Raw genomic sequence first — 56,730 nt, forward strand, 5'->3', positions numbered from 1 at the left:
GAGTTTTTGGGACAGTATGAAAGGCTAACAACCATGCGTTGTTAACCTTTCATTCACCACTTTTGGTGCAGTCTGCTCTCATGACCGAGAGCAGACAATTCCAGTTCGATGAAATGCCACAGGCGCTGTTTGACGCAGACGAAGCGCCTGTTCTTCCGGTGGCGGTCAAGGACGGCAAACTGCCATCCTATATCAAGGACCACCGCAAACGCCTGCGCGATCGGTTCATGGATGGCGGGGCGCAGGCAATGCCGGATTACGAAATGTTAGAGCTTGTGCTGTTCCGCGCCATTCCGCGACGGGATGTGAAGCCGCTGGCGCGCTGTCTGCTGGACACATTCGGCGATTTCAACCGCGTGGTGACGGCGCCTGTGCAGCGCCTGCGCGATGTGCCGGGGATTGGTGACGCTGTGATCACCGAATTGAAGATCGTGGAAGCCGCAGCGCAGCGCATGGCGCGCAGCCGTGTCATTCAGCGGCATGTGATTTCATCCTGGGATGCGGTGCTGGATTATTGCCACACGACCATGGCGCATCGCGACACTGAACAGTTCCGGGTGCTGTTTCTTGATCGTAAAAACGTTCTGATCGCGGACGAGGCGCAGGGGCAGGGCACCGTGGATCATGTGCCGGTCTATCCGCGCGAGGTGGTCAAACGGGCGCTGGAACTGAATGCCTCGGCAATCATCCTTGTGCACAACCACCCTTCAGGCGACCCCACGCCATCTGATAGCGATATTCAGATGACACAGCAGGTGAACGACGCGGCAACCGCGCTGGGTCTGACACTGCATGACCATCTGATCATCGGCAAATCGACAGAGCTTAGCTTTCGCGGGTCGGGGTATCTTTAAGATCAGTCAACCCAGATTTCGACCCGACGGTTGACGCGGCGCCCCCATGCGCTGTCGTCACAGGCCATGGGCATCGCTTCACCAAACGCATCGACCTGAAGATCAACCCGGGTATCGTCGAAAGCCTCTAGCTGCGCCAAGACCTGCTTGCGCACAGCCGTGGCGCGTTTGCGGGCCAGATCAAGGTTTTGCTCCGCCGCGCCCTGTCCATCAGAGAACCCGACAAACACCATCTGACGCCCATCAAAACGCCCACTTTCCAAAGCCTTAGCCAGCAGCGCGACGTTGGAACGGGAAGGCGCATCCAACCGGGTCGAACCCCCTTGGAAGCGGAAGCTGATCGACAAGCGGTCCTTGCCGTCGAACATATCCACCATGCGCTTCAACTCGGGCAGGGCCACTTCGTCACCGGCTGCTGAAATGGCGTTGGCCATACGATCCCCCTGATCCTGTATCGGAATACGCGTCAGCGCCTGATCGACAAACCCGGCCCGGCGCGTCACGAACTGCGCGCTGTCGGTGCGAAGATAAGACAGAAACTCGCGCCCCAGAAGCGGCAGACGCCGCTCGGGCAGATACAGATACATTGGCATGGTCAGCGGATAATCTTCCGACTTGATCGACCGGGCCGATGCCTGCACGCGGAAGCCACAGGTGCCGGACAGTTGAACAACCTCGCCATTGCCGGGGCGCATGAAGGACGTGATCGCGATGCCGAACGGATCACGCGCGATGGCATCATTCAACGCTGTGGTCGACGGATGGAAGCGCACCCGATCCGACAGGCTGACACCGCTTGCGGCGATGACTTGTTGCATGAAGGCAGGGCCAAAGCCTTCTTCGATATCCATCAGATAGGGCGTGATGGGGGCGTCTTCGCCGCCAAGCTCGCTCCAATTCCTGATCTTGCCGGCATAGATGGCCGCCAGTTGCGTAATGGACAGTTTGGTAACTGGATTACCCGGTGACACAACCGGCACCAGCGCATCCAGCGCGATCACCCGGCTTTGCCGCGCAATCCGCAGATCGCCCAACCCAGCCTCGCGCGCCATGCTGCGTTCACGGGTCGACGCCTGCCGCATCGACAGAACCATATCAGCCTGCTGCCCCAACAGATCTGCAAACCCTTCGGCGCTCGAGGTCAGCTTGATCGTTATGCGAGCCTGTTCCTGCCCGGAAACCCCATCATAGAGCGTGTAGAGCGTGCCGATCCCCAACACTTCTTCACGTTTGAGCGCATACCCTTCGCGCAGTGCGAAGCCTTCGACCAGGGCAGGAAACAACACCTCGCCCATCGCATAAGCTCCTGAAATGGTCAGTTCCGCCACAAACGGTCCAAGGTTTGGGCAACCCGGTCCCTCGCAGGTGACGCCGGAACTGTCGACGGTCAGGATGCCAAACTCGGTATCCACCCGGTAGAACTCGCCATCGAAGGTCAGAAGGGTGCCGGTCAGCTCGATCTCGCCATCCCGAGAGGTCAGCGTTACATCGCCAGCGACAGCGGCCTGACCAGTTGCCAGCATCACGTAGGCCATCGCGACGACCGCGCGCAAAATGTTCATGGCGCCCCCCAACCCGTGCAAATCCCTTGCGCAATCATCCGAATTGGCGTGCGGGATTTCAACCACTGATGTTGTCAGCGCGACCAATCATGCCAATCGACCGTGACAATGTTTGAACTTCTTTCCTGATCCGCAAGGGCAGGGATCGTTGCGTGACGGGTTGCCCCATGTCGCCGGGTTGGTTTCGTCAAACCCGTCCTTCGTATCCTGAGCTTCATCCGCAGCCTGCGCCAACGCCTTCTGCTGCTGGACCATCTGCTGCATCATCGCCTGCTGTTCTTCCTCGGACATCGGGCGAATCTGGGCCAGTTTCTTGGTCACATCGGCACGCAGACCATCCAGCAGGCTTTCGAACAACTGGAACGCTTCATTCTTGTATTCGTTCAGCGGATCACGTTGGGCATAGCCGCGGAACCCGACGACCGAGCGCAGGTGATCCAGCGTCAGAAGATGATCGCGCCACTTGCTGTCGATCGTTTGCAGCACCAGTTGCTTTTCGATGGACCGCATGGTTTCTGGCCCGAAATCTGCGGCTTTCTTGGCCATGAAGGCGTCCGATGCATCGTAAAGCCGTTCGCGAATGCTGTCATCGTCCACGCCTTCCTCGGCGGCCCAGTCAATTACCGGGGCTTCGAAGCCCAGATTCTCGATCACCGCCGCTTGCAAGCCCTGGGTATCCCACTGATCCGCATAGGATTTTGGTGGCATATGAACGTCAACCAGATCGTCAATCACCTGATGGCGCATATCACCCACGATCTCGGACAGGTCTTCGGCTTCCATGATTTCCAGACGCTGACCAAAGATCGCTTTCCGCTGATCATTCATCACGTCGTCAAACTTCAGCAGTTGTTTACGAATGTCGAAGTTGCGGCCTTCGACCTTGGCTTGCGCACGCTCCAGCGACTTGTTCACCCACGGGTGAATGATCGCCTCGCCTTCTTTCATGCCAAGGGTGGACAACACCTTTTCCAACCGCTCGGATCCGAAAATGCGCATCAGGTCATCTTCCAGCGACAGAAAGAACGATGATCGACCCGGGTCGCCCTGACGGCCGGAACGGCCGCGCAACTGGTTGTCGATCCGACGGCTTTCGTGACGTTCGGTGGCCAGAACGAACAGGCCACCGGCTTCTTTCACGGCTTGTTCATCCGCCTTGTGGGCGGCTTCAATCTCGGCGCGGATTTCGTCGGGGTTGCCATCAGGGTTGGCAGCAATCGCCTCCATCACCTTGAACTCAACGTTTCCGCCCAGCTTGATGTCGGTCCCCCGACCGGCCATATTCGTGGCGATTGTCACGGCGCCCAGCTTACCTGCGTCTGCAACGATCTGCGCTTCACGCTCGTGTTGGCGCGCGTTCAGAACGTCATGCTTGATGCCCGCTTCAGTCAAAAGCTGCGACAGCGTTTCCGATTTCTCAATCGAGGTGGTGCCGACCAGGATCGGCTGCCCTTTTTCGTTGGCGGTGCGGATTTCCTCGACCACTGCGCCATATTTCTCGCCCGTGGTACGATAGACGGCATCGTGCTCGTCCACCCGCGCAATGGGTCGGTTGGTCGGGATCTCTACCACACCCAAGCCATAGATTTCGTCGAATTCATCGGCTTCGGTCAGGGCCGTGCCGGTCATGCCGGACAACTTGTTGTACAGGCGAAAATAGTTCTGGAACGTCACAGAGGCCAAGGTCACGTTTTCTGGCTGTGTCTTGCAGCCTTCCTTGGCTTCAATCGCCTGGTGCAGGCCTTCAGACATGCGGCGACCGGCCATCATGCGTCCGGTAAATTCGTCGATCAGCACAACTTCACCGTCGCGCACAATATAGTCCTTGTCGCGCTGGAACAGCTTGTGCGCCCGCAAGCCCTGGTTGACGTGGTGAACGATGGTCGTGCTTTCCGGGTCGTAAAGCGACTGACCTTCAGGCAGCAGGCCGCGCGCATGCAGCACCTCTTCCAGAAACTCGTTGCCTTCCTCGGTAAAAGTGGCGCCACGGTTCTTTTCGTCAATCGTATAATGCTCTTCAGTCAGCTCTGGGATCAGCGCGTCGATGGTCACATAAAGCTCTGAGCGATCTTCGGACGGACCAGAGATGATCAGGGGCGTGCGCGCCTCGTCAATCAGGATCGAGTCAACCTCATCCACGATCGCAAAATTATGACCGCGCTGATACATATCTTTCAGTTCGGATTTCATATTGTCGCGCAGATAGTCGAACCCAAGCTCATTGTTGGTCGCATAGGTCACGTCACAGGCATAGGCGGCGCGTTTTTCGTCATCTGCCTGATGCGGATAGACAACGCCGGTTGTCAGCCCCAACGCGCCATAAACCTTGCCCATCCAATCCGCGTCACGCCTGGCCAGATAGTCGTTCACCGTAACGATATGGACACCGTCGCCCGACAGCGCGTTCAGATAGGCGGGGAAGGTTGCGACAAGGGTTTTCCCTTCGCCGGTCTTCATTTCTGCAATGTTTCCACGGTGCAGGAAAATCCCGCCGATCAACTGCGTATCAAATGCCCGCAAGCCCAGCGCGCGTTTCGCAGCCTCACGGCAGTTCGCGAAGGCTTCGGGCAGGATCGCATCCAGCTTTTCGCCGTCTGCGATGCGTTTTTTGAACTCTTCGGTCTTGGCGATGATGCCGTCATCCGTCAGGGCGGCAAATTCATCCTCAAGCGCGTTGATTTGTTCGACGATCGGGCGGGTCGTTTTGATCATTCGGTCATTGGGGGTGCCAAAGACCTTGCGCGCGATTTTTCCAAGCATATTTTCTTGCCTCAATGCGGTTCTGACGCTGGTGTGACCAGAGGGAACTTGCCCGTCCCTGCATGGCCCCCTATCTAGGGGCTCAAGAACCAGCGCTCTCAAGCCTTCAAGCGATGTAAGCGCCGGGTGTAAAACTGTCAATGTTGCCGGGGAACCCGGCCTGATTTGAGGATAAAAACATGTTGAAACGCAACGCTCTTCTTTTGACCTCCGCCTTGTCGGTCTGGCTGGCGCTACCACTGAGTGCCCAAGATACCGGCACGACCGAGGCACAAACGGACATGCCAGAGGTCGAAATGATCGAGCTGACAGGCGACACGGTGATTGCCACCGTCAACGGTGAAGACATCACCATGGCGCATCTGGTTGCTGCGCGGGCCAGCCTTCCCGAGCAGTTTCAGCAATTGCCCGATGATGTGCTGCTGCCGGGCATTGTCGAACAATTGATCCAGCAGGCGGTTTTGGGGCAAGCCATGGGCGAACTGAGCAACCGCGCCGAGATTCGTCTGGAGAACCAGCGTCGTGAACTGGCTGCCAATGAAAAGGTAGAAGAAGTAATCTCGGGTGCCGTGACCGATGAGGCTTTGCAGGCGGCATATGATACGGAATATGCCAATGCCGAACCGACACAGGAATTCAGTGCCGCTCATATCTTGGTGGAAACCGAAGACAAGGCGAAAGAACTGATCGAGGAACTGGACGGCGGGGCGGATTTTGCCGAGCTGGCGAAAGAAAACTCCACCGGCCCCTCGGGTCCAAATGGTGGCGATTTGGGCTGGTTTACTGCCGGTATGATGGTCAAGCCATTTGAAGATGCAGTGATGGGCTTGGAAGCTGGTGCCATTTCGGCCCCTGTCCAAACGCAGTTTGGCTGGCATGTGATCAAGCTGAATGAAACCCGGATGAAAGGCGCGCCGACGCTGGACGAAGTGCGCGACGAACTAAGCGCCAAAGTCGAGAACGACGCTGTCGAAGCCGCACTGAAGGCGCTGCTGGATGCCGCAAAAATTGACCGCATCGCGCTTGAGGGGATCGACCCGGCCGCGTTGCGTGATATGACGCTTCTGGACAAGTAAACCAAAAAGGGTGTGGGCATGGGGAAGAATGCCAAGATCAAGAAGCTGAAAAAGAAGATGCGGAAGTTGAAAGCGCGACTTGTCGCCGCACAGACACATACCCATGCCATCGCACCGCTGGCGCCAAAAACCTTCCCCAACCTGCCGGTGATAGCGGGCGCGCGGTTCGCGGCGGCCAAGGCGGGGATCAAATATGCAGATCGGCTGGACGTCATGCTGGCCGAACTGCAACCCGGCACCTCCATCGCTGGCGTCTTTACCAGGTCGGCAACGCGCTCTGCCCCTGTGTTGGATTGTCAGGCCAAATTGGGGTCCGACACTTCCGAGGGTGCCGCGATTCTGGTCAATGCCGGAAACTCGAACGCGTTTACGGGTGCCGCCGGTGACGGGTCGGTTGACGCCATCACATCCGAGGTGGCCAGGGCGCTGTCGATTCCGAAAAACAGGGTCTATACTGCCTCAACTGGCGTGATTGGCGAGCCTTTGCCCCATGATCGCATTGTCGCACGGATTGATGAGATGGCAGGCACGTTGGTGCCAGACGGGCTGGAACAAGCCGCACAAGCCATTCGCACCACCGATACCTTCGCCAAAGGTGCCAAGGCCGAGGTCAAGATGGGGGATCGCACCGTCCATATTGCCGGGATCGGCAAAGGGTCAGGTATGATCGCACCTGACATGGCAACCATGCTGGTGTTCATCTTTACCGACGCCAAAGTTGCGCAGGACGACCTGCAATCCATGCTGTCGGAGCTGACTGAAACGAGCTTCAACAGCATCACCGTGGACAGTGACACCTCCACATCTGACACGCTTCTTTTGGCGGCCACCGGCGCTTCGGGCGTCGAGGTCAAGAAAGGCAACCAGGCATTCCGCACCGCTTTGCATGGGGTCATGCTGGATCTGGCACATCAGGTCGTGCGCGATGGCGAGGGGGCAACCAAATTCGTCGAGGTGCGCGTCACCGGCGCGAGATCCGACACTGATGCTCGCACTCACGCACTGGCGATCGCAAATTCCCCGCTGGTGAAAACCGCAATTGCGGGCGAAGACCCGAACTGGGGTCGCGTGGTCATGGCGATCGGAAAATCCGGTGCCTATGCCGAACGCGACAAGCTGTCGATCCGGTTCGGGGATGTTCTGGTGGCCGAAGATGGCTGGGTTTCACCGCAGTATCGCGAGGAAGATGGCGCGGACTATATGAAACGGGACGAGCTTGTCATTGCCGTCGATCTGGGTGTTGGTGACGGCACTTCATCTGTCTGGACCTGCGATCTGACCCATGGATATATTCAAATCAACGCTGACTATCGATCATAACGCGGGTTAGGGGCGTGGAATGAAGGTTGTTCTTGTCTCGGCCGTGGCGCTGATCGACCGCGATGGTCGGGTGTTGCTGGCGCAACGACCCGAAGGCAAATCCATGGCAGGGCTGTGGGAGTTTCCCGGCGGCAAGGTTGAGCCCGGCGAGACGCCCGAGCACGCACTGATCCGTGAACTCAAGGAAGAGCTTGATATCGACACCTGGGCCTCTTGCCTTGCGCCGCTGACTTTTGCCAGCCACAGCTATGAAGACTTTCACCTTTTGATGCCGGTCTTTGCGTGTCGAAAATGGGAAGGCCAGCCAAAACCGCAAGAAGGTCAATTGCTTAGCTGGGCGCGTATAGACAAACTTCGAGACTATCCCATGCCACCAGCCGACCTTCCGCTGATCCCCATTTTGCGTGACTGGCTGTAAACCGCGCACATCTTGGCGAGAATATGTTCAAACACAAAATACCTGCTATGGTTGCACCGAATCGTTGTCTATGAATTGGGAGAATTCTGATGTTGCGGACGATTGTGCTTGGAAGTTGCGTAATGGTGCAGGGTCAGTATGTCCGGGATCTTTCAGACGGACGTATCGTCGTTCGGGTCGAAGATCGCTTGTTTTCGGGTCGCCCGGTTGACCAGCGCAAGGCAGCTTAACCCATCACCGGTATTGATTGCCTGTTGGCAAACGAATAAGGGGACGGTCAGACCGTCCCCTTTTTTGCATCCCGGCGCTGGGTGTTAATCCAGCGAGCGTTCGACTTCTTCACGTTCGAAGATCTCGATCACGTCATTGGGTCGGATGTCGTCATAATTCTCGAACGCCATCCCGCATTCCTGACCTGACTGCACCTCTTTCACTTCGTCCTTGAAGCGTTTCAGTGTCTTCAACGTGCCTTCGTGGATCACCACGTTGTCCCGCAGCAAGCGCACACCAGCCGAGCGGCGCGCGACGCCTTCGGTGACAAGACAGCCGGCAACCTTGCCAACGCCTGACACTTTGAAGACTTCACGAATCTCGGCATAGCCGATGAAGTTTTCACGCACTTCGGCGGACAACAGACCCGACGCCGCCGCTTTCACATCATCCACCAGATCATAGATGATCGAGTAATAGCGGATCTCGACGCCCTTCTGGTTGGCCGAATTACGCGCCGATGCGTTCGCACGGACGTTGAAACCAATCACAGGCGCACCCGACGCTTCGGCCAGACCGATGTCGGATTCCGTGATCGCGCCAACACCATAATGCAGCACGCGTACGCGCACTTCGTCGTTGCCGATTTTCTCCATCGCCTGAACGATGGCTTCGGCGGACCCTTGAACGTCGGCTTTGACCAGAATGGGCAGCTCGGCGACATCTTCGTCGGCCTTCGCCTTTGCCATCATCTGCTCCAGCGTGGTCGCGGCACCTGCTGCTGCACGCTTGTCCTTGGCGGCCTGCTCGCGATATTCAGCGATTTCGCGGGCCTGCGCTTCGGTATCCACAACGTTCAGAACATCGCCCGCTTCGGGTGTGCCGTTCAGGCCAAGCACCTCTACCGGGACAGAAGGCCCGGCTTCCGACACACGATCACCCTGATCGTTCACCAGCGCACGGACCTTGCCGTATTGTTCGCCCACAACGAAGATGTCACCCTGTTTCAGCGTGCCGTTCTGCACCAGAACGGTGGCCACAGGTCCGCGACCCACGTCAAGCTGCGCTTCGATCACAGCACCGGATGCGGCACGGTTCGGGTTGGCTTTCAGCTCAAGTATCTCGGCCTGAAGCGCGATGGCTTCCAGCAGTTCATCCAGCCCCTGACCGGTGATGGCCGACACCTCGACATCCTGCACGTCGCCCGACATCTTTTCGACAATCACTTCATGTTGCAAAAGCTCGGCGCGCACCTGATCGGGGTTTGCCGCGGGTTTGTCACATTTGTTGATGGCGACGATCATCGGCACTTTGGCCGCCTTGGCGTGGTTGATCGCTTCGATGGTCTGCGGCATCACCGCATCATCGGCAGCCACAACCAGAACCACGATATCCGTGACCTGCGCCCCACGGGCACGCATCGACGTAAACGCCGCGTGGCCGGGCGTATCAAGGAAGGACAGCACCGCGCCGCTATCGGTTTTGACCTGATAGGCCCCGATATGCTGGGTGATTCCGCCTGCTTCACCAGCCGTCACCTTTGCGTTCCGAATCGCATCCAGAAGCGAGGTTTTACCGTGGTCAACGTGACCCATGATGGTGATGACCGGCGGACGATCGACAAGGTCTTCTTCCTTGTCTTCGACCTGATCGATCACGTCCTCAACATCGGCATCCGACACGCGTACGACCTTGTGGCCAAACTCCTCGATAATCAGTTCGGCGGTGTCTGCATCAATGGATTGGTTCTGCGTGACCATCATGCCCATGTTCATCAGCGACTTGACGACATCCGCCACGCGCTCGGCCATGCGAACGGCAAGCTCGGACACCACGATGGCTTCCGGCAGCTGCACGTCACGAATGATCTTTTCGCGATCGACCTGTTCGCCCATCGCTTTCTGACGCGCGCGTTCCTGCTTGCGGCGCATCGAGGCGACCGAGCGGTGACGATCGCCACCACCGCGCAGGGCCTGGTTCAGCGTCAGCTTGCCTGAACGACGGCCATCGTCGCGCGCCGCACCTTTGGTGTTGCGGTTCTGACGATCCGCGGCTCCGCCACGGTCATCTTTCTTGCGCGGGCCTGATGCTGCTTTCCCGGCGCCACGCTGTTCAGCAGCTTGGGCGGCGGCAGGATCAGCGGCAGGCGCCGGTTGCTTGACACTCTTCTTGGCTTCTTCGGCATCGCGCTTCTTGCGATCTTCCTCTTCAGCCTTCGCTTTCAGGGCTTCTTCGCGTTCACGCTCTTCGCGTTCTTTGGCCTCAGCCTCTTCGCGGCGGCGATTGCGTTCTTCCTCGCGCGCCTTTTCCTCGGCGGCGCGGGCTTCGGCTTCTTCCGTCTCGCGGGCCTTGGCGGCCTGCAAGGCTTTCATCCGGCGCTCCAGCTCGGCATCCGAAATGCCGGCGGGGCGTTTCTTTGGATCGCCCGCCGCAGGAGAGGTCGCACCAGCACCCGAAGCCGCACCCGGCTTGGGCACGACAACGCGCTTGCGTTTCGTTTCGACCACGACGTTCTTCGTCCGCCCGTGGCTAAAGCTTTGCTTTACCTGACCGGGGCGTGATCCGCCGCGCAGTCCCAGGGTTTTTTTGCCGTCATTATCGCTCATCTGGTCTTCGTACCTTTCCGGTGACCGTTGCCACCGTCGCTATCTTGCACGCGCATCGCTTGTAGTTTCTTGGCTTCCTCTACAACACGGGATGCCAAACCACCAGACGCAAGCGCGCCATGTATCACATTTTCACGCCCGAAGGCCATTCCCAGCTCATCCGCCGTCAGGCAGGTAAAGAACCGGTCGCGGCCGGGCGGTGGGCGGAGCTTCGACTTGCCCCTCTCGGACCCATCCGACGCCTGGATCAAGACCGCCGCTTGCTCCTTAACAAGCCAGTCTTTCACCTTTTCAAACCCGGCGACCGCACCCCCCGCTTTCCGCGCAAGGCTGATCAGGTGGACCACGCGTGCCGCCAGCGCCTTTTCAAGCATCGGCAGCAAATCACCGGGCACGGTCACTTGCTGTTTGGCCGCGCGGGAAAACAATCCCTTGTTGGCGGCCTTTGTCAGCGCAGCACGGTCAGCAGACACCCAAATCCCACGACCGGGCAGTTTGCCAAGCAGGTCCGGCACAATCGACCCATCCGGCCCGACGACAAATCGGATCAACCCGGCCTTGGGCTGGGTTTCTCCGGTCGCGATACAGCGCCGTTCCGGCTCTTCCGGCCCCTTGTTTTGACCACCGCGCGTCATGCGCCGCCCCCGAGGCCTGAGATCAGGCCTCGGCCTCCTCGGTTGCGTCGTCTTCGTCGGCTTCCTCTTCGGTCACGAGATCGGCGGGATCGACCCAACCCAACAGGATGCGGGCCGTCATCACCATGTCTTGCGCCTGTTCCAGCGTGATGCCGAATTTTTCAAGCGAACCATCGTCCTTTGTCCGCTCGCCATCAACCGTGGTCCAGCCACCGGCCAGTTCCCAGTCGGCGCAGGTGGCAAAGTCTTCCAGCGATTTCACGCCATCTTCGGCCAGCGCTTCGATCATCTGCGGGGTCAGGCCTTCGAAGGCAACCAGGCTGTCTTCGACGCCCAGCGCGCGGGCGTTTTCCAGCGCCTTGGCATTCTGTGCTTCCAGATAGTCGCGGGCGCGGGCTTGAAGCTCTTCTGCCGTCGCGGCGTCGACACCGTCGATCACCAGCAGCTCATCAAGCTCCACATAAGCAACCTCTTCGAGGTTTGCAAATCCCTCGGACACAAGAAGCTGTGCGAAGAATTCGTCCAGATCCAGCGTGTCCATGAACAGCTTGGTGCGTTCGGCGAACTCGGCCTGACGACGTTCGCTTTCCTCGGCCTCGGTCATGATGTCGATGTCCAGACCCGTCAACTGCGAGGCCAGACGCACGTTCTGACCGCGACGGCCAATGGCCAGCGACAATTGCTCGTCGGGAACGACAACTTCGATCTTGCCGGCTTCTTCGTCCAGAACAACCTTCGAAACCTCAGCAGGCTGAAGCGCGTTCACAAGGAAGGTCGGCTGATCTTCGTTCCACGGAATGATGTCGATTTTCTCGCCCTGAAGCTCGTTCACGACGGCTTGCACGCGCGAACCGCGCATACCGACACAGGCACCCACCGGGTCGATCGAGCTGTCATACGAGATCACAGCGATCTTCGCGCGCGAACCGGGGTCACGGGCTACCGCCTTGATCTCGATGATACCGTCATAGATTTCGGGCACTTCCATCTTGAACAGCTCGGCCATGAACTCGGGCGCGGTGCGGCTCAGGAAAATCTGCGGGCCACGGGCTTCGCGGCGGACATCCTTGATGTAGCAGCGGATGCGATCATTCGGGCGATAGGCTTCGCGGCCGATCTTCTCGTTCCGGCGCAGGATGGCTTCGCCAGTGCCCACGTCAACGATGACATTGCCATATTCTTCGCGTTTGACCTGACCATTGATGATCGTGCCGGCGCGGTCCTTGAATTCTTCATACTGGCGATCCCGCTCGGCTTCGCGGACCTTCTGCAAGATCACCTGCTTGGCGGATTGGGCGGCAATTCGACCCATTTCAACCGGCGGCACTTCTTCCACGAATGTGTCACCAACCTTGGGGTCGTCCATGTATTGCCTGGCCTGATCGACGGTGAACTCGGCCTGATAATTCTCAAGCTCGTCATCCTCGACCACGGTGCGCACGCGGGTGAAAGTGGCGCGGCCCGTCTTGCGGTCGATTGCCACGCGAATGTCCATTTCCGCGCCATACCGCGACTTGGCGGCGCGTGCCAGGCTTTCTTCCATCGCTTCGATCACCAGCGCCGGGTCGATCATCTTTTCGCGCGCGACAGCCTCGGCGGTCTGGAGCAGCTCCAACTGGTTTGCAGAAGTAATTGCCATGGGTTCAGTCCTCCTCGGAACCGGTGATTTCTTGAATTTCGTCAAATTGCGTTTCGTCGATCTGACCCGTGTCTTTACGCTGGTTCAGAACTTGGCGAATAAGGTCATCTGTCAGGACCAGCTTGGCCTCTGACAGCCAATCAAAATCAAGCCCAATGGTGACTGTTTCACCTTTATTCTCGATCTCGATCAGCACGTCATTGCCATCGACACCCGCCAATTCGCCCTTGAAGCGCTTGCGGCCGTCGATCAGCTCGGATGTTTCGATCTTGGCAATGTAACCGCTCCAGTCCGCGAAATCTTTCAGGCGGGTCAGGGGGCGGTCAATGCCGGGCGAGCCGACTTCAAGCGTATAGTTATCGTCAATCGGGTCCTCGACATCCAGAACCGCGCTGACGGCGGTCGAAATCTCGGCGCACTGGTCGACTTCGATCCCACCATCGGGGCGTTCGGCCATGATCTGCAATGTGGGCGTATTGCCGCCCATCAGGCGCAGACGCACAAGTTCAAACCCCATCCCTTCGATCACGGGCTGGACGATCTCGGCAAGACGCCGGTCTATGGCTGCTTTGGCAACAAGGTTGCTCACACGCATCTCCAAAACAAAAAAACGGGCCAGCGGGCCCGTCGGAATTTCCGGTGGAGCTTCGGGGGTGGAGGCCGAAGCGCCGCTGTTGAAAGGGGATATAGGTCAGTTATCGGCGGGATGCAAGCCGAGTCTGCTACGCCCCCAACGTATCGCGCTGCCGGGCCAGTTTTTCCATCGTGCGGATCAACTCGTCGGCGATGCCGCGCTCGGACAGTGCATGGCCCGCCATATGGATCATCCGCAGGTCAGAAGATGGCCAGCGTTGGTGCAGCCGATAAGCGGTTGTCGGGGGGCAAATCATGTCGTGGCGACCCTGCACGATGGTGCCGGGAATATGAGCAATCTTCGGCATATCCCGCAGAATCTGGCCATCCGTCTCAAGAAACGCGCCATGGGTGAAATAGTGGTTTTCCAGCCGCGCAAAGGCGCGGGCGTAATCCGCCGGGCTGTCAATCATCGTCCCAGTGTTGTTGATCGAGGCCAGCGCATTTTCCCACCCGGTCCAAGCCTTGGCAAAGCGCGCCTCTTCGCCCGGATTGCCGGAAAACAGGCGCCGGTTATAAGCGGCGATCATGTCGTGGCGCTCGTCCTCGGGAATCAGGCTTTCGAAACGTTCCCACAATTCGGGCCAGAACCGGCCCGCCCCACCGCCATAAAACCAGGTCAATTCCGCCTGCGTGGCCAGAAAGACACCGCGCAGAACCAGCCACGCCACACGGGACGGGTGCGTTTGCGCATAGATCAGCGCCAGCGTCGCCCCCCAACTGCCGCCGAACACGACCCAGCGATCAACGCCAAGGGTCAACCGGATATGTTCGATGTCCTGCACCAGATGCCATGTGGTGTTGGCCTCGATACTGGCATGGGGGCGCGAGCGCCCGCAGCCGCGCTGATCAAACAGGATAATACGGTAATCATCAGGATCGAAGAACCGGCGCATCGCGGGTGACGACCCACCCCCCGGCCCGCCATGGAACACCACGACGGGGATGCCATGCGGATTTCCGCTTTGCTCGACATAGATGCGATGCCCATCGCCCACATCCAACATGCGCCGATCAAACGGGTCGATCGGGGGATGAAGCCTTGCAGTGGCGTTGTTTTTTCCCGCGGCCTTGTCCATATGTCATCTATATATTGGTCGGGCCGCGCCCGCTATCAGAAAGAAAGACGCACGAGATGAGCACTGACGCCCAGACTACCGTTGACCCTGCCGAAGTTGCCAAGTTCGAAGCCATGGCCGCCGAGTGGTGGGATCCGACCGGCAAGTTCAAGCCATTGCACATGATGAACCCTGTGCGTCTGGATTATATCACCAACCAGATTGCCGCAGAGTTCGGGCGTGATCTGGTCGAGGTTGAACCGCTCAAGGGTCTGCGCCTGCTGGACATCGGTTGTGGTGGCGGGTTGCTGTCCGAACCCATGGCGCGGCTGGGGGCCGAGGTTGTCGGTGCAGACGCGGCGGCAGGCAACATTCCGGTTGCACAGGTTCATGCCGAACAGATGGGTCTCGACATTGATTATCGCCACACCACCGCCGAAGCCTTGGCCGACGCAGGTGAACAGTTCGACGTGGTTCTGAATATGGAGGTGGTGGAACACGTCGCCGACCCGCTGGCCTATCTGACCGCCTGTCAGAGACTGTTGAAGCCCGGCGGGCTGATGGTGGCCTCGACCATCAATCGCAATCCGAAAAGTTTCATGGTCGCCATTGTGGGGGCCGAACATGTCATGCGTTGGTTGCCCAAGGGCACGCATGAATGGTCGAAATTCATCACCCCGGAGGAGCTGGCCGATCTGATCGTCAAGGCAGGCCTGACCGAGGTTGACCGCAAGGGCATGGTGTTCAATCCGCTGGGGTGGAGCTGGTCAATCTCGGACCGCGATCTGTCGGTGAACTACGCGATGACCAGCGTGAAGTCGACAAACTAGCGCGGCGGTCAAAATCTGCACCATCAGGTCGGTCGCAAATTCAACGAACCTCACTCCATATCGCTCAGAATCTGGCGCATCTCGCGCAAGACAGGCAGGACGTTGCGCACCTTGTCCGGACCGATTTTCGTGACCATGTTGCCGATGATCGGTGTGATTGCCTGCAACGCCGCGTCGCGCGCTGCCCGACCAGAGGGTGAGATCGTCACGAACTTGCGCCGCGCATCGTCCCAATCCGGCCGGATATGCACGTGTCCGGCCCATTCGAGCTTGTTCAGCGTGTTGGTCATGGCGCCCCGCGTCACGTGAAACGCCTTCGCCAATTGCGCCGGGCTTTTTTCGTCGTTCAGGCGGGCCAAATGATTCAGCACGGAAAAATGGCTCAGCTCCATCCCTTTCGGCAACGCCTTGGACAAGCGGTTGCGCGCCAGTTGATCGGCCATGAACATTTCACTGAACAGGGCGACCGAAAGGGTATCAACCGAGCTTTCTGACATCAGGGGCCTTCAATTTCGCGATCATGGTCAAGCGACGGCACGCGTCGGCGCGACCTTCTCACGTCCGCAAGGTCAAGATCAACCATTGTGATGCCCGGCGTGTCCCCGCCATCTGCCAATACCTCGCCCCAGGGCGAGACAACCAGCGAATGCCCGTGTGTGGCACGCGTCGGCCCGTTCTGCCCGCATTGCGCAGGGGCCAGAACAAACACTCCGTTTTCAATTGCACGGGCGCGCAACAGGCTTTCCCAATGCGCCTTGCCCGTCACGGGCGAAAAGGCGGCGGGCGTGGTGATGATCGTTGCGCCCGCTTTGGCGAGTTTACGATAGAGGTGCGGAAAGCGCATGTCATAACAGATCGTCATACCGAGCTTGCCGAACGGGGTGTCCGCCACAACCGCTTTGCCGCCCGGACGATAGGCCGCGCTTTCGCGATAGGACTCGGTCTCGTCGATCTCGACATCGAACATGTGGATCTTGTCATAGCGGGCGGCGATCTTGCCTTCTGGCGTAATCAGGAAGGACCGGTTGGCAAACCGCCCGTCAGCGTCACCGGTCTTGAGCGCCAGCGACCCGATCAGCAGCCAGACGCCCAGCGCGGCAGCATCCGCCTGTATCGCGCTTAGGAACGGGTCGTCGGCTTCGTGGTGCAACACCGCTTGTTGGTGGCGGCGACTGACCGACAGGATATTACTGACCTCAGGGGTCAAAATGAACGTAGCCCCAGCCTCGGCGGCGTCACGGACCATGCGGCGCACGGTCTTCAGGTTGGCTTCGGGGTCTTCACCTGCGGTAAACTGGATCAGTGCCGTTTTCATACTCTAATCCGCCAGTAAAAGGTCAAGCTTGCCACCGCGCTCCAAGGCGGCCAGATCGTCGTACCCACCAACATGGGTGTCGCCGATGAAGATCTGCGGCACCGTGTGACGCCCGTTCGCACGCTGCATCATTTCCTGCCGCTTGTCCGGGCTCATCACCACGTCGATCTCGTCAAACGACACGCCCTTGCTGTTCAAAAGACGCTTTGCGGCGTGACAATACCCACAAAGCTGCGAGGAATAGATGGTGACAGGCTGCATGAAAGGCTCCGCGTCGTGACAGGCCAAGGCGGCCAGAACGTCCGAAACCTATGCGCCCCGCGTCACGCGGGCAAGGGCCAGCACATTTACGTGATCCGCACCGGCCGCAAGACAGGCCCGTGTGGCGGCATCGAAACTGGCGCCCGAGGTCATCACATCATCCACGAGCAACACGCGACGCCCCTCAAGCGAGCCGCTCTTCTTTGGGCGAGGGCGAATTGCCCCCCGCATGTTTTCGAAGCGTGTATCGACATCCATGCCATCATGGGGGCGTGTTCGCTTTGGCCGCTGCAAGGCATCAGGTATATGCGCGAGGCCTGACGTCTTTGCCAGAAACCGGGCAAGCTCGGCCGATTGGTTATACCGTCGGCGCAGCAGACGCGACCAGTGGATCGGCATCGGCACGATCAGGGTTTCGCGGCAAATCAATGGGGCGGCGGCACGGGCCAGCCAGGGGGCGGCGGCGCGGGCAAGCTCTGGCCGGTCGCCATGTTTAAGCGCCAGAACCAGCCGTCGAGCGTTACCGTCGTATATCATCGCGGCCCGACCCTGTTTCCAGGGTCGTTTCACGGCGAGGCAGGCATCGCAATGGATCGGCGTCCCTTCATCTTCTCCGGGCAAAGGGTCGCCACAAAGATCGCAGGCAAGCCCCTCGATAAACGGGGTCTCGCGCCAGCACGCGCCGCAGAGTGCGAAATCCGCGTCTGTCGGCGCATCACAACTGATGCATTGCGGGGGATACAGAACGCCAAGCACCGATTGCATTTTCTTGCCTTCCTTCTATGGTCCGCGTCCATGACACAGACCGACCCAAACACGCCCCCGCGCCTGACCGATCGCACGCAGCTGGCCCGCAATCGCCGTCGCGCCGCGCCTGACGGGCTGTTTCTGCAAACCCTTGCCGCAGGCGAGGTGAAGGATCGCCTGACAGAGGTTAACAGAACGTTTACCAAACCCGCCGTCGTTACAGGTTTCGCCGATATCTGGGCGCACGCGTTCCCAAAGGCGAAAATCGTTGCGGATGACGACACGCTTAACCTTGAGGTCGGCGCACATGATCTGGTGATCCACGGGCTGTCTCTGCACTGGGCGAATGATCCGGTTGGGCAATTGATACAGGCAAAGCGGGCGTTGGTGCCGGACGGGCTGTTCGTCGGTGTGCTGTTCGGTGGTCAAACCCTGGCCGAGTTGCGCGCCGTTCTGGCCGAGATCGAGATCGAGATGACCGGCGGCTTGTCGCCTCGCATCCTGCCGATGGGAGAGATCCGCGACCTTGGCGCGCTGTTGCAGCGGGCGGGCTTCGCGTTGCCGGTGGCTGACAGCGATCTGCGCGAAGTCTCTTATGAAAACGCCACTGCGCTGATCCGCGATCTACGCTTGATGGGCGAACGAAATGCGCTGGATCAGAGACTGAATACGCCGCTCTCCCGCACGTTTCTGTCCGCTGTGAATAACCGCTATGCCAAACATTTCCCAGCGGGCGGTGGCCGCATCACCGCGAGCTTCGATCTGGTGTTTTTGACCGGCTGGGCACCCGATGACAGCCAGCCCAAACCCCTGCGTCCCGGATCTGCTGCGGCGCGCCTGGCTGAAGCGTTGGGCACGGATGAGACCAAATTGTCCGATTGACACCATTCCCCCAGCCCGCGATTGATCCAAGGTGCGAAACGGAGCGTAGATATGACCATGAAAAAGCCAGCCGACCACCCCTCATTGCCCGCCCGCAAGGTTGGCGTTCTGTTCGCCAATCTGGGCACACCAGATGGCTATGACTACTGGTCCATGCGCCGCTATCTGAGCGAGTTTCTGTCCGACAAGCGGGTGATCGACTATCCCGCGTGGAAGTGGCAGCCCATTTTGCAAGGCATCATCCTGACCAAGCGGCCTTTTTCATCGGGCGAAGCGTACAAGTCGATCTGGAACGAGGATCTGGGTGAAAGCCCCTTGATGACAATCACCAAGCAGCAAGTCACCAAGCTACGCGAAGGGTTGGAAAAGCGCTTTGGTGCGGAAATAGTCACAGATTTCTGTATGCGCTACGGCAACCCATCCACCAAATCCAAGGTGCGGGACATGGTCGCGGCTGGCTGTGATCGCATCTTGTTCTTTCCGCTTTATCCACAATATGCGGGGGCAACGATGGGCACCGCGAACGACCAGTTTTTCCGCGCCCTGATGGACGAGCCATGGCAACCTGCCAGCCGCACCATAGAACCCTATTTCGACGACCCGGCCTATATCGACGCGCTGGCCCGGTCGGTCGAACGCGGCTATACGGCGATAAAGAAGAAGCCCGACCTGCTGGTCGTATCCTACCACGGAATGCCCGAACGCTATTTGCAGCAGGGTGATCCGTATCACTGCCAATGCCAGAAAAGCACCCGCCTGTTGAAAGAGCGGTTGGGTTGGGGCGACGACGACATCACCACCACTTTCCAGTCGGTTTTTGGGCCTGAGGAATGGCTGAAGCCTTACACGGTAAAAGAGGTCGCGCGCCTGGCCGAGAGCGGCAAGAAGAACATCGCCGTGATCGCGCCCGCGTTTTCGGCCGATTGCATAGAAACACTTGAGGAAATTCAGGAAGAGATTCAGGAGGCCTTTGTCGAGGCAGGCGGCGAAAGTTTCACCTATATCCCCTGCCTGAACGATGACGACGCCCACATCGCAGCGCTGCTGGGTGTGGCTGAACGCAATCTGGCAGGCTGGCTTGAATAGTGTCTAATCCACCTGCCAACCGCGTTTTCGCAAGGTGCGCAAGATCTGACCCTCGCAATCCTCTGCATCGGCGCGGATCGCGTTCAGCATCGTGAACCAGTAAAGATAGCGATCGAATTCCGGTGTTATGGTCTGGACCGCATCGAACGCTTCTTGCACGCCCAAATCATGCACATTGGCGGCGATATGGTGGAAATCTATCCGTCCAAACAGCACGGTGGGCTTGGCAAAGAAGTATCCAAACAATGCGGCGGATGAATTTTGTGACACGACAAACCGGCATGCGGTCAGCGCCTGCTTCATCTCTCCGGTCGTGACAGCCAAGTTTGACTGACGCGCGCGTAGTGCTTCAAGAGCCTCGTTTTCAGCTTGAGTGTAAGCCTCGGACGGATGTAGCCCGACCAGCACGGGTATGTCGGGGAACCGGGTCGCAACCTGCTCAACCATCTCGATTGGGCTGACGGCCTGAAAGCTACGATGGCTCAGCAGCCGGCCCTGCAATGGCACATATATGGGACCATCTTTGGTCACATGTGACGCAGCCCCCTGGAACAACCATCTGCGCCACTTGTCTGCCCAGGCTTTTGCCGTGTCGGGGTCGACCTCGGACGGATCGAACGTCTTTTTTGCAACCTCGAACTCCCACCGTTTGGACGAGGCTTCAATCCGCCAGAACGGATAGAAATAGCTGCGCCGCATGGTCAGCGCGTTGGCGTGCAGCGGATCATCCATCAGAAACAGGGAATAGCCGTTGCGGGCGGCAGACGCCAAACGCTCCAAGTCACTATTCTTGCGATACTCGACCCGAAACCCGCGCTTCTCCAGCACCAATGCAATCTTGTTCACAAAGTTGAACTTGCCCTGCCGCGCGCGCTGTAACGGCTCGGGGTCAAGATAGACGCGTAGGATTTTTGCGACCGGCATGTCTGCACGCTAGCCCCCGATCCTGACAAGAACAAGCCGGGGTGCTTGTCTGGCCTGTCACCCACGTCCATATAGGGTGAAGATTAACGGAGGCGACATGGCAGATACGGATTTTCCCGGATGGCACGGCACTACAATCATTGGTGTGCGCAGGGGCGGTAAAGTGGTGATAGCAGGCGACGGACAGGTCAGCCTTGGTCAAACGGTCATCAAGGGCACGGCGCGCAAGGTGCGCAAGCTGTCACCCGGCGGGTTTGACGTGGTGGCGGGGTTCGCCGGGTCCACCGCGGATGCTTTCACCCTGCTGGAGCGTCTGGAAAAGAAGCTGGAAGCAACCCCGGGGCAGTTGGCGCGCGCATCTGTTGAGTTGGCGAAAGACTGGCGGACGGACAAATATCTGCAAAAGCTCGAAGCCATGCTGATCGTCACTGACGGTAAAGAGCTTTTGGTGATCACAGGCGCGGGCGACGTGCTGGAACCCGAACATGACGTGGCCGCAATTGGGTCGGGCGGCAACTTCGCGCTCGCCGCCGCACGGGGCCTGATGGAAACCGATCTGGATGCCGAAGCCGTGGCGCGTAAGGCGATGGCGATTGCCGCAGACATCTGTGTTTATACCAACGGCAACCTTACAGTCGAGGAGATCGGCGCATGACCGACCTGACCCCCCGCGAAATCGTCAGCGAGCTGGATCGCTATATCATCGGGCAAAAAGACGCCAAGCGCGCGGTGGCTGTGGCGCTGCGCAACCGTTGGCGGCGCAAGCAGCTGACCGACGATTTGCGCGACGAAGTATATCCCAAGAACATCCTGATGATCGGTCCCACCGGCGTCGGCAAGACCGAGATCAGCCGCCGGCTGGCCAAGCTCGCCCGCGCGCCGTTTATCAAGGTTGAAGCAACAAAGTTCACCGAGGTCGGATATGTCGGACGTGATGTCGAACAGATCGTGCGCGATCTGGTGGACGCCGCGATCATGCAAACGCGCGAGCACATGCGCGAGGATGTGAAAGCCCGCGCCGAAGCCGCTGCGGAAGAGCGGGTGATCGAAGCCATCGCCGGCACCGATGCCCGCGACAGCACGCGAGAGATGTTTCGCAAGAAGCTGCACTCGGGCGAGCTGGACGACCACGAGGTCGAATTGGAGATCGCCGACAGTTCAAACCCCATGCAAATGCTCGATGTGCCCGGCCAGCCGGGGCAGGGTATGGGTATGCTGAACCTTGGTGACATGTTCGGCAAAGCCTTCGGTCAGCGCACGGTGAAAAAGAAAATGACGGTGCGTGACAGTTATGACATTCTGATCTCGGACGAGGCCGACAAGCTGCTGGACGATGAAACCGTGACCCGTGCTGCGCTGGAATCTGTCGAACAGAACGGTATCGTTTTTCTGGACGAGATCGACAAGGTTTGCGCTCGCGCCGATGCACGAGGCGCCGATGTCAGCCGCGAGGGCGTGCAACGCGATCTGTTGCCCCTGATCGAAGGCACAACGGTGTCGACCAAGCATGGACCGGTGAAAACCGACCATATCCTGTTCATCGCCTCGGGCGCATTTCACGTGGCCAAGCCATCGGACCTTTTGCCAGAGCTTCAAGGCCGCCTGCCCATTCGGGTCGAGCTGCGTGCGCTGACGGAAGAGGATTTCGTGCGCATTCTGACCGAAACCGACAATGCGCTGACGCGGCAATATACGGCGCTGATGAACACAGAACAGGTGACGGTTGAATTCACGGAAAACGGCATCGCCGCACTGGCGCGGATTGCGGCAGAGGTCAATCAAAGCGTTGAAAATATCGGCGCGCGGCGGCTTTACACTGTGCTTGAGCGTGTGTTCGAGGAGCTGAGCTTTACCGCCCCGGATCGGGCGGGCGACAAGATCGTCGTCGACAAGGCTTTCGTGGATCAGAACCTCGGTGAATTGATGACCGCCACAGATGTGAGCCGCTACATGCTTTGATGTCTATGCAGACGCCAAATCCTCGGGTATCCAATAGCGGAACCCGGGGAGCGACGCGTGCGTATTGTTCATCACCTTGTCCTTATCTTGATGCTTGCCTCCTGCGCGCCGCGCGGGAAAATCACTTTGTTCCAGGGGGCGGCCGACACTGGCGACCTGCAACGTATCTATGTGGGCACCACGCGCGAGATGGACGCCCAGGGCTTTCCAAGCGGCGGTCGCAGTCGCGAGTTGATTTTCGGGCAATACAACGTCTCGGTCCCGCCCGAGCGCGAGCCGGGCAGCATCGAATGGCCACGGCGCAAGACACCTGATCCGGCCAGGCACTTCCTGCTGGACAGTTTCCTGCCCCTGACGACAGAGGGCGATTTCCGCACCGCGCTTCGCGGCGAGCTTGCTCATCGGCGGGCCGAACAGCGCACAGCGATCATTTTCGTGCATGGCTTCAACAACAATTTCGCAGAAGGCCTGTATCGGTTTGCGCAGATATCCGAGGATTTGGATCTGCCATTCCTTCCGGTTCATTACTCTTGGCCCAGCGCCGGGCATCCGCTGGGGTATGGGTATGACCGCGATTCGATGTTGATCGCGCGCGACGGGCTTGAGGCAACGATCCGCGCGGTTGCCGCATCCGGTGCGGACGAGATCCTGTTGGTTGGGCATTCAATGGGTGCGCTGCTGGCCATGGAGACCATGCGCCAGATGACCATTGCCGACGGTCAAAACGGATTGCGTAAAATCAGTGGCGTCATCCTGATATCGCCCGACATCGATATTGACGTTTTCCGCGCGCAGGCCGACCGGATCGGTGAACTGCCGCAGCCGTTTTATATCTTTACCTCGACCCGTGACATCGCGCTGCGCCTGTCTGCCGGCCTGACAGGACAAACCGCGCGTTTGGGCAACACAACCGACGTTCAGAAGCTGGCCGAACTTGACGTGACGATGGTTGATATTTCGGCGTTCAGCGATGGCAAGATCGACCACGCGACCGCCTTGGCTTCGCCATCCTTCTTGCGCCTGCTACAGCGCGTGCCAGACCTTGGCACGGCATATGGCGGCGATCCGTCAACGCGCGTTGGGCTTATTCCTGGCACGGTTCTGGTGGTTCAGAACGCAACGCGGCTGATCGTTACGCCCATCACGCAATAGCGGTTAGCGTCGTCGGCGCAGATAGACGTAATACGCCCCTTGCCCACCGTGTTTCAGATGCGCTTCGGATATTTGAAGCACATATTGTTTCAGCGGCATGGTGTTCAGCCAATGTGGCACCTGATGGCGCAACACACCATGGCGTACGGGAATCGGCCCGCCATCGTCGCGATGCTTCCCTTTCCCGGTGATCACCAGAACCAACCGTCGATCGGCAGCAGCAGCATCTAGGATGAACCGCACCAGCACGGGATGGGCCTGCGCAATGGTCATGCCATGCAGATCAATCCGCGCTTCTGGCGACAGACGCCCCTTTTTCATCTTGCCGAAAATCTTGCGATCCATCGACACCGGCTGGCTGGCGACACTGTTGGACAGAGACGGGGCAAGATTATGGGGCTGGGCGTTTGGCTGGGCGCGCTGCCCAATCTGAAACGCCGGAGGTCTGGATTTTGGATGCGGCTTCCGTGACGCTGGCGCGGGCTTTGTGGTGGGAAGCTCGGTCAGCGGGCGGGTCGCCGCGTGCATCCGCTCGGTGCTGTCCGTCACCTTTTTCCACAACGCCCTGTCCTCGGCGCTCAGATGTCTGGGGCGGCGGGCCATTCCTATTCCTCGGGCAGGATGGCAAAGGCGCGCTGGATCGGCAGCAGAACCACCATGCGGCCTTCATCGCGAATCTGTCCTGCCAGACGCCCCGCGCGCTCACCCGTGCCCCAGAATATGTCTGCACGCTGTGCGCCTTTGACCCGAGACCCGGTATCCTGCGCGACCATAAGGCGATTAAAAGGCTCTTTGCCTTTCTTCTCTAACCAGACAGGCGCGCCCAATGCCGTATATTCGGGATCCACCGCCACCGATCGATGCGCCGTGATCGAACGGTTCATCGCTCCTAGCGGTCCGCGATCTGTCGCCACTTTCCCGATCACACGGAAGAACACATAGGACGGGTTGGACAACAGAAGTTCACGCCCCGCCTCGGGATTGCGTTTCACCCAATTCTGAATGACCCGTTGCGAGACCTGATGTTCGTTATAGACACCCTGTCGGACCAATTCATTGCCTAACGACATGAGGTTGTGCCCGTTCGACCCCCCATACCCCAACCGAATGGTGCCCCCTTCGGCCAGTCGAATGCGTCCAGAGCCCTGAATTTGCAGAAACTGAAGCTCAACCGGGTCTTCGACCCAGGCGATCTCTAGCCCGCGACCCTCAAGCGCGCCGCCCTCCTCGATCTCGCGCCGCGACAGCCAGACATCGCCCGATGTCAGTTCTGGCGGCTTTCGATACACCGGATAGCGATAGCGCGGCGATTGCGTGCGTGATCCGCGGATCTCGGGTTCGTAATAGGCGGTGAACAACGGGTCGTTTCCGTCGCGGATCAGGACGGGGCGAAAGAAAAGTTCGAAGAAGGTTTTGCCATCATCCTGTTGGGCGGCAAGGGCGCAGATGGGTCGCCATTGCGCATCATCCAGGTCGTGACAGGTGTCCAGGAACACTCCCAGCGCCTCTTGATGGTTGTCGCGGTCCCAACCATCAAGATCATCAAACGAAAGAATTGTGATGTCGGCGTCATCCAGATCCGCCGATGCGGGCGTGCCCAAAAGGGCCAGCGCAAGTGCCAGCCCCCGAAACATCATCCACCTGTGGCGACAAGCTGCCAGTTCGGGTTGTCAGACCCCATGACCCGCGCAAAGGTCCAGACGTCTTTCTGGCGTTTCACTTCGTTGGGGTTGCCTTCGATAATGTCGCCGCCCTTGTCGCGCACGACCGAAGTCAGTTCGCCGATAAACCGCACAGACACTTCGCCTTCGTTTGTGTCGGGGTTGAATTCAGCGTCGACAAGTTTCAGCTCTCGCAGACCAACGAAATTGGCGTCGACCGACAGGCCTTTCTTTTCACGCGCCTCTATGACCGAGGCGAAGGTCTCATACACATCGTCGGCCAGGAAGGGCTTGATCTGGGCCAGATCTCCGGCTTCGAACCCCATCAGGATCATCTCGTACGCACCACGTGCACCGCCCAGAAACTCGCTGACGTTGAACGACGGTTCGGCACCCTTCATCGCGGCCAGTGCTTGCGCGGCCGAACTGCCTTCGGGAACGTGGTCGGTGATGTCGCTGTCGGGACCGCCTTGGATCACTTCAAGCTGGTCACGGCCAAGGCGGCGATCATCGTTTCGCGTCACCACGGGCTTTTCGAATCCTTCACGCGTCCCAAGCACATCGCGCAGGCGTAAAATCAGAAACAGGGCAATTCCGGCAAGCACCAGAAGCTGGATCAGGGATGAGCTCATTTATACCTCTTTTCAAGCGCGATATGGAAACGCGTCAACCGGAGACATATGTAGGTGCTGAGCGGGGCCAAGTCCACCGTTCGAAACGAAAAGGAGGCCTGCCTTATGTGGCTTTTTGCGCTGTTCATCGCCGTTCCACTGATCGAGATCGCCCTGTTCATTCAGGTTGGGGGGGCAATCGGCCTGTGGCCAACGCTTGCGATCGTTGTTTTGACTGCTGTTGTTGGCACCCAGTTGATGCGCGCGCAGGGGGCTTTGGCGCTGTCACAACTGCGTGAAAGTTTTGGTCAACTGAACGATCCGACCGAACCATTGGCCCATGGCGCGATGATCCTGTTCTCTGGTGCGCTTCTGCTGACGCCCGGATTCTTTACCGACGTCGTGGGGTTTGCGCTGCTGATCCCTGCTGTGCGCCGCGCGGTTTACAACTGGGCGCGATCGCGCATTCAGGTTCGGACCTTCACAATGGGGCAAGACGGTCCACAACAAGGCCCACGACGTCCACATCACCCCGAGGATGATGTGATTGACGGCGATTTCACCGATGTGACGCCAGAAAAGAAACGCCCGACACATCCGGGCGTGGAGGGCCCCTCAGGCTGGACCAAACACTGAGCTTGCGTGCTTGGACATGTAAATTTTCAGCCAGGGCGTGAAGGCATCAGGCGTCGCGGCGATCTTCTGTTCCAGTGTCGCCCGGTCAAGCCACTGCACCGCTTGCACTTCTGACGGATTCAGCGTGATGCCCGGTGTTTCATCGGTGTGGATAACGAACATGTCGACGACCTCGTGTTCGATCAGCCCGCCGCCAACGTCGGCGCGATATTCCAGCCGCTCGACCCATTTGGGGTGAACCCCCGTGATCCCCAGTTCTTCCTCCAGCCGCCGGATGGCACAATCTCGCGGGTCTTCGTTCCAATGGGGGTGGGTGCAACAAGTGTTCGCCCATTTGTTCGGCGTATGATATTTGCCCGCCGCACGCTGCTGGATCAATACCTTGTCCGCGTGAAACAAAAACACCGACACGGCCTTGTGTTTCATGCCTTCGACATGGGCGTGCAGCTTTTCAACCGGGGTAAGGGTGCCGTCTATCCAGGCGGGGATCATATCAGTCATAGCGCCCAGATACCGCCAAACCGAGCGCGGTAAAACCCTTTGTTGAGGGTGCCGGGGCAAGGTGATAAGCACATGCCAACAGTTTTTCCCGAAGGAGAAGATCATGGCCGAGGAAGCCAAAGCACAAACCCCCCCCGTTCAGCCCAAGATGCAGGTTCTTGGCCAGTTCATCCGCGACCTCTCGTTTGAAAACATTCTGGCCCAGAAGGGCGTGCAGGGCGAAGTTCAGCCCGACATCAATGTTGAAGTCGCGCTGGATGCCAAGAAGCGTCCGGCGGACAACCAGTTCGAAGTGATCTCGAAATATACAATCGGGTCGAAAAACAAGAACGGCGGCGAGCAGTTGTTCCTGATGGAGTTGGAATATGCCGGTATCTTTCAGGTCGAAAACGTGCCGGAAGATCAGATGCACCCGTTCCTGATGATCGAATGCCCGCGCATGTTGTTCCCCTTCGTGCGTCGCATCGTTGCCGACGTGACCCGCGATGGCGGCTTCCCATCTCTGAACCTGGATACCGTTGATTTCCTTGCGCTGTATCGCCACGAGATCGAACGACGTGTGGCTGCCGAACAGGGCGGTGCAAAGGTCAACTGATCCGGACCATCTAACCTAGCGATAGGTTTTCCAGACAGCGCCGTCGCCCAGCTTTTCGACGAAAGCTTCATGGGCGACGGCTTCTTCTTTTGTAATCCTTGATGATAGGGGCGTCGGGCGTTGTGTCGCGCGCCATGCGCCAGCAGCGCCCGGCCCTGCCGAGGCATCCTGATCAGGGGCCAGCACAAGATCAGGCTGCCGACCGCCGATCAGTTCCAGATACACCTCGGCCAGAATTTCACTGTCCAACAGCGCGCCGTGCAGGGTTCGGGATGAATTGTCGATGCCGAACCGGCGACACAGCGCATCCAGCGACGCCGGCGCACCGGGAAACTTCTTGCGCGCGATGACCAGCGTGTCGGTGGCCTGTTCCCATGGGATCGCGGGCAGATCCATCCATTTCAGCTCGGCATTCAGGAACTTCATGTCAAAGCTGGCATTGTGGATGACCAACCGGGCGTCGCCAATGAAATCGAGGAAAGCCTGACCGACCGTTTTGAATACCGGTTTATCTTTCAACGTCACCTCGCCCGCCTGCGCCGCGCGGGGGGTCAGAAGCAAATCAGGGCCGATCCCGTGGACGCCAAACGCCTCTTCCGGCATGTCCCGCTCCGGGTTGATATATTGGTGAAAGGTCTTACCGGTTGGCATGTGGTTATAAAGCTCAAGACACCCGATTTCGACGATCCGGTCGCCGCCATCCGGGTCAAACCCCGTGGTTTCCGTATCCAGCACAATCTCACGCATGGGACAAACGCTCCTTCACCTGGGCGACCACCGCTTTCACGGCGGCGCGCGCGTCTTCCAGTGTGTCCGTCGGGATCACCACATCCGCGCGCTTTCGTTTTTCAGCATCCGGCATCTGTTTTGCAAGGATTGCTTTGAACTGTTCCTCGGTCATGGTGCTGCGCGCCAGAACCCGCTCCCGCTGCACATCAACTGGAGCCGAGGCAGCAACGACAAGGTCCACCTGCGCATCCGTGCCGGTTTCGAAAAGCAGGGGAATATCAAGCACCACAATCGGAGCTTCGGCATTGGCAATGAAGTCGGCCCGATCCTCTGCGACCAGCGGATGGACCACGGCTTCGATCCGTTTCAGTGCCGCTGAATCCCTGCCGATCCAGTCTTTCAACACACCCCTGTCCACTGCCCCGGCAACGATTGCCTCTGGGCAGATCGCGCGCAGTGGTTCAACCGCCGCCCCGCCGGGGGCATAGATACGGTGAACCGCCGCATCGGCATCCCAAACGGGCACGCCTTCTTGCGCAAACATGGCCGCGGTTGTGGATTTTCCCATGCCAATCGACCCGGTCAGACCAATGATGAACGGGTCGTTCATGGACCAAGCACCGCATTGCGCAGCGCATCATCGACCACCGGGCGTAGTCCGAACCAGCGTTCAAACCCCGGAACCGCCTGATGTAAAAGCATTCCAAGCCCGTCTACGGTGGCGCATCCGGCTTTCTCTGCCTCCTCCAGAAAATGTGTGCGCAGCGGCGTATAGACCAGATCAGTGACCACAGCTTTGGGGTTGAACCCATCCAAGGGCACGCGGAAATCGGGTTTCCCCACCATACCAAGTGACGTGGTGTTCACAGCCGTCGTCGCTTCATCGAGCATATTGCCGGCTTGCAACCAGTCGAACACCTTGATCCGATTTCCAAACTCGGCCCGAAGTGCGTCGGACCGGGCGCGGGTGCGATTGGCCAGACGGATCTCGGGCACACCGACCTCGATCAGCGACGCGATAACGGCACGGGCAGCGCCACCGGCGCCAAACACGGCTGCCGGGCCTGTTTCCGGAGCCCAATCGGGCGCACCTTGGCGCAAATTTTCGGTAAATCCGTAACCGTCTGTATTATCAGCGTAAATCTTTCCGTCCGGGCGGAAGATCAGTGTATTGGCCGCCCCGATCAGCGCGGCACGATCGGTCACAGTATCGGCCATGTTCAGCGCCGTTTCCTTGTGCGGTATCGTCACGTTCACACCGACAAACCCCGCCTTTGGAAGCGTGCGAATGACTTGCGCAAAATCTTCGTTACTGACACGCATCGGAATATAAAACCCTGGTATCAAATTCGTCCGCAGCCAATGCCCATGCAAGCGGGGCGACAATGAATGCTCAATCGGGTCACCAATCACGCCAGCCAATGGGATACGTCGTTCACTCATATTTCAAGATCTCCTCGCAAGATCAGGTATGACAGCAGCTCTGTCAGCGGCAAACCCAGAACATTAAAATAGTCGCCATCCACTTTGGCAAACAGGCGAACGCCCTCTTCTTCCAGCTTGTAAGCCCCGACGGCGTGGCGAATACTGTTCCAATTGCGGGTGACATAACTGTCAATGTAGTCGCGCGACAGCTCTCGCATTCGCAGTCGCACAACACCCACATGTCGCCAGACCGCTTTGCCGTCCTGATACAGAACGGCTGCTGACAACAAGCGATGGGTCTGACCCGACATCATGGCCAGTTGCGCTTTCGCTTCCACTTCGTCCCGTGGTTTAGACAGAACCTCGCCCCCAAGTTCGGCAATTTGATCGCATCCAAGAACCAGACGACCCGGATTCTTCTCGCTGATTTTGCGCGCCTTGAATTCGGCCAGCGCGTCGGCAACGTCACGTGGGCTTGCGCCCTCTGCTTCCAATGACGCGCGGATGGTTTCTTCGTCGATTCGGGCGGGCTGCACGTCGATTTCAACCTCGGCGTTGCGAAGCAATTGCGCCCGAATGTCCGAAGCCGATGCCAGGATCAGGGAAGTGGCCATGTGATAACCCTGTGGAAAAACTCTGTTTGTTCCGGTGTTCGGAAGTTCGGATAACACGTCCCTTACGACACAACTGGATAACTCACCTCTTTCCTAGGACAGTTTTCGGGATTGCTCCACTGGGGAAAGTGGTTTTCGCGAAGGTGAGGTTTTTCGCCCACCCTATCTTTTTATCCTATCGGTTGTCCTCAGCGTGTTATCGAGATTACCGCGATATATTAATGTGTTACACTGTTATTCCCACAAACCAATTTCCTGTTATCCACCTGTTTATAAAAGCAGGGACAACTCAATAATCCCCATTACTCACAACCCCTACATAAACATCATCTTTCTTTCTTCTTCTTTATTAATTTAAGAAGGGCGGGCCGGGTCAAGTAAACAGGGGTGCAAAGAATGGGCGAATTTCTGGCCGATATTTATCCATGGACGAAATCGCTTCACATTATGTCGGTGATTGCATGGATGGCCGGGCTTTTCTATCTGCCACGCCTGTTTGTGTATCATACCGAGGTCGTCGGTTCAGGCAACGAAACGGATGACCTGTTTCAGACCATGGAGCGTCGTCTGCTCAAGGCGATCATGAACCCGTCGATGATAAGCACCTGGCTGTTTGGTCTGCTTCTGGTGTTGACCCCCGGCATTGTCGATTGGTCAATGATCTGGCCATGGGTCAAGGGTCTGTCGGTTATCCTGATGACGTGGTTTCACATGTGGCTTGGCGGGCGGCGAAAGGATTTCGTCGCCGGGACCAACACGCTGACCGGTCGGCGCTATCGGTTGATGAACGAGTTTCCGACCGTTCTGATGCTGGTCATCGTCTTCTCGGTTGTTCTGAAATTCTGAGATCGTTGACTCACACAGCAATCCGCCGTATGTGACGTTCAACGCGGGCCGTCCGGCCACGCATGTTTCCCATTCCTACTTTGACCGCATTGCCGCGCGCATGCTGTCCTGAGGCAATCCCAGAGTATTCCCATGTCCGATAACCGTCTGAACCTTGCAGAGCTGAAAGCCAAAAGCCCGAAAGAGCTTGTCGATATGGCTGAAGAGCTTGAAATCGAAAACGCCTCCACGATGCGTAAGGGCGAGATGATGTTCTCGATCCTGAAAGAACTGGCCGATGATGAGTGGATCATCGGCGGCGACGGCGTGTTGGAGGTGGTCCAGGACGGGTTTGGTTTCCTGCGTTCGCCGGAAGCGAACTATCTGTCTGGGCCAGACGATATCTATGTCTCGCCAGATATGATTCGGCAATATTCGCTGCGCACCGGTGATACGATTGAAGGCATCATTCAGGCACCGGGCGAAAATGAAAACTACTTTGCCATCACATCGGTCGAGAAGATCAATTTCGGAGACCCCGAACTGGCCAAACACAAGGTGGCATTTGACAACCTGACACCGCTTTACCCAGACGAACGTCTGAAGATGGAGATCGAAGATCCCACCATCAAGGACCGGTCGGCCCGGATCATCGACCTTGTGTCCCCGATCGGAAAGGGTCAGCGGGCACTGATTGTTGCCCCGCCCCGGACCGGTAAAACCGTGCTGCTGCAAAACATTGCCCATTCGATCGCGACCAACCATCCCGAATGCTATCTGATCGTTCTTCTGATTGATGAGCGCCCGGAAGAGGTGACGGACATGCAACGGTCTGTGAAGGGCGAGGTCGTGTCTTCGACATTTGACGAACCCGCAACCCGTCACGTTGCCGTTGCTGAAATGGTGATCGAGAAGGCGAAGCGGCTGGTTGAACACAAACGCGATGTGGTGATCTTGCTTGATTCTATCACACGGCTGGGTCGTGCATTCAACACGACCGTCCCGTCGTCCGGTAAGGTTCTGACCGGTGGTGTGGATGCCAACGCGCTGCAACGCCCAAAGCGGTTCTTCGGTGCGGCCCGGAATATCGAGGAAGGTGGATCGCTGACCATCATCTCCACCGCGCTGATCGACACCGGCTCGCGGATGGACGAGGTGATCTTTGAAGAATTCAAAGGCACCGGCAACTCCGAGATTGTTCTGGATCGCAAGGTCGCCGACAAGCGCGTGTATCCGGCCATCGACATCCTGAAATCCGGCACCCGGAAAGAAGAGCTGTTGGTGGACGCAAAAGATTTGCAGAAAAGCTATGTTTTGCGGCGGATTCTGAACCCGATGGGCACCACAGACGCGATTGAATTCCTGATCTCGAAATTGAAGCAAACCAAGACGAACAGTGAGTTCTTCGATTCTATGAACACGTAACTTATTGTTATAAAACAATGGGTTAATTATGGATACGATCTATTCTCTTGCCAGTGCCCGGGGTAAATCGGGTGTCGCCGTGGTCCGGATTTCCGGGCCACATGCGTTTTTGGCTGCGCAAGACATGGCGGGCGGTCTGCCGGCGATCCGCAAGGCAGGATTGCGCAATCTGAAGACAGCAGATGGGCGCGTTCTGGACGAAGCTATTGTGCTGTGTTTCGATGATGGGGCCAGCTTTACGGGCGAGCCTGTGGTCGAGTTTCAGCTTCATGGCTCCACCGCTGTTGTGCGTGCAGTGCTTGATGAACTGTCAAGCTTCCCCGACCTTCGCCTGGCTGAACCAGGCGAGTTTACCCGACGCGCGCTGGAGAACGAACGTCTGGATCTGGCGCAAGTCGAAGGTCTCGCCGATCTTCTGGATGCGGAAACAGAAGCCCAGCGGCGGCAGGCCTTCAACATCCTGTCCGGCGCGTTGGGGGGGCTGGCAGAAGTCTGGCGCCGCGACCTGATCCGGGCAGCGGCGCTACTGGAAGCGACGATTGATTTTGCTGACGAAGATGTGCCGGTTGATGTGTCACCCGAAGTCGAGGCGCTTTTGGATGGCGTTCTGACGACGCTCCGATCCGAGACCGCCGGCACCCGTATTGCCGAGCGCATCCGCGATGGGTTCGAGGTCGCGATTGTGGGTGCGCCAAATGCGGGGAAATCGACCTTGCTGAATGCGCTTGCCGGACGGGACGCCGCAATCACTTCCGAGGTGGCTGGCACCACGCGTGACGTGATCGAAGTTCAAATGGAGCTTGCAGGTCTTCCGGTGACGGTTCTGGATACGGCTGGCCTGCGCGAAGCTCAAGATGCTGTTGAAGCGATTGGCGTCGAACGGGCGCTTACGCGCGCGAAAGCCGCCGATCTGCGAGTGTTTCTGAAATCCGACATGGATGAGACCATGCCGTTGATGCCCGGAGCCGAGGATATCGTCGTGTATGGGAAGGCCGATCTGCGGAGTTCAAATGAGCTGGCAGTCTCTGGCCTGACCGGGAAGGGCGTTGATAAGCTTGTTGCCCGAATCGCATATTTGTTGGAAGACCGGGTCAAAGGGGCGGGTATCGCGACGCGTGCGCGGCACAGGGTTGCAATGGAACGCGCGCTGGCTGCTTTGGACGACGCTCGAATTGAGCTAGGACACGGTCCAGATCGGGCCGAGTTTGCGGCGGAAGAAATTCGCACCGCCATTCGCGCCCTTGATAGTTTGGTGGGCCGTATCGATGTAGAGCATCTGTTGGATGAAATCTTTGCAAGCTTTTGTCTTGGGAAGTAACGGCGCGAATTTGGACATGGAGTGTTTCACGTGAAACATCTGGATTACGATGTGATCGTTGTTGGCGGAGGCCACGCAGGCGCAGATGCGGCACACGCGTCTGCCCGCCTCGGTGCGCGCACCGCATTGATTACACTTCGCAAAAGCGACCTGGGCGTCATGTCTTGCAATCCCGCCATCGGCGGGCTTGGAAAAGGTCATTTGGTGCGAGAAATTGACGCGATGGACGGGCTGATGGGGCGTGTCGCCGACCGGGCGGGCATTCAGTTTCGCCTGCTGAACCGGCGTAAAGGGCCAGCAGTGCAAGGCCCGCGCGCGCAGGCCGACCGCAAACTGTACCGCGCCGCGATGCAGGCCGAGATTTCAAGGACGCCAAATCTGGTGGTCATCGAAGGCGAAGCGACTGATCTGGTGATGGATGGTCAGCGGGTCGCTGGCGTGGTCTTGCAGGATGGCAGCACGCTAGGATCGCACGCGGTCATCCTGACCACAGGCACCTTTCTGCGCGGCATCATCCATGTAGGGGATCAGCAAAGTGAGGGTGGCCGTATGGGGGATCGACCTTCGGTCAGGCTGGCCGAACGGATCGACGGTTTTGGCCTGCCGCTCGGGCGACTCAAGACCGGGACGCCGCCACGGCTGGACGGGCGCACCATCAACTGGGATATTCTGGACAGCCAACCGGGGGACGACGACCCGGTGGTGTTTTCATTTTTGAACAACAAACCCGACGCCCGGCAGATTTCTTGTGGAATCACGCATACCAATACCCAAACCCATGATATAATTCGTGAAAATCTAGAACGCTCCGCGATGTATGGCGGTCATATCGAAGGGGTAGGCCCACGATACTGCCCCTCAATCGAAGACAAGATCGTCCGGTTTGCTGACAAGGATTCGCATCAGATTTTTCTTGAGCCTGAGGGGCTGGACGATCACACCGTTTATCCTAACGGCATCAGCACATCCTTGCCGGTCGAGGTGCAGGTGGCCTATGTCCGCTCAATCATCGGGCTTGAGAAAGCTGAGATATTACAGCCGGGCTATGCGATTGAATACGACTATGTCGACCCACGATCTTTGACAGAGACGTTGCGGCTTCGCGATGTGCCAGGCTTGTATTTGGCGGGACAAATAAACGGGACAACCGGATACGAAGAAGCCGCCGCCCAAGGTCTGATCGCTGGTCTGAATGCGGCGCTGACCGCCCTGGATCGGGAGCCGGTCATCTTTTCACGCGCGAACTCGTATATGGGCGTAATGGTCGATGACCTGATCACACGTGGTGTGACGGAACCATACCGCATGTTTACGTCGCGGGCAGAATACCGTCTGTCATTGCGAGCGGACAATGCTGACCAGCGCCTGACGCCACTTGCAATTTCGCTTGGTTGCGCGGGCGAGCTGCGCCAGAAAGCCTTTGAAAACAAGGCTAAGGGCCTTTCACGGGCAAAAGAGGCGCTGACGGAACGGACGTTTACACCGCAAGATCTTGAAAAACTGGGAATGACAGTGCGCAAGGACGGCACAAAGCGCACCGCGTTCGAGCTTTTGGCATTCCCGACCGTGGATTATGCGATGATCACGCAACTGGACCCATCGCTTGCAGACATACCGGATGATATCCAAACGCAGATTTCGCGGGACGCCATGTATGCGAATTACATCGAGCGTCAGGCACGCGATGTGGAGGCGTTGCAGCGTGACGAAGCACACCGCATCCCCGATGATTTTCTGTATGAGGACCTCGAAGGGCTTTCGAATGAATTGGCCAGCAAACTAACGCTTGCGCGCCCCAGAACGCTTGCCCAAGCGAGCCGCGTCGAGGGGATGACACCTGCCGCGCTGACCTTGATATTGGCCAGATTGCGTCGCGCAGGCCGAAAGCGGTCGGCATGACGGATCAGAGCGCGCTTGCGGGGCTTGATGTTTCACGTGAAACAATGGATCGGTTGAAGACCTATGCGGCCCTGCTGGAAAAATGGAATCCCGCGATAAATCTTGTCGCCCCGTCAACGCTGTCATCCTTGTGGACCCGCCACTTTCAGGATTCCGCGCAGATATTCGATTTGTCGCCGAAAGAAGTGGGGAAGTGGTGCGATATGGGCGCGGGCGGAGGTTTTCCGGGGCTGATTGTTGCCATTTTGGCCCATGAACGCGATCCTGACCGAAACACGATCTGCATCGAAAGCGATATGCGCAAGGCCACGTTTCTGCGAACGGTCGTGCGCGAAACCGGTGTTAAGGCTTCCATAATCTCTGAACGAATCGAGGCGGTTGCGCCATCAGGGGCGGATGTGGTGTCAGCCCGGGCGTTGGCGTCGCTGGCCGATCTTTTGGGCTATGCGGATCGGCACTTGAAGCCGGGCGGGGTGGGGGTTTTCCTGAAAGGGGAAAATTACCGCGCTGAGGTCGAAGAAGCGCTTGAAAAATGGCAGTTTGAACTTGATACATATCCCAGCAAGACCAACCCGAACGCCGTTGTTTTGAAAATCGGAGATCTAGAACGTGCCTGATATTATCAATGGCCATGGCCCGAAGATCATCGCGATCACAAATCAAAAAGGCGGTGTGGGCAAAACAACGACCACAATCAACCTGGGTGCCGCGCTGGCCGAGACAGGAAGCAAAGTGCTTTTGATCGACCTTGATCCGCAAGGAAATGCCTCAACTGGACTAGGTGTTGAGGTCGCGGATCGGAAGCTCACAACATATGACCTATTGCTGGAAGAGGCGCTGTTGACGGACGTCCTGCAAGAGACCGATGTCGAGAACCTGTTTATCGCGCCTGCAACCACTGATTTGTCCTCGGCGGATATTGAGCTGGTGTCGAATGAAAAACGCAGCCACCTGTTACATGACGCGGTGCGCGCGACGGGTTTAAGCCAGCTGGGTCTGGACTATATCCTGATTGACTGTCCGCCGTCGCTCAACCTTCTGACGGTCAATGCGCTGGTGGCCGCAGACAGCGTTCTGATCCCATTGCAAAGTGAATTTTTTGCGCTGGAAGGTCTTTCACAACTGATGCTGACCATTCGTGAGGTGCGCCAGACGGCCAATTCCAACCTCCGGATCGAGGGGATCGTGCTGACCATGTTCGACACTCGAAACAACCTGTCCCGCCAGGTAGAGGCAGATGCCCGCGACAATCTGGGAGAGCTTGTGTTCGACACCATGATCCCGCGCAATGTTCGGGTCAGCGAAGCGCCGTCTTTCGCGTTGCCGGTTCTGATGTATGATCCCATGTCGAAGGGCAGTCAGGCTTACCGCGATTTGGCATCCGAACTGTCCATACGCAACAGAAGAGGCTGAGATGAGCAGGAACCAAAAACAACGTGGTCTGGGTCGCGGTCTGTCTGCGCTGATGGCCGATGTCACAACCGAAGAAACGCCAAGCACGCAATCCCCGCGGCGCGCCGATCTTGTTGTGCCGGTGGAGAAAATTACGCCCAACCCAGAACAGCCCCGGCGTCAGTTCACTGAAGAGCAGCTGAATGATTTGGCCGCATCCATCCGCGAAAAGGGCGTGATCCAGCCTTTGATCGTCCGCCCCAAGCCTGGTGCGGACGGCGAGTACGAGATCGTCGCCGGCGAGCGGCGCTGGCGGGCGTCGCAAATGGCGCAACTTCACGAACTACCTGTTATCGTTAGAGAATATAGCGATACCGAGGCGTTGGAAGTCGCGATCATTGAAAACATCCAGCGCGCAGACCTGAACGCCATTGAAGAGGCCGCGGGCTATCGTGACCTGATGAATCGGTTTGGCCATACGCAAGAAAAAGTCTCGGAAGCGCTTGGCAAAAGCCGCAGCCACATCGCGAACCTGCTGCGGTTGCTGAACCTGCCTGACGAAGTGCAGGATTTTGTGAGAGATGGGAAGCTAAGCGCCGGACATGCACGCACCTTGGTAACGGCAGACAACCCGGTTGAATTGGCACGCCAGATCATCGCAAAGGGTTTGTCGGTGCGAGCCGCCGAGGCTCTGGCGAAATCACCGAAGCCAAACGCATCGAGACCACCGCGCCAAAAGGCCGAGAAAGATGCGGACACCCGTGCGCTTGAGGGTGACTTGTCCGCCGCCCTGGGAATGAACGTTCAGATTGATCACGCAGCAGGTGGGGAGAGCGGAACCGTTTCGGTGCGTTACGCCTCGCTAGACGATCTGGATACGCTGTGCGGAAAACTGTCGTCCTAGCCGGGAATCAATTCGCGAAGAATACCATTCAATACCGGGAGGCCCTTGTTGGTTGCCAGCAAGCTGTGGCCTTTGACGAGGATCAAGCCAAGATCGCTTAACTCGTTGATCTTGTTTGAATCTAACGTGAAGCCGAGTTGCCTATCAAGGCGATGAAGGTCTAAACCTTCCGTGGTGCGAAGCCCCATCAATAAAAACTCGGTGATCTGTTCATCGCGGGGCAGGGTGGCGCGCTGGCTTTCGCCCTGACCCGACGTTGCCGCCGACAACCATCTTGCCGGGGCCAGCGCCGTTTCAGTGGCAAACCGCGCGCCGCCCAAAGTCAGTCGTCCATGCGCACCGGGACCGATACCCACCCAATCCCCAGATCGCCAGTAAATGCGATTGTGCTGGCTTTCCTGTCCTGGCTTGGCGTGGTTCGATACTTCGTAGGCGGGCAGTCCGGCGGCGTCACACAGCGATTGCGTCAGGAAATACATGTCGGTCGCCAGATCTTCTTCGGGCAATCCGCGCAGTTTTCCCGCCTCAAATCGCGCGCCAAAAGCTGTTCCCGGCTCGACGGTCAGTTGATACAGGGACAGGTGATCGGGGTCGTAATCCAGAGCTTCCTCAAGCTCGGCTTGCCAGGCGGACAGCGTCTGATCCTGTCGCGCATAGATCAGGTCGAAACTGACCCGGTCAAACAGCGATTTCGCCAAGGTTAGAGCCTTTTTTGCCTCGTTGACCGAATGCAGCCTTCCCAGCCGCTTCAGATCCGGATCGTTCAGCGCCTGAATACCAATGGAGATCCGATTGACGCCCACTGCTCTGTAACCTGCGAAATTCTGTGCTTCGATCGAGCCGGGGTTGGCTTCCAACGTGATCTCAATGTCGTTGGCGAAGGTCCAGTGTTGCGCGGCACGCTCAATAATCGCGCCGACCGTTGCGGGGGCCATCAGGCTTGGGGTGCCGCCACCAAAATAAATCGAGCCGAGCACACGATCCGGCGTTTCGGATGCATAGCGGTCGATTTCCGCGACATAAGCCTCAAGCCAGGCATCGTGGTCAATTGATGCGACGACGTGGCTGTTGAAATCGCAATAGGGGCATTTGGATTGGCAGAAGGGCCAGTGGACGTAAAGCCCGAAGCCACCGATCTGCCAATTCTCAAGCAAAGGCGCCCCGCACCAGTTTGGCGAAAGCGTCGGCGCGGTGACTCATCTGATGCTTTTTTGCGGGGGCCATTTCGCCGAACGTGATGTCATGGCCATCCGGGATGAAGATCGGATCGTATCCAAAACCCTTATCACCGCGCATGGGCCAAGTGAGCGATCCATCAACCCTGCCTTCGAAGACCTCGTCATGTCCATCAGGCCAGGCCAGACAAAGGGTGCAGCAAAACTGCGCTTTGCGTGGGTGAGGCGCGTTTTTCTCGTCCAGCAGCGCCCATGTCTTTTCCATTGCCGCCGGGAAATCACGGCCATTGGGGGTTTCGGCCCAATCTGCGGTATAAACGCCAGGCGCGCCGTCCAGTGCATCCACCATGATGCCACTGTCATCGGACAGCGCGGGCAGGCCAGCGGCGTTTGCGGCGAAATGCGCCTTGATCCGGGCGTTCCCGACGAAGGTGTCTTCGGTTTCCTCGGGTTCTTCCAAGCCGAGAGCGCCCGCAGACGTCACCGCGACCCCGAAAGGCTCTAACAAAGCAGAAATCTCGCGCAACTTTCCGTCGTTATGGGTCGCGATGACCAATTCCGTGCCCGTGAACTTGCGCATTAGCCCGTTGCCTCCAGCTGAGCGGCCACAAGCTCGGATACGCCTTTGTCGGCAAGATCCATCAGTTCGTTCATCTGATCGCGCGTGAAAGTGGATCCTTCGGCGGACATCTGCACCTCGATCAGCTTCGGACCGCACAGCACGAAATTGCCATCCACGCCGGCTTCTGAATCTTCGGGGTAATCCAGATCAAGCACCGGCTGACCGGCATAGATACCACACGACACGGCGGCGACTGGATCCATCAGCGGGTCGGTGGTGATGTCTTTGGCCTTCAGCAGCTTGTTCACCGCCAGACGCAGGGCCACCCAACCACCGGTGATCGCCGCACAACGCGTGCCACCATCGGCTTGAATGACATCGCAATCCACGGTGATCTGGCGTTCACCAAGCGCCACAAGGTCTATGCCAGCACGCAGCGACCGCCCGATCAGGCGTTGAATTTCAACAGTGCGCCCGCCTTGCTTGCCCGACGCAGCCTCGCGGCGCATCCGAGACCCGGTGGAGCGGGGCAACATCCCATATTCTGCCGTCAGCCAACCCTTGCCGGAATTGCGCAAAAATGGCGGCACGCGTTCTTCAAGCGAGGCGGTGCACAACACATGCGTGTCGCCCACTTTGATCATACAAGACCCCTCTGCATGCTTTGTTACTCCGGTCTCAATTGAAATCGGGCGCATTTGATCTAGATTCCGACCTGACGGGCGCATGGGCTTCCCCCTTTGTTTCATGTTCAAAGGCGTGATACCCATGGCTCTGGCGAAAAGGCAAGGCGATTGCGTATGGAAGACCGTCATGAACTGATGAATGACATGAACGCCCGTTCGCGCGAGGTGTTTCGAAGTGTCGTTGAAAGCTACTTGAGCACGGGCACGCCTGTGGGGTCACGCACGCTGACCCGGTCGCTGACGGAAAAGGTCAGTGCCGCAACCATCCGCAATGTGATGCAGGACTTGGAATTTATGGGTTTGCTGGACAGCCCGCATGTTTCAGCCGGGCGCATTCCGACCGAGCTTGGCTTGCGCATGTTTGTCGACGGGCTGTTGGAGGTTTCCAATCTGGATCAGGGGGATCGTCAGAAGATAGATGAAACCGTCGGTAAAACAGATAACAATATCAACACGATGATGGATCGTGTGGGGTCTGCGCTGTCGGGGATCACCGCCGGGGCCAGCCTGGTGCTGACCCCGAAGCACGAAGCGCCGATCAAACATATCGAGTTTGTGTCTTTGGGTGCGGACCGGGCTTTGGTGGTTCTTGTGTTCGCCGATGGTCACGTGGAAAACCGTGTGTTCACGCCCCCCGCCGGGCAAACGCCAGCGTCGATGCGCGAGGCTGCGAACTTCCTGAATGCGCTGGCCGAGGGCCGCACAATTTCAGAACTTCAAACCATCGTGACCCGTGAGATCAAGAAGCGGCGGCAGGAGCTGGACGTTCTTACACAGGATCTGGTCGAAAGCGGTGCGGCGTTGTGGGAAAACGAAGGCCAGCCTTACGAGCGGTTGATCGTGCGCGGACGGTCGAATCTGTTGGCGGAAGATGCGGAAGCCGCCGATCTTGAGAAGATCAAAACGCTGTTTGACGACCTTGAACGCAAGCGTGATATCGCGGAATTCCTTGAATTGGCCGATCAAGGCGAGGGTGTGCGCATTTTTATTGGGTCCGAGAACAAACTTTTCTCACTTTCGGGTTCCTCTTTGGTGGTTTCCCCATATATGAACGCTGATCGAAAGATCATTGGTGCGGTCGGGGTCATCGGGCCCACGCGATTGAACTATGGGCGGATCGTGCCCATCGTCGATTACACCGCGCAATTGATCGGCAAGATGATCTCGGATCGAAGGTAAAGGCGAAGAGATGGCTGACGCAAAGAACGACGCAGTAGAGAACTTGGAAACGGCAATCGAAGAGCTGATGACCGAGGAAGTAGAGATTGATTTGACCGAGGAAGAGCCGGTCGATGAATTGGCCGCCTTGCGCGCCGAACGGGATGAATTCAAGGATCGGTTCATGCGGGCGCTGGCGGATGCCGAAAACACGCGCAAACGTGGCGAGCGTGACCGCCGTGAGGCCGAGCAATACGGCGGGTCAAAGCTGGCACGCGATATGCTGCCGGTTTATGACAACATGAAACGTGCGCTGGAAGCTGCGGAAGATGCGGGCGACGGTGCGAAAGCGCTGGTCGAAGGTGTCGAACTGACAATGCGGTCGCTTCTGAACATCTTCGAGAAGCACGGGATCCGTCTTTTGTCGCCCGAGATTGGCGACAGGTTCGACCCCGAAGTGCATGAGGCGATGTTCGAAGCCCCCGTGCCCGGTTCCAAGGCCGGCGATATTATTCAGGTAATGGGCGAAGGCTTCATGCTGCATGATCGGCTGCTACGGCCCGCGCAGGTGGGCGTTTCGTCAACTCCGAAGTAAATTACCCAGAATACAGAATTGAAGAAACGCCCCGAACCTGGGGCGTTTTTCGTCAGGTTTCCAGCTTTTCCCGAAGCTGATACAGAAGGTTCAGCGCCTCGATCGGGCTTAAGCTGTCGGGCTGAATATCGGCCAGAGCCTGCTCGATCTCTGACGGGCCGCTTGCGGCGGTCTGCTTCGGGGCGGGCATGGCGGCGAACAGCGGAAGGTCATCTATCAAGGCCTTTTGCCCGGTGCCTTCACGCTCGCCTTTTTCCAGCGCTTCCAGAACCGTGTTGGCGCGGGCAATCACGCTGTCGGGCAGTCCCGCCAGCTTGGCGACTTGAACCCCATAGGAGCGGTCCGCCGCGCCTTTGTGCACTTCGTGCAGAAAGATGACGTCGCCTTCCCATTCCTTCACGGCAATCGTGGCGTTTTCCACACCGTCCAGCTTGGCGGCAAGCTGTGTCATTTCGTGATAATGCGTGGCGAACAGGGCGCGACACTGGTTTACATCGTGCAAGTGCTCAAGTGTGGCCCAGGCAATCGACAACCCGTCATAGGTCGCGGTGCCGCGTCCGATTTCATCCAGGATCACCAATGCCCGGTCGTTTGCTTGGTTCAAGATCGCAGCGGTTTCGACCATTTCAACCATGAAGGTGGACCGGCCCCGCGCCAGATCATCCGACGCCCCCACGCGGCTGAACAATTGTGACACAATGCCGATATGGGCAGACTTCGCAGGCACATAACTGCCGCTTTGCGCCAGCAGGGCGATCAATGCGTTCTGCCGCAGAAAGGTTGATTTACCGGCCATGTTGGGACCGGTCAGCAGCCAGATATCGGCATCGCGCTCTCCGTTGGACAAACGACAATCATTGGCGACAAATGGATCACCCGACCGCTTCAACGCAGCTTCGACCACGGGGTGACGCCCGGCCTGCACGTCGAAAACGCGACTTTCATCTACTGTCGGGGCGGTCCAGTTTTCGGATCGGGCGAGCGTTGCAAAACCTGCGGCCACATCCAGTTCAGCCAAGGCGCGGGCGGTGTTCGCAATCTCGGCGGCCTGGGTCAAAACTTCCGCAACCAAGGTGGAATAGAGACGCTTTTCGATCTCCAATGCCCGATTGCCCGCATTCAAAATCTTGGTTTCCATATCGCTGAGCGCAACCGTGGTAAACCGCACCACATTGGCCGTGGTCTGTCGGTGGATGTAGTGTTCTGACAGCGGAGCGCCAAGCATCTTCTGCGCGTGGGTGGCGGTTGTTTCGATGAAATAACCCAACACGTTGTTGTGTTTGATTTTCAGGCTACTGATGCCGGTATGGTCCGCATATTGGGCTTGCATACCGGCGATCACGCCGCGCCCCTCGTCGCGAAGCTGGCGCGCTTCGTCCAGATCAGCGTCATAGCCCGGTGCGATAAACCCGCCATCGCGGGCCAGAAGGGGCGGCTCGGCAACCAGCGCCTCATCCAGCAGGTGAGACAGGGCGTCATGCCCGGTCAACGCGCTTGCGGCGTCGGAAAGATTGTCGGGCAAATCCCGATCAGAAAGCATTGTGGCGATGTCTTCCGCCGCGGCGATCCCGCTGCGAATGGCAGCCAGATCGCGCGGGCCGCCGCGATCCAGACCAAGGCGTGACAAGGCGCGGTCGATGTCGGGCACTTTGCGCAGCGCAGCCCGGACATCTTCGGTCAACCGGGACGCCTCTTTGAAAAACGTCACGCCATCCAGCCGCGCACGGATTTCCGCCTGATCGCAAGAGGGGCTGGACAGTCGCCGTTCGAGCAACCGCCCGCCACCCGCCGTCGCAGTCCGGTCGATCACGGACAGCAGCGACCCGTCCCGCCCACCGGACAAGCTGTGGGTCAGCTCCAGATTGCGCCGGGTGGCGGCGTCGATTTGCATCGTGCCATGTGCCATTTCGCGCACCGGAGGGCGCAGCAGCGGCAGCTTCCCTTTCTGCGTAATGTCGAGGTATTCGACGATGGCACCCATCGCGCCCATTTCGGCACGAGAGAATGTGCCAAAGGCGTCCAGAGACCCGACCTTGAACAGATCCAGCAGGCGCTTTTCCCCGCTGGCGCTGTCAAATGCTGCCCGCCCTAAATCGGTGCCGTCTGCGCCGGACTCAGAGACTAATTCACCCAATTCCGCGCTGAGATCGTCGCAGACCACCAATTCGCGCGGCGCTAAGCGCGCCAGTTCGGGGGACAGCCGCGTTCGATTGGATGGCATTACGCGAAACGCCCCGGTCGAGATATCGACCCACGCCAGCGCGGCGTCATCGCGCACTTCGTTATAGGCAGCCAGGAAGTTGTGGCGGCGGGCGTCCAGCAGACTTTCCTCGGTCAAGGTGCCGGGTGTGACCAGCCGAACGACGTCGCGCCTCACCACGGATTTCGATCCGCGCTTCTTGGCTTCGGCGGGGTCCTCCATCTGTTCGCAAACGGCGACCCGAAACCCTTTGCGGATCAGTGTCAGCAGATAGCCTTCGGCGGAATGAACAGGCACACCGCACATCGGGATGTCGTCACCCAGATGTTTACCCCGCTTGGTCAGGGCGATGTCCAGTGCGGCGGCGGCGGCAACGGCGTCGTCGAAGAACAGTTCGTAAAAATCGCCCATGCGATAGAACAAAAGGGCGTCGGGATAGCCATTCTTGATCTCAAGAAATTGCGCCATCATCGGCGTCACTTTGGCCGTCTTGTCGCTCACCTTCGGTCCCCCGTGTTCCGGTTTGCGCCAGACTATGGCCTTCACTTCCCGGACGAAAGGGGCATCAGGTGTTTTTGCGGCGCGAGACCCAGTTCCAGCTTGAGGCGCACATCTCATCCAGATCCAATTCCGCCTTGAAACCCAGGGTTTGCTCGGCCAGCTGCGTATCACCATAGACGCAAGCGACATCCCCGGCGCGGCGCGGGGCTATGCGGTAACGCAGTGTACGACCGGCGGCGCGCTCGTAGGCGCGCAGAACGTCCAGCACGGAATAACCGGTGCCGGTGCCAAGGTTCACCACATGGCCCGTGCCCGATGCCAGCAGCGCATCCAGCGACTGCACATGGCCGCGCGCCAGGTCCATCACATGGATATAGTCGCGAACACCGGTGCCGTCGGGCGTGTCATAGTCGTCGCCCCAGATCGAAAGCTGCTCCAGTTCGCCGGTGGCGACCTTTGCAATATAGGGCACCAGGTTGTTCGGAATGTCGTTGGGATCTTCGCCAATCAACCCGGTTTCATGCGCGCCGACCGGGTTGAAGTATCGAAGAACGCCAAACGCCCAGCGGTCATCCGATGCGGCAATCTGTTCCAGCGATTGTTCGCAGACCAGCTTCGTGAAGCCATAGGGGTTGTTGAAGCTGCGCGGCGCGGTCTCGTCGACCGGAAGGCGGGCAGGCTCACCATACACCGTCGCTGACGACGAAAAGACCAACGAGAATAATTCGGCCCGCTGCATTGCGCCCAGCAGGGAATAAAGCCCAACAATGTTCGTGTTCAGATAGTCCAGCGGCTTGTCAACGCTTTCCCCCACAGCCTTCAGCGCGGCGAAATGGATGACGGCCTGTATAGCGTGTTCGGAAAAGATGCGGTCCAGCAACGCGCCGTCCATAACGTCGCCGACCACATGTTCGACGGGTGCGCCGGTGATGATCTCAAGCCGGTCAATCACGTCTTGGCGCGCGTTCGAGAAATTGTCGAGGATGACGGCCTCATACCCTGCGGCCTTCAGGGCGACATATGTGTGCGACCCGATGAACCCGGCGCCGCCTGTCAGCAGAATCTTTTGAACCACGTGAAACCTCTTGTCCGTTGAAGCAGGTATAGGCTGGCTGCAAGAAAAAGGCACGCGGGAACCGAAGTGGTGAGGATGGGGGGCCAAGATGGCGCTAACATTCGGGTTATTGCTGTCCAACCCTTCCTTGGTTTCTATAAATTGCAACAATCTGGCTTCAAACGAAATAACATTGCTTGAATTGCGGTTGAGGCCGCCGCTCACCCCTTGTATGGGTTGGGCGTTCCAACCACTTCAAAAAGGCCGTAATTCATGCCCAAAGCCAAGATCACGTCGGAAGAGGCGCTTGCCTTCCATTTGGACCCCATGCCGGGCAAATTCGAAGTCACCCCCTCGGTCCCCATGACGACCCAGCGCGATCTGTCTTTGGCCTATAGCCCCGGTGTGGCCGTGCCATGCGAAGCCATCGCGGCCGATCCTCAGACGGCTTATGACTATACGAACAAAGGCAACCTTGTCGCGGTGATTTCGAATGGGACGGCGGTTCTGGGGCTGGGCAATCTTGGTGCCTTGGCGTCAAAACCTGTGATGGAAGGCAAGGCGGTGCTGTTCAAGCGGTTCGCCGACGTGAACTCGATCGATATCGAGCTGGATACCGAAGATCCCGAGGCCTTCATCGACGCGGTCAAACTCATGGGGCCGACTTTTGGCGGCATCAATCTTGAAGATATCAAGGCACCGGAATGCTTCATCATCGAGCAACGATTGAAAGAGGAAATGGACATTCCGGTCTTTCACGATGACCAACACGGCACGGCGGTGATCTGTGCGGCGGGGTTGATGAACGCGCTGCATCTGTCCGGCAAGAAGATCGAGGATTGCCGGATCGTTTTGAACGGCGCGGGTGCCGCCGGGATTGCCTGCATTGAACTGATCAAGGCCATGGGCGCCAAGCATGACAATTGCATCGTTTGCGACACGAAAGGCGTCATCTATCAGGGTCGCAAGGATGGCATGAACCAATGGAAATCCGCCCACGCCGCCAATACCGACCTGCGCACGCTGGAAGAGGCGATGAAGGGCGCGGATGTGTTTTTGGGCGTGTCGGTCAAGGGGGCGGTGACGCAGGGCATGGTCGCCTCGATGGCCGACAACCCGGTGATATTCGCGATGGCCAACCCGGACCCGGAGATCACGCCGGAAGAAGCGCATGAGGTGCGCAATGATGCCATTGTCGCCACCGGACGGTCGGACTATCCCAACCAGGTGAACAACGTGTTGGGTTTTCCCTATCTGTTTCGTGGGGCGCTGGACATCAACGCCCGCGCGATCAATGACGAGATGAAGATCGCCTGCGCCCGTGCGCTTGCCGAACTGGCGCGCGAGGATGTGCCGGACGAGGTCGCGATGGCTTACGGCAAGAAGCTGACTTTCGGGCGCGATTACATCATCCCGACGCCCTTTGATCCGCGCTTGATTTATGTTGTGCCGCCGGCTGTGGCGCGGGCCGGGATGGTCACGGGCGTTGCGCGTCGTCCGATCATCGACATGGATGGCTATGAACAAAGCCTGAAGGCACGGATGGATCCGACCGCCTCGATCCTGCGCGGGATCACGGCACGGGCGCGTAAGAATCAGGCCACCATGATCTTTGCCGAAGGTGATACGCCGCAGGTGTTGCGGGCTGCGGTTCAGTATCAGCGCAATGGCTATGGTCGTGCCCTTGTGGTTGGTCGCGAAGAGGATGTGAAAGCCAAGCTGGAAGCTGAAGGGCTGGGCGATGCGGTGCGCGAGCTGCACGTGGTGAACGCGGCGAACACAGATCAAATGCCTCAATACAAAGAGTTCTTGTATGAGCGGCTGCAACGCAATGGTTTTGATCGCCACGACATCAACCGGTTGGCGGCTCGCGACCGGCATGTCTTTGCGGGACTGATGCTGGCGCATGGGCATGGGGACGGGCTGATCACCGGGGCGACGCGCAAATCGGCCTATATTCTGGACCGGATCAACCATGTCTTTGACGCCCGCGCGACGGACGGAGCCGTAGGTGTCACCGCCTTGCTGCACAAAGGGCGGATCGTCCTGATTGCCGATACGCTGGTGCATGAATGGCCCGAGACCGAGGACCTGGCCAATATCGCCGTGCGCGCCGCGGCCGTCGCGCGCGGTCTTGGGCTTGAGCCGCGGGTGGCCTTTGTCAGCTTCTCGACCTTTGGCTATCCCAAGTCCGAGCGGGCCGAGAAAATGCACGAAGCCCCCGCCATTCTGGAAGCGCGCGGGGTCGATTTTGAGTTCGATGGCGAAATGACCGTCGATGTCGCCCTGAACGCAGACGTGATGGCGCATTACCCGTTCTGTCGTCTGTCGGGTCCCGCCAACGTGCTGGTGGTGCCCGCGCGGCATTCGGCGTCAATCTCGGTCAAGATGATGCAGGAGTTGGCGGGTGCGACAGTGATTGGCCCGATCCTGTCAGGCATTGATCAACCGATCCAGATTTGCTCGACCAATTCCACCTCGAACGACATTCTGAACATGGCGGTCTTGGCGGCGGCGCGGTTGGGCGAGAGATAACCTCAGCCGTTTGACCGGAATTGTCTCATGCCTTTATCGTGGGGCATGGGATATGTTAAAACTCATTGGCGTGGACAGCAGCCCCTGAACCGCTCGTTCTGGGTCAATGGTGTTCTGTTGCGCCTGGGTGCCTACGGTGGTCTTGCGTTGTTGACCTGGGCGCAGCCCTTACCCAAAATCTTCCTGTTTGCCGCAGTCGCGGCCGATTTGATCGTGATGATCTGGCAGTCTGTCGGTTACTTTCGTGCGGCAGAGCACAACCTGTCAGGGTCCAGTTCGATGCTGCCGTTGTGGGGCGGAATGGTCGCGTTGATCGTGGCGGTCGCGGTCATGCTGTCACAGTGGTGGGGTCTGGTGCTGGCCGCCAATGCGCCGCCAGCGGAAGAACTTTATTCCGCCAAAATGGAACGGATGCGCGCCGCGCAATATGTGCTGACCGTGGATGATGCCCGCAGCGCGGTGACGTTTAAGGGCGATCTGACACATGGGGTCACGAAGCGGATGGCGGCGATTCTGGCGGAAAACGCCGGGCCTTCTACCGTTTATCTGGACAGTTCAGGCGGCAATATCTTTGAGGCACGCGGGCTGGCAAAGCTGATCACTTCAGCCAAGCTAGACACACATGTCGAAGAAAATTGTAGCTCGGCCTGCACAATCGTGTTTATCGCCGGGGCAACGCGAACCGCTGATCCAGATGCGCAGCTGGGCTTTCATGGCTATGCGCTGATGGACGCGGCAAAGCTGCCCCAGTTCGACATCGCAGAAGAACAAGAGCGTGACCGGTTGTTCTTCGTGCAGCAGGGGGTCAGCGATGAATTCGCCGCGCGCATCTATAACAGCCCGAACCGATCCATCTGGTTTCCCGCGCGTGATGAATTGCTCCGCGCCAATGTGTTGACCCAGGAATCCCAGCGCAAATAAGAACACCCCGCCAAGATATGACGGAGTGTTCTGGCTTTGCAGCGCAGAAGGTTAACCGATGATGGCGTTCAGCGTGGCGCTGGGCCGCATCACTTTCGCCTTTTTCTCAACGCTCGGGTGGTAATAGCCACCGATATCGGCGGCCGGACCCTGAACCGCAGCAAGCTCGGTCAAAATTGCCTGTTCGCCGTCGGCCAAAGCTTTTGCGATGGGGGCAAACTCCGCCGCGATTTCAGCATCGTCGGTTTGCGCCGCCAGCGCCTCGGCCCAGTAGCGGGCAAACCAATAGTGGCTGTCGCGGTTGTCCGGCTCGCCCACCTTGCGCGACGGCGAGCGGTTGTTGTCCAGAATGCCCTGTGTGGCATCTTCGGCTGCACGACCCAGAACACCCGCCTTGGCGTTGCCTTTCGCATCGGCCAGGAAGTTCAGGCTTTCGCCCAGTGCGCAGAATTCACCCATTGAATCCCAACGCAGATGGTTTTCTTCGACCAGTTGCTGAACGTGTTTGGGGGCAGATCCGCCCGCACCGGTTTCAAACAGCCCGCCGCCCTGCATCAGCTTCACGATCGACAGCATCTTGGCCGAGGTGCCAAGCTCCAAAATCGGGAACAGGTCGGTCAGATAGTCACGCAGAACGTTGCCTGTGATGGCGATCGAATCCTTGCCCGCGGTGATGGTTTCCAGCGATTGGCGGGTCGCTTTGCGCGGTGCCATGATCTGGAACTTATCGGCGACCCCGGCTGTTTTCAGCGCGGGTTCGACGTATTTGATCAGCTCGGCGTCATGGGCGCGGTTTGCATCCAGCCAGAAGATCGATTCAGACCCGGTCAGGCGTTGGCGGTCCATCGCAAGCTCGATCCAGTTTTCAATCGGCGCTTTCTTGACGGTGCAGGCGCGCCAGATATCTCCGGCTTCGACATTGTGCGAATGCAGGGTGTCACCGTTGGCCAGAACAATGCGAATGATGCCGTCTGCGGGGGCTTCGAACGTTGTGGGGTGCGAGCCATATTCTTCGGCTTTCTGCGCCATTAGACCCACATTTGCGACGGCGCCGGCGGTGGTGACATCCAACTTCCCGTTCTCTTTGAAAAAGTTGATCGCTTCGTCATAGACGGTTGCATAACACCGGTCAGGGATCACGCAGTTGGTGTCGCCCTTTTTGCCTGCCGCGTCCCAGCCCTTGCCGCCTGCGCGGATCACGGCGGGCATCGAGGCGTCGATGATCACGTCCGATGGCACATGCAGGTTGGTGATGCCCTTGTCCGAATCGACCATATATATCGCTGGCCGTTCAGCAGTTACAGCCTTGATCGCGGCCATGATTTCGGCGTCGTTTTCGACGCGTTCCAGCAAGTCGCCCATACCGGAGTTCGGGTTGACGCCCAGCGCCTCTAACCTACCGCCAAACTTGTCGAACACGGGTGCAAGCCAGGCCTTGACGGCGTGACCAAAGATAATCGGGTCCGAGACCTTCATCATCGTCGCTTTCATGTGAAGCGAGAACATGGTGCCATCTTTTTTGGTGTCTGCAATGGCGTCGGCAAGGAATGAACCCAGCGCGCGGGCCGACATGAACGTGGCGTCTGCAATTGTGCCTTCGTCCAGCGTCCAGCCGTCTTTCAGAACGGTAACGCTTCCGTCTTTGCCAACAAATTCGATCTTTGCATCACCGGCTTGCGTCGCGGTGATGGTCGCGGACTTCTCGTTCGCATAGAAATCATTGCCGGGCATGGACGAGACCTTGGTCTTGCTGTCTGACGACCAATCACCCATCGAATGCGGGTTTTTCTGGGCGAAGTTCTTTACGGCCTTGGCTGCGCGACGGTCGGAATTGCCTTCGCGCAGAACCGGGTTCACCGCCGAACCCTTGATTGCGTCGTAACGGGCGCGGATGGCTTTCTCTTCGTCGGTCCTGGGTTCTTCGGGATAGTCTGGCAGTTTGTAGCCCTGCGCCTGAAGCTCTTCCACCGCGGCCACAAGTTGCGGCACCGACGCCGAGATGTTGGGCAGCTTGATGACGTTGGCATCAGGCGTTTTCACCAGCTTGCCAAGCTCGGCCAGATCGTCGGGTTGGCGTTGATCTTCGGTCAGGTTTTCCGGGAAAGTCGCGATGATGCGCGCGGCAAGCGAAATGTCTTTGGTGCCAACAGTCACACCCGCTGCGGACGCAAAACGCTTGATGATTGGCAGAAACGAAGCGCTGGCCAGCTCGGGCGCTTCGTCTACAATGGTATACAGAATGTCAGGTTGCGATGTATCGGTCATGTCAGGACACCTCATTTTTCGCGGAGAGTTTCACCGAAGGGCCAACGCCCCAACCGGTGAAAGGTGAAATTTCCCCACCCACATACACAAGATTGATGCAGAAAAAAAGGGTGGGGCGCTAACAGTTGCCACAAATGGGATCGAAGATCAGACCACGCGCCCATTTGCGTGATTGGAAACGCTACAGCCGGTCCATGATCGCGTCGGCAATCGACATGGTATTGCCGGTGCCACCCAGATCTGGGGTGACGCGGTCTTTGGCTTGAACAGTCTCTATCACAGCCTTTTTCAGGCGGCCCGCTTCGTCGTTCAGGCCAACATGTTCCAGCATCAGGCCCGCCGCCATCAGGAAGGCGCAGGGGTTGGCTTTCTGCTGACCGGCAATGTCGGGGGCGGAGCCGTGGACGGCCTCGAAAATCGCGGCGTCTTTACCGATATTGGCTCCGGGGGCCAGCCCCAACCCGCCAACCAGACCGGCGGCCAGGTCGGACAGGATGTCGCCGAACAGGTTGGTGGTGACGATCACGTCAAACGCTTCGGGATACATCACCATCTGCATGGCGCAGGCATCCACGATGCGCTCGTCGCAATCCACGCGTCCTTCGTATTCTTTCGCGACCTCGCGCGCCTCTTCCAGAAACATACCCGACAGCAGCTTCAGGATATTGGCCTTGTGCACGATCGAGACTTTCTTGCGCCCGTTGGCGACGGCATAGTCGAACGCAGCGCGTGTGATCCGGCGCGCTTCTTGCTTGGTGTTATAACCGGTGGAATAGACTTTACCTTGTGGGTCGCCATCATGCTCCATGTATCCTTCGTCGGCGATGTAATAGCCTTCAAGGTTCTCGCGGAAGATCACCATATCGATATTGTCATACCGCCCATCGGTCTTGATCGTCTTGGTGGGGCGCACGTTGGCGAACAACTCGAACTCCTGACGCAGTTGCAGGTTGATCGACTTGAAGCCACCGCCGACCGGAGTGGTCAATGGGCCTTTCAGCGCCAGTTTGGTGCGGTGGATGCTGTCGATGGTTGCTTGCGGCAGCGGGTCGCCGGACGCATCAATGCCGGCCATACCTGCTTGCTGCACGTCCCACTCAAACGGCTTGCCCATATGGTCAAGGATGGCAGTGACGGCTTGTGTGATTTCGGGGCCGATACCGTCGCCGGGAATCAGGGTTGCTTGGATCTTGGTGGTCATGGTTATCTCCAGGCTTTTTGCGCGTTCCCTGCTCACTTAAACGGTATACAATGGAATACAAGCAGAAAGTCAAATTCACCACCTCGAATAAATCGGGGGTAATCGCAGTCCAGCCTAGCTTTCCCTTGTGATAACTGTCCAGCGCAATAGGCTACCCACAAAACGGGAGGGCACCTTGGCAATCTATAATCTGGGATCCATCAATATCGACCATTTTTACGAGGTGGACCACCTGCCGATGCCGGGCGAGACACTTGCGTCGTCGGGTTATCGTGTGGGGCTGGGCGGCAAGGGCGCGAACCAGTCCATCGCCGCCGCGCTTGCGGGTGCGCCTGTGCACCATATCGGTGCCATTGGAGAGGAAGGCGGATGGTGCAAGACCCGCTTGTCCAACGCGGGTGTTGATACTGATCTCGTCGCCACGGTCCCCACAGCCACAGGGCACGCCAATATCTGTATTGATACGGCTGGGGAGAACTTGATCATTCTCTATTCCGGCGCAAATGCACATATATCAGACACTCAAATCGGTGAAGCGTTGGGCCAGGCTGTGCCGGACGACTATCTTGTTCTGCAAAACGAAACCTGCCTGACATACGAGGCCGCCCTGATCGCGCGCGCGCGTGGCGTATTCGTTGTTTACTCTGCCGCACCCTTCGATGCATCTCGCGCAATCCAGATGCTGCCCGTCGTCGACCTTCTTGTGGTGAACGAGGTTGAGGCCGAACAACTGTCGAGCGCGCTGGGCGTTGAGGTCGATGATATTGAGGTGCCCAACCTATTAATCACGCGGGGAGCGAATGGCGCTGTCTGGCGGGTTGGTGCAACGGGCGAACACATCTATGCGGACGCGTTCAAGGTCGATCCGGTAGATACAACCGGTGCCGGCGATTGCTTTGTCGGAAATACGGTCGCTGCGCTGGATCATGGGATGACCATCCCTGACGCGATCCGGTTTGGTGCGGCGGCGTCGGCCATTCAGGTCACGCGCCACGGCACGGCGGACGCGATGCCAAACCGGGCCGAGGTTGTTGCGTTCCTGGCAGAAAGAGGCTCTGATTAACCTCTCAGCAATTGGCCCAGACGCATCGCAATCGAGACGTCGCCAGACACTTTGATCTTGCCCATAGCAAAGGCGCTGATCGGGTTCAGCTTGCCTGCCATGAGCTTTTCAAGATTATCACGCGTCATCGAAATTGTGCAGGCTGTGTCCGTATCGTCGCGTGACACCGCACCGTCGCGCAATATGATGACACCATCGTCACCGCAATCCAGCTTGAGGCTTTCGTCGAACGGCCGCTTCTTCAGGCCGCGTTCAATCTTTTCGGCAATCGGGGTCAATGGCATCCGGGTCTCCAAGCAAATAAACGCCCCCGCTTGATACGAGGGCGTTCAGTTTCGGTCCACGGTGACGTGGCGCGAGGTTACTTGAAGCGGCGGTTACGCATCGCGATCAGCTTCAGACGCAGCGCATTCAGTTGGATGAAACCTGCCGCGTCTTTCTGGTCATACGCGCCCATGTCTTCCTCGAAGGTCACATGCTCTTCGGAATAAAGCGAATGATCAGACCAGCGACCCACAACGCGGGCCAACCCCTTGTAAAGCTTCATGCGCACCGTGCCGGTCACGTGATCCTGGCTGGCGTCGATGGCAGCTTGCAGCATCTCGCGCTCGGGGCTGAACCAGTATCCATTATAAATCAGCTCGGCATATTTCGGCATCAGTTCGTCTTTCAGATGCATCGCGCCTCGGTCCATCGTGATCGATTCAATCCCGCGATGGGCGTCCAGCAGGATGGTGCCGCCGGGGGTTTCATAAATCCCGCGCGACTTCATCCCGACATAACGGCCTTCAACCAGATCAAGACGGCCGATGCCATGCTTGCGGCCATATTCGTTCAGTTCGGTCAGGACGGTTGCGGGGGACATGTCCACGCCGTTGATCGACACTGCGTCGCCCTTCTCGAACCCAATTTCGATGAATTCGGGTGTGTCAGGGGCATCTTCTGGATGCACGGAGCGCTGATAGACATAATCAGGTGCGTCCTCGGCGGGATCTTCCAGCACTTTGCCCTCGGACGAGGTGTGCAGAAGGTTCGCGTCAACCGAGAACGGGGCCCCGCCACGTTTGTCTTTGGCCACCGGGATCTGGTGCTGCTCGGCAAATTCCAGAAGACGTGTGCGCGAGCCAAGATCCCACTCACGCCACGGGGCGATTACTTTGATTTCCGGGTTCAGCGCATAGGCCGCCAGCTCAAAGCGCACCTGATCGTTGCCCTTGCCCGTGGCACCGTGGCTGACGGCATCCGCGCCGTGCTCTTCCGCGATCTCAACCAAGCGTTTGGAGATCAGCGGGCGCGCGATGGATGTCCCCAGAAGATACAGACCTTCATACTGCGCGTTGGCGCGGAACATGGGAAACACATAGTCGCGCACGAACTCTTCACGCAGGTCTTCGATGTGGATGTTTTCCGGCTTGATGCCCAGCATCTCGGCCTTCTTGCGTGCCGGCTCCAGCTCTTCGCCCTGACCAAGATCAGCGGTGAAGGTAATCACTTCGCAACCATACTCGGTTTGCAGCCATTTCAGGATGATCGAGGTATCAAGACCTCCGGAATAGGCCAGGACAACTTTCTTGGGCGCGGGCATTGTTTTCTCCTACGTATCGTCTGCGCGCAGTTACCTGTTTTTATTGGTAAGAGCAAGGAGCCTTCCCAAAAGCGTGGTGCAGGTATGAACCGTCAGCAAGGGCTTGAACCATTCTGATTTTCAGGCGAAGGCTGTGCCATGACCAAATTCACAGACAAAGCACACAGCGCCGAACATCTGATGCGCACGCTGTTTCCCGCAACGCCCTTGCTGCGCAACGATCACCTGTCCAAGATGTATGAAGCCGATATCTGGCTGAAACGCGAGGATCTAAGCCCGGTGCGCAGCTACAAAATCCGGGGTGCGCTGAACGCGATGGCCAAGGTGCGATCGCGCAGCCCAAAGACCAGCGTATTTGTGTGCGCTTCGGCTGGAAATCACGCGCAGGGCGTGGCGTATGTTTGTCGTCATTTCGATGTGAAGGGCGTGATCTTCATGCCGGTCACGACACCGCAGCAGAAGATTGACAAGACGCGCATTTTTGGCGGCGACAACGTCGAAATCCGCCTTGTTGGTGACTATTTCGACGACACGCTGGCCGAGGCGACGCAGTTCTGTTCTGACGCTGGCGGGCATTTCCTGTCGCCCTTTGACGACCTTGATGTGATCGAAGGGCAGGCAAGCGTCGCGGCCGAAATTGTCGAGCAATTGAGCAGCCCGCCAGACATGGTCGTGTTGCCGGTCGGTGGCGGGGGGCTGTCGGCGGGCGTGAGTCGATATTTTCGCGATGTTTCATCGCAAACAGATATCAGGTTTGTGGAGCCCGC

56 protein-coding genes (2 of these 56 cut by a window edge) are annotated in these 56,730 nt (G+C 58.3%); 27 read left to right on the forward strand and 29 right to left on the reverse strand.

Translation table 11 applies throughout. From position 1 onward, the window contains the following. Positions 1-28 carry the final stretch of a molecular chaperone DnaJ gene (gene dnaJ / locus AC13C8_RS12345; protein ID WP_091427580.1) on the forward strand. The gene continues 1,115 nt to the left of window position 1, outside the view, so 28 of the gene's 1,143 nt are visible here — the last part of the coding sequence; its start codon lies beyond the left edge, outside the window; the stop codon is at positions 26-28. 85 nt (positions 29-113) lie between these two features. Then, positions 114-854, forward strand: a complete 741-nt coding sequence (gene radC / locus AC13C8_RS12350; protein ID WP_091431908.1) for a RadC family protein — start codon at positions 114-116, stop codon at positions 852-854. Between the two features lie 2 nt (positions 855-856). On the opposite strand, the gene AC13C8_RS12355 is transcribed toward radC, so the two are convergent. Together AC13C8_RS12355 and secA are read right to left on the reverse strand one after the other, a co-directional pair. Continuing rightward, positions 857-2,416 carry a substrate-binding domain-containing protein gene (locus tag AC13C8_RS12355; RefSeq protein WP_482847574.1) on the reverse strand — a complete coding sequence of 520 codons (1,560 nt, stop codon included), beginning with the start codon at positions 2,414-2,416 and terminating at the stop codon, positions 857-859. An 87-nt stretch (positions 2,417-2,503) separates the two neighbouring features. Next, positions 2,504-5,176 carry a preprotein translocase subunit SecA gene (gene secA / locus AC13C8_RS12360; protein ID WP_091427584.1) on the reverse strand — a complete coding sequence of 891 codons (2,673 nt, stop codon included), beginning with the start codon at positions 5,174-5,176 and terminating at the stop codon, positions 2,504-2,506. Between the two features lie 179 nt (positions 5,177-5,355). Here secA and AC13C8_RS12365 point away from each other — a divergent pair, with 179 nt between their 5' ends. The 4 genes from AC13C8_RS12365 to AC13C8_RS12380 all read left to right on the forward strand — a co-directional run bounded on the left by AC13C8_RS12365 (position 5,356) and on the right by AC13C8_RS12380 (position 8,220). Next, positions 5,356-6,252, forward strand: a complete 897-nt coding sequence (locus AC13C8_RS12365) for a peptidylprolyl isomerase (RefSeq protein ID WP_482847576.1) — start codon at positions 5,356-5,358, stop codon at positions 6,250-6,252. 18 nt (positions 6,253-6,270) lie between these two features. Next, positions 6,271-7,572 (forward strand): bifunctional glutamate N-acetyltransferase/amino-acid acetyltransferase ArgJ, encoded by a 1,302-nt coding sequence (gene argJ / locus AC13C8_RS12370; RefSeq protein WP_482847578.1) that lies wholly within the window; start codon positions 6,271-6,273, stop codon positions 7,570-7,572. Positions 7,573-7,591: 19 nt separating this feature from the next. After that, positions 7,592-7,990, forward strand: coding sequence for an 8-oxo-dGTP diphosphatase MutT (mutT, locus tag AC13C8_RS12375; RefSeq protein ID WP_091427590.1), 399 nt, complete (start codon positions 7,592-7,594; stop codon positions 7,988-7,990). An 89-nt stretch (positions 7,991-8,079) separates the two neighbouring features. After that, complete coding sequence (locus AC13C8_RS12380; RefSeq protein ID WP_091427591.1) at positions 8,080-8,220, forward strand: hypothetical protein; 141 nt, start codon at positions 8,080-8,082, stop codon at positions 8,218-8,220. An 84-nt stretch (positions 8,221-8,304) separates the two neighbouring features. Here the strand turns inward: AC13C8_RS12380 and infB are convergent, their stop codons facing one another. The 5 genes from infB to pip all read right to left on the reverse strand — a co-directional run bounded on the left by infB (position 8,305) and on the right by pip (position 14,792). Further along, positions 8,305-10,806 carry a translation initiation factor IF-2 gene (gene infB / locus AC13C8_RS12385; protein ID WP_482847579.1) on the reverse strand — a complete coding sequence of 834 codons (2,502 nt, stop codon included), beginning with the start codon at positions 10,804-10,806 and terminating at the stop codon, positions 8,305-8,307. Beyond that, positions 10,803-11,441: an RNA-binding protein gene (locus tag AC13C8_RS12390; protein ID WP_482847580.1), complete on the reverse strand. Its 639-nt coding sequence runs from the start codon at positions 11,439-11,441 to the stop codon at positions 10,803-10,805. Before AC13C8_RS12390 ends, infB begins: the two co-directional genes overlap by 4 nt. Before the next feature lie 22 nt (positions 11,442-11,463). Then, complete coding sequence (nusA, locus tag AC13C8_RS12395) at positions 11,464-13,080, reverse strand: transcription termination factor NusA (protein ID WP_482847582.1); 1,617 nt, start codon at positions 13,078-13,080, stop codon at positions 11,464-11,466. 4 nt (positions 13,081-13,084) lie between these two features. Further along, a complete protein-coding gene (gene rimP / locus AC13C8_RS12400; protein ID WP_091431911.1) occupies positions 13,085-13,669 on the reverse strand; it encodes a ribosome maturation factor RimP in 585 nt (194 codons plus the stop codon). A gap of 133 nt (positions 13,670-13,802) precedes the next feature. Next, entirely contained in the window at positions 13,803-14,792 is a 990-nt protein-coding gene (gene pip / locus AC13C8_RS12405; RefSeq protein WP_482847584.1) for a prolyl aminopeptidase, read from the reverse strand. 56 nt (positions 14,793-14,848) lie between these two features. On the opposite strand from pip, the gene ubiG reads away from it, so the two are divergent. Continuing rightward, positions 14,849-15,601 carry a bifunctional 2-polyprenyl-6-hydroxyphenol methylase/3-demethylubiquinol 3-O-methyltransferase UbiG gene (gene ubiG / locus AC13C8_RS12410; protein WP_482847585.1) on the forward strand — a complete coding sequence of 251 codons (753 nt, stop codon included), beginning with the start codon at positions 14,849-14,851 and terminating at the stop codon, positions 15,599-15,601. 50 nt (positions 15,602-15,651) lie between these two features. Here the strand turns inward: ubiG and AC13C8_RS12415 are convergent, their stop codons facing one another. Genes AC13C8_RS12415 through AC13C8_RS12430 form a run of 4 tightly spaced genes read right to left on the reverse strand, consistent with a single transcriptional unit; the run spans position 15,652 to position 17,942 of the window. Further along, a complete protein-coding gene (locus AC13C8_RS12415) occupies positions 15,652-16,098 on the reverse strand; it encodes a MarR family winged helix-turn-helix transcriptional regulator (protein WP_091427603.1) in 447 nt (148 codons plus the stop codon). Continuing rightward, entirely contained in the window at positions 16,098-16,916 is an 819-nt protein-coding gene (locus AC13C8_RS12420; RefSeq protein WP_482847587.1) for a carbon-nitrogen hydrolase family protein, read from the reverse strand. The genes AC13C8_RS12415 and AC13C8_RS12420 overlap by 1 nt, the downstream gene beginning before the upstream one ends. A gap of 3 nt (positions 16,917-16,919) precedes the next feature. Further along, positions 16,920-17,177: a glutaredoxin 3 gene (grxC, locus tag AC13C8_RS12425; protein WP_091427607.1), complete on the reverse strand. Its 258-nt coding sequence runs from the start codon at positions 17,175-17,177 to the stop codon at positions 16,920-16,922. Between the two features lie 48 nt (positions 17,178-17,225). Further along, positions 17,226-17,942 carry a double zinc ribbon domain-containing protein gene (locus AC13C8_RS12430; protein WP_482847589.1) on the reverse strand — a complete coding sequence of 239 codons (717 nt, stop codon included), beginning with the start codon at positions 17,940-17,942 and terminating at the stop codon, positions 17,226-17,228. Positions 17,943-17,972: 30 nt separating this feature from the next. Here AC13C8_RS12430 and AC13C8_RS12435 point away from each other — a divergent pair, with 30 nt between their 5' ends. Together AC13C8_RS12435 and hemH are read left to right on the forward strand one after the other, a co-directional pair. Then, complete coding sequence (locus tag AC13C8_RS12435) at positions 17,973-18,806, forward strand: methyltransferase domain-containing protein (RefSeq protein WP_482847591.1); 834 nt, start codon at positions 17,973-17,975, stop codon at positions 18,804-18,806. A gap of 51 nt (positions 18,807-18,857) precedes the next feature. Continuing rightward, the gene (gene hemH, locus AC13C8_RS12440) at positions 18,858-19,892 is read left to right on the forward strand and encodes a ferrochelatase (RefSeq protein WP_482847593.1); all 1,035 of its coding nucleotides are present in this window, start codon (positions 18,858-18,860) and stop codon (positions 19,890-19,892) included. 3 nt (positions 19,893-19,895) lie between these two features. Here the strand turns inward: hemH and AC13C8_RS12445 are convergent, their stop codons facing one another. Further along, positions 19,896-20,816, reverse strand: a complete 921-nt coding sequence (locus AC13C8_RS12445; protein ID WP_482847594.1) for a hypothetical protein — start codon at positions 20,814-20,816, stop codon at positions 19,896-19,898. A gap of 97 nt (positions 20,817-20,913) precedes the next feature. Here AC13C8_RS12445 and hslV point away from each other — a divergent pair, with 97 nt between their 5' ends. The 3 genes from hslV to AC13C8_RS12460 are packed head-to-tail and all read left to right on the forward strand — an operon-like array spanning position 20,914 to position 23,927. Beyond that, positions 20,914-21,471 carry an ATP-dependent protease subunit HslV gene (gene hslV / locus AC13C8_RS12450; protein ID WP_482847596.1) on the forward strand — a complete coding sequence of 186 codons (558 nt, stop codon included), beginning with the start codon at positions 20,914-20,916 and terminating at the stop codon, positions 21,469-21,471. After that, entirely contained in the window at positions 21,468-22,775 is a 1,308-nt protein-coding gene (hslU, locus tag AC13C8_RS12455; RefSeq protein WP_091427616.1) for an ATP-dependent protease ATPase subunit HslU, read from the forward strand. The genes hslV and hslU overlap by 4 nt, the downstream gene beginning before the upstream one ends. Positions 22,776-22,832: 57 nt before the next feature. Continuing rightward, positions 22,833-23,927: an alpha/beta hydrolase gene (locus tag AC13C8_RS12460; protein ID WP_143064266.1), complete on the forward strand. Its 1,095-nt coding sequence runs from the start codon at positions 22,833-22,835 to the stop codon at positions 23,925-23,927. A gap of 3 nt (positions 23,928-23,930) precedes the next feature. On the opposite strand, the gene AC13C8_RS12465 is transcribed toward AC13C8_RS12460, so the two are convergent. The 3 genes from AC13C8_RS12465 to AC13C8_RS12475 are packed head-to-tail and all read right to left on the reverse strand — an operon-like array spanning position 23,931 to position 26,220. After that, positions 23,931-24,530 carry a Smr/MutS family protein gene (locus AC13C8_RS12465; RefSeq protein ID WP_482847597.1) on the reverse strand — a complete coding sequence of 200 codons (600 nt, stop codon included), beginning with the start codon at positions 24,528-24,530 and terminating at the stop codon, positions 23,931-23,933. 2 nt (positions 24,531-24,532) lie between these two features. After that, a complete protein-coding gene (mltA, locus tag AC13C8_RS12470) occupies positions 24,533-25,561 on the reverse strand; it encodes a murein transglycosylase A (protein ID WP_482847874.1) in 1,029 nt (342 codons plus the stop codon). Further along, positions 25,561-26,220 carry a Tim44/TimA family putative adaptor protein gene (locus AC13C8_RS12475; RefSeq protein WP_091427622.1) on the reverse strand — a complete coding sequence of 220 codons (660 nt, stop codon included), beginning with the start codon at positions 26,218-26,220 and terminating at the stop codon, positions 25,561-25,563. The genes mltA and AC13C8_RS12475 overlap by 1 nt, the downstream gene beginning before the upstream one ends. A 105-nt stretch (positions 26,221-26,325) precedes the next feature. Between AC13C8_RS12475 and AC13C8_RS12480 the strand changes: the two genes are divergently transcribed. Next, a complete protein-coding gene (locus AC13C8_RS12480; protein WP_482847598.1) occupies positions 26,326-26,835 on the forward strand; it encodes an FxsA family protein in 510 nt (169 codons plus the stop codon). Here the strand turns inward: AC13C8_RS12480 and idi are convergent. Beyond that, positions 26,815-27,336, reverse strand: a complete 522-nt coding sequence (gene idi / locus AC13C8_RS12485) for an isopentenyl-diphosphate delta-isomerase (RefSeq protein ID WP_482847600.1) — start codon at positions 27,334-27,336, stop codon at positions 26,815-26,817. The two genes, AC13C8_RS12480 and idi, sit on opposite strands and share 21 nt — an antisense overlap. 103 nt (positions 27,337-27,439) lie before the next feature. On the opposite strand from idi, the gene secB reads away from it, so the two are divergent. Beyond that, positions 27,440-27,931, forward strand: coding sequence for a protein-export chaperone SecB (secB, locus tag AC13C8_RS12490; protein ID WP_091427628.1), 492 nt, complete (start codon positions 27,440-27,442; stop codon positions 27,929-27,931). 15 nt (positions 27,932-27,946) lie between these two features. On the opposite strand, the gene dnaQ is transcribed toward secB, so the two are convergent. Genes dnaQ through AC13C8_RS12510 form a run of 4 tightly spaced genes read right to left on the reverse strand, consistent with a single transcriptional unit; the run spans position 27,947 to position 30,699 of the window. Next, positions 27,947-28,678 (reverse strand): DNA polymerase III subunit epsilon, encoded by a 732-nt coding sequence (dnaQ, locus tag AC13C8_RS12495; RefSeq protein WP_482847601.1) that lies wholly within the window; start codon positions 28,676-28,678, stop codon positions 27,947-27,949. After that, positions 28,671-29,270, reverse strand: coding sequence for a dephospho-CoA kinase (gene coaE, locus AC13C8_RS12500; protein WP_091427632.1), 600 nt, complete (start codon positions 29,268-29,270; stop codon positions 28,671-28,673). Before coaE ends, dnaQ begins: the two co-directional genes overlap by 8 nt. After that, positions 29,267-30,103, reverse strand: coding sequence for a shikimate dehydrogenase (locus AC13C8_RS12505; protein ID WP_091427633.1), 837 nt, complete (start codon positions 30,101-30,103; stop codon positions 29,267-29,269). Before AC13C8_RS12505 ends, coaE begins: the two co-directional genes overlap by 4 nt. Next, positions 30,100-30,699 (reverse strand): Maf family nucleotide pyrophosphatase, encoded by a 600-nt coding sequence (locus AC13C8_RS12510; RefSeq protein ID WP_091427635.1) that lies wholly within the window; start codon positions 30,697-30,699, stop codon positions 30,100-30,102. Before AC13C8_RS12510 ends, AC13C8_RS12505 begins: the two co-directional genes overlap by 4 nt. A gap of 396 nt (positions 30,700-31,095) precedes the next feature. On the opposite strand from AC13C8_RS12510, the gene AC13C8_RS12515 reads away from it, so the two are divergent. The 7 genes from AC13C8_RS12515 to AC13C8_RS12545 all read left to right on the forward strand — a co-directional run bounded on the left by AC13C8_RS12515 (position 31,096) and on the right by AC13C8_RS12545 (position 38,462). Then, positions 31,096-31,545 carry a CopD family protein gene (locus tag AC13C8_RS12515; protein ID WP_482847603.1) on the forward strand — a complete coding sequence of 150 codons (450 nt, stop codon included), beginning with the start codon at positions 31,096-31,098 and terminating at the stop codon, positions 31,543-31,545. Between the two features lie 132 nt (positions 31,546-31,677). Further along, the gene (gene rho / locus AC13C8_RS12520; RefSeq protein ID WP_091427636.1) at positions 31,678-32,949 is read left to right on the forward strand and encodes a transcription termination factor Rho; all 1,272 of its coding nucleotides are present in this window, start codon (positions 31,678-31,680) and stop codon (positions 32,947-32,949) included. A 28-nt stretch (positions 32,950-32,977) separates the two neighbouring features. Further along, complete coding sequence (gene mnmE, locus AC13C8_RS12525; protein WP_482847605.1) at positions 32,978-34,267, forward strand: tRNA uridine-5-carboxymethylaminomethyl(34) synthesis GTPase MnmE; 1,290 nt, start codon at positions 32,978-32,980, stop codon at positions 34,265-34,267. A gap of 21 nt (positions 34,268-34,288) precedes the next feature. Next, complete coding sequence (gene mnmG, locus AC13C8_RS12530) at positions 34,289-36,166, forward strand: tRNA uridine-5-carboxymethylaminomethyl(34) synthesis enzyme MnmG (RefSeq protein WP_482847607.1); 1,878 nt, start codon at positions 34,289-34,291, stop codon at positions 36,164-36,166. Beyond that, positions 36,163-36,783, forward strand: coding sequence for a 16S rRNA (guanine(527)-N(7))-methyltransferase RsmG (rsmG, locus tag AC13C8_RS12535; RefSeq protein ID WP_482847608.1), 621 nt, complete (start codon positions 36,163-36,165; stop codon positions 36,781-36,783). Before mnmG ends, rsmG begins: the two co-directional genes overlap by 4 nt. Next, the gene (locus AC13C8_RS12540; protein WP_091427643.1) at positions 36,776-37,579 is read left to right on the forward strand and encodes a ParA family protein; all 804 of its coding nucleotides are present in this window, start codon (positions 36,776-36,778) and stop codon (positions 37,577-37,579) included. Before rsmG ends, AC13C8_RS12540 begins: the two co-directional genes overlap by 8 nt. A 1-nt stretch (position 37,580) precedes the next feature. Continuing rightward, a complete protein-coding gene (locus AC13C8_RS12545) occupies positions 37,581-38,462 on the forward strand; it encodes a ParB/RepB/Spo0J family partition protein (RefSeq protein WP_091427644.1) in 882 nt (293 codons plus the stop codon). On the opposite strand, the gene hemW is transcribed toward AC13C8_RS12545, so the two are convergent. The 3 genes from hemW to rph are packed head-to-tail and all read right to left on the reverse strand — an operon-like array spanning position 38,459 to position 40,927. Beyond that, entirely contained in the window at positions 38,459-39,616 is a 1,158-nt protein-coding gene (gene hemW / locus AC13C8_RS12550; RefSeq protein WP_482847610.1) for a radical SAM family heme chaperone HemW, read from the reverse strand. The two genes, AC13C8_RS12545 and hemW, sit on opposite strands and share 4 nt — an antisense overlap. After that, entirely contained in the window at positions 39,609-40,217 is a 609-nt protein-coding gene (gene rdgB / locus AC13C8_RS12555) for an RdgB/HAM1 family non-canonical purine NTP pyrophosphatase (protein WP_482847611.1), read from the reverse strand. The genes hemW and rdgB overlap by 8 nt, the downstream gene beginning before the upstream one ends. Next, positions 40,217-40,927, reverse strand: a complete 711-nt coding sequence (rph, locus tag AC13C8_RS12560) for a ribonuclease PH (RefSeq protein ID WP_482847612.1) — start codon at positions 40,925-40,927, stop codon at positions 40,217-40,219. The genes rdgB and rph overlap by 1 nt, the downstream gene beginning before the upstream one ends. Positions 40,928-40,999: 72 nt before the next feature. Here rph and hrcA point away from each other — a divergent pair, with 72 nt between their 5' ends. Beyond that, entirely contained in the window at positions 41,000-42,064 is a 1,065-nt protein-coding gene (gene hrcA / locus AC13C8_RS12565; RefSeq protein WP_482847613.1) for a heat-inducible transcriptional repressor HrcA, read from the forward strand. A gap of 10 nt (positions 42,065-42,074) precedes the next feature. Further along, positions 42,075-42,638 (forward strand): nucleotide exchange factor GrpE, encoded by a 564-nt coding sequence (locus tag AC13C8_RS12570; protein WP_482847615.1) that lies wholly within the window; start codon positions 42,075-42,077, stop codon positions 42,636-42,638. A gap of 52 nt (positions 42,639-42,690) precedes the next feature. Here AC13C8_RS12570 and mutS read toward each other — a convergent pair whose 3' ends face one another. Further along, the gene (gene mutS, locus AC13C8_RS12575; protein WP_482847876.1) at positions 42,691-45,309 is read right to left on the reverse strand and encodes a DNA mismatch repair protein MutS; all 2,619 of its coding nucleotides are present in this window, start codon (positions 45,307-45,309) and stop codon (positions 42,691-42,693) included. 94 nt (positions 45,310-45,403) lie between these two features. After that, positions 45,404-46,414, reverse strand: coding sequence for a UDP-glucose 4-epimerase GalE (gene galE / locus AC13C8_RS12580; RefSeq protein ID WP_482847617.1), 1,011 nt, complete (start codon positions 46,412-46,414; stop codon positions 45,404-45,406). A gap of 252 nt (positions 46,415-46,666) precedes the next feature. Here galE and AC13C8_RS12585 point away from each other — a divergent pair, with 252 nt between their 5' ends. Then, positions 46,667-48,928 (forward strand): NADP-dependent malic enzyme, encoded by a 2,262-nt coding sequence (locus AC13C8_RS12585; protein ID WP_482847619.1) that lies wholly within the window; start codon positions 46,667-46,669, stop codon positions 48,926-48,928. Positions 48,929-48,973: 45 nt separating this feature from the next. Continuing rightward, entirely contained in the window at positions 48,974-49,849 is an 876-nt protein-coding gene (locus AC13C8_RS12590; RefSeq protein ID WP_482847620.1) for a COG3904 family protein, read from the forward strand. A gap of 51 nt (positions 49,850-49,900) precedes the next feature. Here AC13C8_RS12590 and AC13C8_RS12595 read toward each other — a convergent pair whose 3' ends face one another. After that, the gene (locus tag AC13C8_RS12595) at positions 49,901-52,114 is read right to left on the reverse strand and encodes an NADP-dependent isocitrate dehydrogenase (RefSeq protein WP_482847622.1); all 2,214 of its coding nucleotides are present in this window, start codon (positions 52,112-52,114) and stop codon (positions 49,901-49,903) included. Between the two features lie 181 nt (positions 52,115-52,295). Beyond that, positions 52,296-53,315 carry an isocitrate/isopropylmalate dehydrogenase family protein gene (locus tag AC13C8_RS12600; RefSeq protein ID WP_091431919.1) on the reverse strand — a complete coding sequence of 340 codons (1,020 nt, stop codon included), beginning with the start codon at positions 53,313-53,315 and terminating at the stop codon, positions 52,296-52,298. A 175-nt stretch (positions 53,316-53,490) separates the two neighbouring features. Here AC13C8_RS12600 and AC13C8_RS12605 point away from each other — a divergent pair, with 175 nt between their 5' ends. Then, positions 53,491-54,378 (forward strand): ribokinase, encoded by an 888-nt coding sequence (locus AC13C8_RS12605; RefSeq protein WP_482847624.1) that lies wholly within the window; start codon positions 53,491-53,493, stop codon positions 54,376-54,378. Here the strand turns inward: AC13C8_RS12605 and AC13C8_RS12610 are convergent. Both AC13C8_RS12610 and AC13C8_RS12615 read right to left on the reverse strand, forming a co-directional pair. Then, complete coding sequence (locus tag AC13C8_RS12610; RefSeq protein ID WP_091427663.1) at positions 54,375-54,662, reverse strand: SCP2 sterol-binding domain-containing protein; 288 nt, start codon at positions 54,660-54,662, stop codon at positions 54,375-54,377. The genes AC13C8_RS12605 and AC13C8_RS12610 overlap by 4 nt on opposite strands. A gap of 77 nt (positions 54,663-54,739) precedes the next feature. Continuing rightward, the gene (locus AC13C8_RS12615) at positions 54,740-55,963 is read right to left on the reverse strand and encodes an argininosuccinate synthase (protein WP_482847625.1); all 1,224 of its coding nucleotides are present in this window, start codon (positions 55,961-55,963) and stop codon (positions 54,740-54,742) included. Positions 55,964-56,101: 138 nt separating this feature from the next. On the opposite strand from AC13C8_RS12615, the gene ilvA reads away from it, so the two are divergent. Next, a protein-coding gene (ilvA, locus tag AC13C8_RS12620) for a threonine ammonia-lyase IlvA (protein ID WP_482847626.1) crosses the window boundary here: on the forward strand, positions 56,102-56,730 show its 5' portion. It continues 619 nt past the right edge of the window; 629 of the gene's 1,248 nt are visible here — the first part of the coding sequence; it begins with the start codon at positions 56,102-56,104; its stop codon lies beyond the right edge, outside the window.

The organism is Aliiroseovarius sp. B-4 (assembly GCF_056857795.1).

Bases quoted from the DNA above. Each gene is read 5' to 3' on its own strand.
- radC (WP_091431908.1), top strand. From the start codon at position 114: ATGCCACAGGCGCTGTTTGACGCAGACGAAGCGCCTGTTCTTCCGGTG.
- AC13C8_RS12355 (WP_482847574.1), bottom strand. From the start codon at position 2,416: ATGAACATTTTGCGCGCGGTCGTCGCGATGGCCTACGTGATGCTGGCA.
- secA (WP_091427584.1), bottom strand. From the start codon at position 5,176: ATGCTTGGAAAAATCGCGCGCAAGGTCTTTGGCACCCCCAATGACCGA.
- AC13C8_RS12365 (WP_482847576.1), top strand. From the start codon at position 5,356: ATGTTGAAACGCAACGCTCTTCTTTTGACCTCCGCCTTGTCGGTCTGG.
- argJ (WP_482847578.1), top strand. From the start codon at position 6,271: ATGGGGAAGAATGCCAAGATCAAGAAGCTGAAAAAGAAGATGCGGAAG.
- mutT (WP_091427590.1), top strand. From the start codon at position 7,592: ATGAAGGTTGTTCTTGTCTCGGCCGTGGCGCTGATCGACCGCGATGGT.
- AC13C8_RS12380 (WP_091427591.1), top strand. From the start codon at position 8,080: ATGTTGCGGACGATTGTGCTTGGAAGTTGCGTAATGGTGCAGGGTCAG.
- infB (WP_482847579.1), bottom strand. From the start codon at position 10,806: ATGAGCGATAATGACGGCAAAAAAACCCTGGGACTGCGCGGCGGATCA.
- AC13C8_RS12390 (WP_482847580.1), bottom strand. From the start codon at position 11,441: ATGACGCGCGGTGGTCAAAACAAGGGGCCGGAAGAGCCGGAACGGCGC.
- nusA (WP_482847582.1), bottom strand. From the start codon at position 13,080: ATGGCAATTACTTCTGCAAACCAGTTGGAGCTGCTCCAGACCGCCGAG.
- pip (WP_482847584.1), bottom strand. From the start codon at position 14,792: ATGGACAAGGCCGCGGGAAAAAACAACGCCACTGCAAGGCTTCATCCC.
- ubiG (WP_482847585.1), top strand. From the start codon at position 14,849: ATGAGCACTGACGCCCAGACTACCGTTGACCCTGCCGAAGTTGCCAAG.
- AC13C8_RS12415 (WP_091427603.1), bottom strand. From the start codon at position 16,098: ATGTCAGAAAGCTCGGTTGATACCCTTTCGGTCGCCCTGTTCAGTGAA.
- AC13C8_RS12420 (WP_482847587.1), bottom strand. From the start codon at position 16,916: ATGAAAACGGCACTGATCCAGTTTACCGCAGGTGAAGACCCCGAAGCC.
- grxC (WP_091427607.1), bottom strand. From the start codon at position 17,177: ATGCAGCCTGTCACCATCTATTCCTCGCAGCTTTGTGGGTATTGTCAC.
- AC13C8_RS12430 (WP_482847589.1), bottom strand. From the start codon at position 17,942: ATGCAATCGGTGCTTGGCGTTCTGTATCCCCCGCAATGCATCAGTTGT.
- AC13C8_RS12435 (WP_482847591.1), top strand. From the start codon at position 17,973: ATGACACAGACCGACCCAAACACGCCCCCGCGCCTGACCGATCGCACG.
- hemH (WP_482847593.1), top strand. From the start codon at position 18,858: ATGACCATGAAAAAGCCAGCCGACCACCCCTCATTGCCCGCCCGCAAG.
- AC13C8_RS12445 (WP_482847594.1), bottom strand. From the start codon at position 20,816: ATGCCGGTCGCAAAAATCCTACGCGTCTATCTTGACCCCGAGCCGTTA.
- hslV (WP_482847596.1), top strand. From the start codon at position 20,914: ATGGCAGATACGGATTTTCCCGGATGGCACGGCACTACAATCATTGGT.
- hslU (WP_091427616.1), top strand. From the start codon at position 21,468: ATGACCGACCTGACCCCCCGCGAAATCGTCAGCGAGCTGGATCGCTAT.
- AC13C8_RS12465 (WP_482847597.1), bottom strand. From the start codon at position 24,530: ATGGCCCGCCGCCCCAGACATCTGAGCGCCGAGGACAGGGCGTTGTGG.
- mltA (WP_482847874.1), bottom strand. From the start codon at position 25,561: ATGTTTCGGGGGCTGGCACTTGCGCTGGCCCTTTTGGGCACGCCCGCA.
- AC13C8_RS12475 (WP_091427622.1), bottom strand. From the start codon at position 26,220: ATGAGCTCATCCCTGATCCAGCTTCTGGTGCTTGCCGGAATTGCCCTG.
- AC13C8_RS12480 (WP_482847598.1), top strand. From the start codon at position 26,326: ATGTGGCTTTTTGCGCTGTTCATCGCCGTTCCACTGATCGAGATCGCC.
- idi (WP_482847600.1), bottom strand. From the start codon at position 27,336: ATGACTGATATGATCCCCGCCTGGATAGACGGCACCCTTACCCCGGTT.
- secB (WP_091427628.1), top strand. From the start codon at position 27,440: ATGGCCGAGGAAGCCAAAGCACAAACCCCCCCCGTTCAGCCCAAGATG.
- dnaQ (WP_482847601.1), bottom strand. From the start codon at position 28,678: ATGCGTGAGATTGTGCTGGATACGGAAACCACGGGGTTTGACCCGGAT.
- coaE (WP_091427632.1), bottom strand. From the start codon at position 29,270: ATGAACGACCCGTTCATCATTGGTCTGACCGGGTCGATTGGCATGGGA.
- AC13C8_RS12505 (WP_091427633.1), bottom strand. From the start codon at position 30,103: ATGAGTGAACGACGTATCCCATTGGCTGGCGTGATTGGTGACCCGATT.
- AC13C8_RS12510 (WP_091427635.1), bottom strand. From the start codon at position 30,699: ATGGCCACTTCCCTGATCCTGGCATCGGCTTCGGACATTCGGGCGCAA.
- AC13C8_RS12515 (WP_482847603.1), top strand. From the start codon at position 31,096: ATGGGCGAATTTCTGGCCGATATTTATCCATGGACGAAATCGCTTCAC.
- rho (WP_091427636.1), top strand. From the start codon at position 31,678: ATGTCCGATAACCGTCTGAACCTTGCAGAGCTGAAAGCCAAAAGCCCG.
- mnmE (WP_482847605.1), top strand. From the start codon at position 32,978: ATGGATACGATCTATTCTCTTGCCAGTGCCCGGGGTAAATCGGGTGTC.
- rsmG (WP_482847608.1), top strand. From the start codon at position 36,163: ATGACGGATCAGAGCGCGCTTGCGGGGCTTGATGTTTCACGTGAAACA.
- AC13C8_RS12545 (WP_091427644.1), top strand. From the start codon at position 37,581: ATGAGCAGGAACCAAAAACAACGTGGTCTGGGTCGCGGTCTGTCTGCG.
- rdgB (WP_482847611.1), bottom strand. From the start codon at position 40,217: ATGCGCAAGTTCACGGGCACGGAATTGGTCATCGCGACCCATAACGAC.
- rph (WP_482847612.1), bottom strand. From the start codon at position 40,927: ATGCGCCCGTCAGGTCGGAATCTAGATCAAATGCGCCCGATTTCAATT.
- hrcA (WP_482847613.1), top strand. From the start codon at position 41,000: ATGGAAGACCGTCATGAACTGATGAATGACATGAACGCCCGTTCGCGC.
- AC13C8_RS12570 (WP_482847615.1), top strand. From the start codon at position 42,075: ATGGCTGACGCAAAGAACGACGCAGTAGAGAACTTGGAAACGGCAATC.
- mutS (WP_482847876.1), bottom strand. From the start codon at position 45,309: ATGATGGCGCAATTTCTTGAGATCAAGAATGGCTATCCCGACGCCCTT.
- AC13C8_RS12585 (WP_482847619.1), top strand. From the start codon at position 46,667: ATGCCCAAAGCCAAGATCACGTCGGAAGAGGCGCTTGCCTTCCATTTG.
- AC13C8_RS12590 (WP_482847620.1), top strand. From the start codon at position 48,974: ATGGGATATGTTAAAACTCATTGGCGTGGACAGCAGCCCCTGAACCGC.
- AC13C8_RS12595 (WP_482847622.1), bottom strand. From the start codon at position 52,114: ATGACCGATACATCGCAACCTGACATTCTGTATACCATTGTAGACGAA.
- AC13C8_RS12600 (WP_091431919.1), bottom strand. From the start codon at position 53,315: ATGACCACCAAGATCCAAGCAACCCTGATTCCCGGCGACGGTATCGGC.
- AC13C8_RS12610 (WP_091427663.1), bottom strand. From the start codon at position 54,662: ATGCCATTGACCCCGATTGCCGAAAAGATTGAACGCGGCCTGAAGAAG.
- AC13C8_RS12615 (WP_482847625.1), bottom strand. From the start codon at position 55,963: ATGCCCGCGCCCAAGAAAGTTGTCCTGGCCTATTCCGGAGGTCTTGAT.